The sequence below is a fragment of the Chryseobacterium sp. 2TAF14 genome, assembly GCF_052115105.1.
Lineage (GTDB): Bacteria > Bacteroidota > Bacteroidia > Flavobacteriales > Weeksellaceae > Chryseobacterium.
In genome coordinates this window covers 1-57,671 of record NZ_JBFRGA010000001.1, presented here as the reverse complement: position 1 = coordinate 57,671, position 57,671 = coordinate 1, and the positions used below count along the sequence as shown (strand labels likewise).

The following is a 57,671-nucleotide window of genomic DNA, read 5'->3' as shown; positions in this document are numbered from 1 at the left end:
TTCAAAAACTGATTAATAACAACATCTTTATTTTGTTATTTACCTTTCTTTGATTGCAACCGAATGCACAATTTGACATTGCGAATAAAACAATTAAGTTTGTATAAATTTTATTTATTCTAAATAAAGTATAATTTAAACATTCTTATTATGTACAGACAAATTTATTTACTGGTCACTTTCTTTTTATTATTAGGAAGCAAAACTTATTCGCAAAACTCAATAAGTGCATTTCAAGAAAATTTAACTACTCCTAATCCAATGATTACAGATGGTAACGATTTGTATGTTGGTTACTATTATTCTGATAAAGTTGTAAAGTTTGATCTTGCAAATCCCAATATTCCTCCAATTGATGTAGTAACGGGAGTAAACAGACCTTACGGACTAGCAATAAAAGATAATATGCTTTATATTTCAGAATTCGGCAGCAATAAAATTTCTAAAGTAAATCTTACAAACACAAATACAGTTTTAGAAACCGTATTATCTAATGTAAACAGCCCTATTGGCCTTGAGTTTATCGGAAATGATTTATACATAGCTCTTGAAGGAGACAATAAAGTTTCTAAAATAGATGTAACTCAGTCTTCACCTCAATTAACAGACGTTGTTAATGTTTCTAGCCCTTTTGAGATTGAAGTCGTTGATAACCAACTATACATTACTGAAAGATTTACAGGAAAACTTATAAGATTTGAACTAAATAATAGCTCTGCGACAAGTGTTGTAATTGCTCAAGGATTAAGTTATCCTTCAGGTCTTGCTTCAGATGGGAAACAACTGTTTATAGCGGAAGCAGGAGCTTCAAAAATTTCAAAAATCAGCACCTCTGCAGCTAATCCAACAGTTTCTGATGCTGTAACGTCTCATTTATTAGATTACCCTTCAGGATTATTAATGTACAATAACATCATGTACATTACAGATTTCTTTGCCAGTGCTATATTTAAAGTTGATTTAGCTAATCTTTCTGTTTCAGAACTCAGCTCAATTGGCCAAAAAGAAATAAGAATTTACCCCAATCCTGCGATTGATAAACTAAACATTTACAACGCTCCATCAAAAGAATATAAAATATTTGATATGACGGGTAGAGTAATCAATTCAGGAACATTGGAAAGAAATTATATCAATGTAAGCCAACTTTCTTCAGGAAACTACATTCTAAAAACCGGAGAAATCACTAAGAAATTCATTAAGAAATAATTTAACAAAAAAGAGGCTGCGAAAACAGCCTCTTTTTATATTCATTAATCTATATTACTTTCTTCTCAAATCCAGATCTTCAAAATCAAAGCTGAAATCGGTAATATCTGAAATCGGCTTTAGCCTTGCAGATTCTGCTTTTCCATTTTCATTATAATTAAAAATAATATATGCATCTGCATCATAGCTTCTGTCGTCCCATTTGATGATAAAGGTATTGTTTGAAAAAGGCAACAGTTCACCTTTCAGTCTCGGCGAATTTTTGCAAGAAATTCTGTAAACGTTTCCTTGTTGTGTAATTTCTACATCACCAAACCATTGATCGTTGTATTTTCCGATAAACTGTTCCGGTTTAGGCTGAAGATTTTTTTCTTTTTTGAAAGCTTCAGATTTAGCAAAAGCTTCTTTCTTTTGTTTGTCATATTCTGCTTCCACTTTCTGCATCCTGTCACCGTAAGTTTTCAGCCAGTTTCTGTCGGCAATTCCTAAATAAGAATCTTTTACTGTGTTTGTAATCGTGTTGAAAGCTGCTCCAGATTGTTGGTTCGTTAAAACTACAATTCCCAGTTTCATATCCGGAATTAAAGTAAACTGAGTTACCGTTCCGATCAATCCGCCGGTGTGCTGAATTTGCTTATGACCTTTCACATCACTTAAAAACCAACCCAGACCGTATCCGTAAAAACTTGTATCATAAGGATTTTTCATTGCCACTCCACTTGGAATCTGTAAACTCCAAAGCTGCTGAATATTTTTATCTGAAACCAATTTTTTCCCGTCTTTGGTTGTAAAATTATTCAAAAGACATTCTGCCCAAGTCGTCATGTCTTTAATATTGCTCATGATTCCGCCTGCTGCATTGGCGGTTTCGTTCCAGTCGTGAGGAACGGCAACTGCTTTTCCGTCAATCGGAGCATGAGCATCAATTTTATTGGAAATCGCTTTCGCTCTGTTGTAGCTTCCGAAACTTGAGGTCATTCCGACAGGCTTCATAATTTTCTGTTCGATAAAATCTGCCCAACTCAATCCTGAAACTCTGTGAATTACTTCTCCGGCTACAACAAACATGATATTGTTATAATCCAAAGTCGTTCTGAAAGGGTTTTCAGGTTTTAAATATCTTACATTATGTACAATATCATTCACCGTCAAATTTCCGCCTTCAGGAAAAAACATTAAATCTCCTTGTCCTAATCCTAAACCAGCTCTGTGTGTCACCAAATCTTTGATCGTTACATTTTGAGAAACATATGGATCGTACATTTGAAATTCAGGAATATATTTTGAAACTTTATCGTCCCAGTTCAGCTTTCCTTCATCTGCTAAAATCGCCAGAGCCACACAAGTGAAAGCTTTGGAATTGGATGCGATTCCTACTAAAGTGTTGTCATCCATTGGTTGCTTTGTTGTTAACGAACGTACTCCAAAACCTTTAGAGTAAATCATTTTTCCGTCTTTAATCACGCCAACAGACATTCCGGGAACATCGAAAGTTTTTAAGGTATTTTGAATTAATTCATCCAGTTTTTTTTCTTCAACCTGGCCGAATGCGAGTAAAGATAAAAGAAGAAAGAGTAAAGAGAAGTTTTGCTTCATTATTTTAAAATTTTCTCAAATTTAATCAATTCAAGATTATTAATTTTTCAATTTGCGAATAGTTATTATTAAATAAAAATAAATTGCTTCTATAAAAAATCTGATTATAACAATTAGCATTTTTATATTTGCAGAAAATACCTTTAAAATGATTACAAAAAAATTATTAACATTCACATTATTAGCATTGAGCTTTAATTTTTACATTACTCAGGAAGTTGAAATTAAAAATGATAAAGTTTTGCTTGACGGAAAACCAATCCTAAAAGCTGAAAAAATCAATATGGGTGAATATTCGTTTTATAATTTGAAAAATGAAGATGAAATATTACTTTATAGATATATGGATAATGAAACATTGCGATATCAAGAAGATGATTACTATATCCTGAATTTTCTAACGGAAAAAATAAAAGTAGAATCTAATGATTTTTCTAAAATTTTAAACTTCATGAATTCTAAAAAAGCTATGGAAAAACTTATAAAATGGCTTTTGAAAGAAAAAGTTCTTACAAACGATGGTGAACTAAATCCTGAACGTCTTACAATTTTCAAAGAAAAATATGACGAAAATATTACAGAAAGAACAATAAGATAATGACCAAAATTCTCCTCCTCTCCGATTCTCATTCTTATATTGACGACCGAATTTTAGATTATGCGAAACAGGCTGATGAAATCTGGCATTGCGGAGATTTTGGAAGTTTTGAAATTATAGAACAGCTTGAGAAGATCAAACCTTTAAAAGGAGTTTACGGAAATATTGACGGAGCAAAAATTCGTTCTGAATTTCCTGAAGTGAGCCGTTTTTATTGTGAAAATGTAGAAGTTTTAATGATTCATATTGGTGGTTATCCCGGAAAATATACTCCTTTAGCCAAGAAAGAAATTTCAGAAAAAATTCCGAAATTATTTATTTCAGGGCATTCTCATATTCTGAAGGCAATGTATGATGATAAAAATAAATTATTACATCTAAATCCGGGAGCCTGCGGAAAACAAGGTTGGCATAAAATGAGAACGATGATGCAGTTTGTGATTGATGGCGAAGAAATAAAAGATTTGGCTGTGATTGAATTAGGACCAAAAGTGTAGTTTTAAACACAAATATCACTAATGATTTTCACTAATAACACTAATAAATTTGTGGAAATTTGTGCTGAAAATTTGTGTTAATTAGTGTTTAATAAAAATGAAAATAGGCGATAAAGTTTCGGTAGTAGATGAAGATTTAGGCGGAGTGATTACTTCGGTGAACGGAAATATTGTAGTTTTTAAAGACGAATATGGCTTTACGTATCAATATCCGAAAGAAAAGCTGGTTCCAAAAAATGTTGAAATCTATGAAAATATTAAAATCATAAAAAAAGCAGAACCGAAAAAAGTAATTTCTAAAAAGCATGATAAAAATCCTTTAATTTTAGATCTTCATTTTGAAAATCTGGTTAAAAATCCGCATGATTACGATAGTTTCGAAAGATTATTTCTACAAAAGGAAAAATTAATCCAGACCATTAATTTCTGCAGAAAAAATCATTTGAAGAAGCTTGAAATTGTACACGGAATCGGCGACGGAACTTTACAGAGAATGGTTTTTGACGTTCTTGAGAGCCAAACCGGACTGGATTTTTACAATAAGGAAATACTTCATCATCAATCGGGTGCGGTAATGGTAGAATTTCACTAAATTTGCAACAATTGTAATATGAACGTACTAAACTTACTTTTTACCAAAGACGGGCTGATCTACCAAATCACGAAAAATAAAAGTGTTTTGGAGGAAAAGTCTTATTTCGTAGACGAAGAATCGCCGAAGAATTTTATTGCAGCAAAACTAGACGATGTACTGATTAAACAGCGTTACGACGAGATCTCTGTAGTTTCTGCGCTCAATCATTTTACTTTGATGCCGGAAGGTTTTGAACACCACGATGCGGGATATGATCTGATTGCCTTCAATGCGCCTGTTGATAAAGAAAATGAGGAACTGATGCTTTCTGTTAACAAAAAATTTAAGCTGCAGTTTTATTATACTTTTCCAAGAGAATTTTACAATAAAATAAAAGATCTTTCGGTTCCGGTGAAGTTTAATTTTTCGGGAGAAAAGTTTTTAAACTCGATCAATAATAAGAATAACAAAGAAATTCACATCAATCTTTACCATAATCAGTGTGAGTTTTTTGCGATTTCCAATAAAAAAATCATCCTTTATAATAATCTGGATGTTAATTCAGAAGTAGATTTCCTTTATTTTGTGATGTTTACCTTGAGTAAAATCGGTTTTGGGATCAACGATACCAATTTTTATGTATATGGCGAAACCACAGAAAACGAAACATTCATTTCAGAGCTTCAGAAGTTTGTGAAACATCTAAAAGTAGTTTTTGATAATATTCCGAATAAGAATTTTTTATTGGCTTGATGATGGATGCTAGATGATGGATGTTAAATTATTGAGAATATTTTTTTATGAGTTTTAAATTTGAAAAATTAATTATTTGGCAGGATTCTATGAATTTTGCTGAAACGGTTTTCAAAATAACGCTATACTTTCCAAAAGAAGAAATATATAATCTCACATCACAAATCAGAAGAGCTTCAGATTCAATTGCATTAAATATTTCTGAAGGAAGCATTTTACAAAGTAATTTAGAATTCAAAAGATTTTTAGGATATTCAATACGATCAATTGCAGAAGTTGTAACTTGCCTTTATAAAGCAAAAAACAGAAATTACATCAATGAAAATGATTTTCAAGATTGTTACAATTTTGCCTATAAATTAATGAATCACATCATTGCTTTTAGAAACAAACTTACATAAAATATTAGCGAAAAGCAGTAAACATCCATCACCCAACATCTAACACCCCCACATCTATGTACAGAATAATTTCCGGTAAATGGAAAGCAAAAAAAATAGCCGCTCCCAAAAATTTTGATGTAAGACCAACGACGGATTTTGCGAAGGAAGCGCTTTTCAGTATTTTGGAAAACACTTACGATATGCAGTCGATTTCCGTTCTTGATCTTTTTGCGGGAATTGGTTCTATCACTTTAGAATTTGCTTCGAGAGGTTGCCAAGATGTGACTTCGGTTGAAATGAATCCGAAACATACTTCTTTCATTAATTCGACCGCAGCAGAACTAGACATGAGTTTGCAAGTGAGTACACAACGTGGCGATGTTTATGACTGGCTTAAAAAATTTAGAAATAATAAATCTTACGAGATTGTTTTTGCAGATGCTCCGTTTGAAACCGAAGAAAAAAAATACCAGGAATTGATTTCATTAGTTTTAAATAATAAATATCTGAAACCTAACGGAGTTTTGATCGTAGAACATCAAAGCAGGTTAAAGCTGGATCATCCGAATTTCAAATACACCAGAAAATACGGAAATGTGAGTTTCAGTTTTTATGAACCAAACCAAGAAGCAGAAGTTGAAACTGAAGTTAACGACACTACAGAATAAAAAAGAGACTCATTTTGAGTCTCTTTCGTTTTATAATACTTTTAATTCTAAATCAATTGTTTTGCCAAAGAATTTTTTAGAGATTTTTTCGAAATTTTTGGTAATATCCGAAAGGTAAAATTTGTAAGTCGGCTTCGGATTATTGTCATTTAAAAGGTGATATTTATCTAAAATAATCGTTAAATGATTGGCTACAATATTCGGCGAATCAATAACACGAACACGGTTTCCGTAATATTGCTTGATCTCATCAATCAAAAGAGGATAATGAGTACAACCGAGAATCAATGTTTCAATATTTTTCAATTTGGCATTACTAAGATAATTGTAAATGATAGAATGTGTAATCGGATGATTTTTAAAACCCTCTTCAATCGCAGGAACCAAAAGCGGAGTCGCCAATTCATCAACTTTGATAAATTTATTATGCTTTCGGATGCTTTTCTTGTAAAGCCCTGAATTTACCGTTGCTTTTGTAGCGATTACTCCTACATTATTATGAATTTCATAAGCCACTTTTTCAGCAACAGGATTGATGACATCAATCACGGGAACTTTTCCGGCAACCGATTCCATCACTTCCTGCAAAGCATTTGCTGTAGCGGTATTACAGGCAATGACGATCGCTTTACAGTTTTGCTCTAAAAGGAAATTAGAAATTTTTGTAGAATATCCTATAATCGCTTCTTTCGATTTTTCTCCGTAAGGAAGGTGTTTTGTGTCTCCGAAATAAATAAGATCTTCATTCGGAAGAAGTCTTTTTATCTCTTTGGCAACCGTTAAACCGCCTACTCCGCTATCAAAAATTCCGATAGGCTGCTTTGGCGAAAGATGCGAATAATCTTGTTTTTTAGTTTTCAAACGCTTTGAAATTTAATGCAAAAATAAAGAATTAATAACATTTTAAAGTTGTTGTTATCAAAAATCTTTATGCATCTTCAAACTGTATTCCAGCGATAAATATTTTTCCAATAAAACAATTACATATTGAAATAATTTGTATTTTTGAATAACAAAACATAAATTCTTATGAAAAAAAACATTTTTTACTTATCAATTTTATTATTTTGCCTTCAATCTTGTGAAGTTGACAAAATAAATGATTTTCAAATTGAAAATGACAAAACAAAAAACTATGATGAGCAAGCCAAATTTAATCTTAATACAATTTTAACATTAAGTAACTCTTTAAATCATTCTAATTTAAATACATCCTCAAAAAATATACCTGAGCTAAATCCAAAAGAGATAACTGCATATTTGGTTGAAGAAAGAACTTTAGCATGTGGAAAAACATATGTATATGTTGCTACAACAACAGATACAAGTATTTATGATAGAATGGTATGGATTACGATCAAGAAAGGCTCAACTACAATTGATAATCAATATGTAATTATCCCAGCTGGACAGTCAAGTAATTCACTACAATTTAACAGAATCTATGCTAATGTCGTTAAAACATTTCCTATAAATTTGGCAACAATTTCGGTGACAAACATAATAGAATTCTCACCAAATGCACCAAATTTAACAAATGATTACATAAAGCATACCTATCAACAAAATATTGAAAACTGTATGACGATTGGAAGTAACCCTGAATTCTGTGGTGGTCATGGAGGAGATAATAATTATAATGGTATATGTGATGACACTGATAAACTTATCAAAGAATTCCAAGAACTCAGTAATTCAGTTGAATAAATAATAAATTAGACTTTATTTTCCCATATAACCTAACACTTACTTTATTACAATAAATGTTAGGTTATTTTAGATTTTTAAACCTGAAACAGGTCTGAAGCAATTCCGTCTGCCATAAACCAATGTTTTTCAGGAATTTTGAGATGATTATTTTCAATTTTAAGAATTCCTTCTTCTATTTTATTTTGAATTTCTTTAGTAAACTTTTCTAAAATATTTTCAGAAAACTTTTGGTTTAAGCTTTCCAGATCAACACCCCAAATTGTTCTCAAACCAATCATAATCATTTCGTTAAACTGATCTTGTTGAGAAAGAATTTCGGTTTCTTTAGCTAAACTATTTGAGCTTAATTTTTTGATGTATTGCTGATTATTGGCTACATTCCAGCTTCTGACATCGGTTCCGTTGTAGGAATGTGCAGATGGACCGATTCCCAGATATTCCTGATATTTCCAGTATGATGAATTGTGTCTTGAATAAAATCCGGGCTTTGCAAAATTGGAAACTTCGTAATGTTCAAAACCGTGGTCTTTCAGAAAATCGATCATGTAATAAAACTCACGATTCTGCTCTTCTTCTTTTGGGTTTGAAACTTTTCCTTTTGCAACCCAATTTTCCAGAGCAGTTTTAGGTTCAACCGTTAAAGCATAAGAAGAAATATGCGGAATTTCCAACGCAACGGCTTTATTTAAATTTTCTTTCCAGATTTCAAGATTGGAAGTTGGTGAGCCGTAAATTAAATCGATGCTTAAATTTTCAAAGCCAAAATCCTGCGCTCTTTTAATAGAGCTTTCTGCTTCGGAAGCATTATGTGCGCGATTCATCAGTTTCAAATCTTCATCAAAAAAACTCTGCGTTCCGATTGACAAACGATTGACCGGAGATTTTGATAATTCTTTCAAAAAAGTAGTATTTAAATCGTCCGGGTTGGCTTCCAATGTAATTTCAATATCATTTTTGAAACTGAAATGTTTTAAAACTTCATCAATTAACGATTTAATTTCATCTGCTGAAAGCACGGAAGGAGTTCCGCCCCCAAAATAAAGCGACTGAATATTTTTATTCTGAAGCTCATCTTTTCTAAGGAAAATTTCCTTTTTCATCGCACCCAGCATTTCATCTTTAAAATTCAAAGATGTAGAAAAATGAAAATTGCAGTAGCTGCACTTTTGTTTGCAGAAAGGAATGTGAATGTAAATCATAAAAAAAGCCCTGAAAAATTTCAGAGCTCAAATTTATTTAAATTAAATTGATTAATATCTAAATCCTCTATGATTAATAAAGTTATCGAAGTTATAACCAAGACCGATCATGAAGCTGTTTCCTCCATACTCCTGAATATCAGACATTCCAAGGTTGTAAGTAGCACCCACCATAAATTTGTTGAATCTTACTTTTACGATTSGAGAAATACTCAACTGCTGATTATCAAATCTGTTCTGAACCCCTCTGTAGCTTACCCCGAAAGAGAAAGCGTTGATATCGTTTGAGAACGTAGCCATAAGGTTTAAGTCCATCATTCTCGTTGAGTTTGTATTTAAGTTGAGCAAAGCTGAAGGCGTAATCGCAATGTTGTCTGCAATTTTCCAGTCATATCCTAAATTTAAGAAGAATTTGATTGGAGAAGGCTCGTAATTGTTTACGATAGACTCGTCATTGCTTAATGCGATATCGTTAACAGAAACTCCCCCGAATAAACCTCTATAAGTAGCTGCTAAACCGAAGTTTGCATACGCCATAAAGATATTACTCTCGTTACCTTGCAATAACGGGTCGTAACCGTCTTCAGTATTAATTTTAGAATAATCAAAATTCATATTGTAAAAATTAACACTTGTACCAAAAGAAAACTGATCTTTTCTTTCCCCTTCACTACTTAGTGGGATAAAATAAGATGCACCTGCTGTAATACCTCCAGCCGAAATAGGACCGTTGCTATCTCTGAAAACGGAAATACCCGCTCCCACTCTGTCAAAAATATTAGCGTTGATCCCCACAGACTGAACGTTTGGAGACTCGCTGAATTTTGAAAATTGTTGTTGATAGTTTAGGTTAAGCTGTACATAGTCTGTTTTACCGTATTGAGCAGGGTTGAACAGGAACTCACCATCCAAAAGATATTGTTGATAGTATGGTAGTGATTCTTGTGCTTTGTATGCATTCGACAAAAGAGCTAAACATACGATAGCATATAGTTTTCTCATAACAAATCTTGATTTCAATTCAACAAATATAAAAAAAATCTCAATATATTTTTAGTTTTCTAAATAATTTCTCCATTTTTTTACAGCATCCGCCATATCTTGAGGCATTGGGCTTTCAAAATACAATTCCTTTTTTGTAGTGGGATGTATAAATCCTAAAGTATGTGCATGGAGCGCATGTCTGGGTAAAATATCGAACACATTTTTTATAAAGTGCTTATACTTAGGAAGATTAACTCCTCTCAAAGCTACATTTCCTTCATATCTTTCGTCATTAAATAAGGTATGACCAATATGTTTAAAATGAGCTCTTATCTGATGCGTTCTTCCTGTCTCAAGCTTACATTCTACCCACGTCATATATTTAAAACGTTCTAAAACTTTATAATGCGTAACAGCATGTTTTCCCTGGCTTCCGTCAACATAAGTGTACATCTGCATTCTGTTTTTAGGATGTCTTCCGATGTGTCCTGTGATCGTTCCTTCATCATCCTTCACATTTCCCCATACAAATGCCCAATACAAACGTTTCGTTTTTCTCTCAAAAAATTGTTTCGCAAGAAAGCTTAAAGCATATTCGGTTTTGGCAATTACCAAAAGTCCCGATGTATCTTTATCGATTCTGTGAACCAATCCTACCCTGTCAAGATCTGATTTCTGTCCGTTTTTCTGGAAGTGAAAAGCCAAAGCATTCACCAAAGTATTGTCCCAATTCCCGAAACCTGGATGTACAACCATTCCCGGCTCTTTGTCTACCACAATTAAATCATCATCTTCATAAACAATATTAATAGGAATATCCTGCGGAATAATAACGTTTTCGCGGGGAGGGTGCGTAAGCAAAACAGAAATCTGATCTCCAGGTTTTACTTTATAATTTTGCTTTACAGGATTTCCGTTAACCACCACATTTCCGGCACGGCAAGTCTGCGAAATTTTGTTTCTTGAAGAATTTTGYCTGTAATTAAATAAAAACTTATCTATTCTTAATGGCTCCTGATTACCATCAACCGTGATGTTGAGATGCTCATAAAGACCTTTATTTTCATCATCAATGTCAATATTGTTATTGGCATCCAAAAATTCTTCGTCTAAAAAATCCTCGTTATCTTCTGTCATTGCTTTTTTATGTAAAAGGCTTCAACATAATTAAAGTTGAAGCCTTATTTTTTATTTTAAATTAAAATTAATTTATATAATTACCTTTTTAGCTTTAGGCTTTTCTGTTGTAGGAGTTGTACCTGATGCCGCAGGTTTTGTTGAAGTTCCGGTTGGTTTTGCGGGTTCAGTTTTAGGAACATCCTTTTTCTGAGGTCCAGGAGCCGGAACAGGATCAATTGCCGGTGGATCTTGGAAATTCGGAACTTCATCGTATCTTACCGGAGGCAAAGTAGTATCTACTTTCATACGGTAAGTAGAATTAAGAATTTCTATTTTTCCGCGCAATTCGGCAGGTGTTTTTTTACTTGCCCAAAGATCGATCTGCATTCCCTGATCTCTTGCATCTCCTGAAGCCGGATCCTGATAATACACAATGTCTGAATCATCATTTCCTCCATCTTCATAATCTACAAGACCTACTTCAAAAAGATTTCTTGCAATCAAAGCTTTTGCTTCTTTCACCGTTAACCCAACAAGATTCGGGATCGCAATATTTCGCATAGGACCAGAACCTACAACAACGTCTATCACAGAGAATCTTGGGATCTTGGTTCCCGGTTTTATTGTATTTCCTTTAAATAATATTCTTAAAACAGCATCTTTCTGAATGCTTGGTTCGTAAATAGTATCTGCAACTTTAAGACCTACCTGTTCCAATCTCTGGAAAGCCAACCCCGAATATTTATTGATAACATCAGGTACAGCAACAGGAGCCCAGCTTTTAGGATTTACCATCAGCTGAATAGCTCTTCCGTCTTTTACACGCGATCCAGGATAAGGATAAACCTTCAAAACCTGAAGCGGTCTGTATTTTGGGTTGTAAGCTGCACTGTCAACTTCATAATCAAGCCCTGCATCTTCTAATATTTTTACTGCATCGTGTACAGATTTATTAATAACATTAGGAACAGGGATTTCCTGCCCATGATTGGTGTGATACTCCAACCAGCGGAAAGTAAGCCAGACCAATACCACGAAAATACCGATGGCTAATAATAAATTGAGCAAAACTTTCCAGTTGAAAAGTGATTTAAGCATACTTAAAAATACTTTAATAATAACGACAAAGATAATTAATAATTTTATATTGAAGTTTTTATTTAGCAGATTTCATTTTTGCCCCAAAAAATTCAAAATTCATTTATTTCAATATATAAAATGTTTAAATTTGCCTTTATTGATAATATGGATATGAGCAAAAAGCACGTTGCTGTAGTTATGGGAGGCTATTCTGACGAATATAAAGTTTCTCTGAAAAGCGGACAGTTAATCTACGATTCTTTAGACAGAGATCTTTACCATGTATACAAGGTGGTTATTCTGAAAGACGAATGGTATTTTCTGGATGAAAATGAAAATAAAAAAGCCATCAACAAAGGGGATTTTTCAGTTACTTTAGATAACAATGAAGTATTAAAGTTTGATGCCTGCTTCAATATTATCCACGGAACTCCCGGTGAAAACGGAATTCTTCAGGCTTATTGGGACGCTATCGGACAAAAATATACGGGCTGCGATTTTTACCAGAGTGCATTAACGTTTAATAAAAAAGATACTTTGGCAGTGCTTTCAAAATACGGAATCCCTTCTGCGAAAAGTGTTTATTTAAGAAAAGGAGAAGACATTAATGTTGACGAAATTATTGACAATTTAGGACTTCCTGTATTTGTAAAACCTAATCAGTCGGGCTCTTCGCTCGGGATTTCTAAGGTTAAAGAAAAATCTGAACTGGTTGCTGCAACCGAAATTGCTTTCAAAGAAGATGACGAAATTTTAATTGAAAGTTTCTTAGACGGAATGGAAGTTTCTGTAGGAGTTATCGATTATAAAGGCGAAACCATCGTTTTGGGAATTACAGAAATTGTTCCTACCAACGAGTTTTTTGATTACGAAGCCAAATACGAAGGTGCATCAGAAGAAATTACACCGGCAAGAATCGACGATGAAACCAGAATCAGAGTAGAAGAAATTGCAAAAAGAGCTTACAATTCTCTTGGAATGAGTGGCTTTTCGAGAAGTGAATTTATTTTGATGAACGGAATTCCTTACATGCTTGAAATGAATACCAACCCAGGTTTTTCTCCGGCAAGCATTCTTCCGCAACAAGCAAAAATCTATGGAATATCAATCAAAGATCTTTGTGGAAACGAAGTTGAAAAAGCTTTGAATAAATTTAGAAATTAGTAATTAGTAGTTAGAAATTAGAGTATTGAAATATAATTTAAAATTCAGAATTAACAATTCACCTACATAACTCATAATTTACAACTCATAACTTATAACTCTTTACGCATGAAAATTGCTGTTTTCCCGGGATCTTTTGACCCGATTACTTTAGGACATTACGATATTATCGAGAGAGCTGCAGCGCTTTTCGACAAAGTAATTATTGCCATTGGTCAGAATTCCCAGAAGAAATATATGTTTCCGCTGGAAAAAAGAATTGAATTCATACAAAACTCTGTAGCCGAATTTCCGAATGTGGAAGTTGATCATTTTGAAGGCTTAACTGTTGATTACTGTTTTGAAAAAAATGCCCAGTTTATTTTAAGAGGTTTAAGAAATCCCGCCGATTTTGAATTTGAAAAAGCAATTGCTCACACAAACCGCACTTTAGCTCACAAAAAACTCGAAACTGTTTTCCTCCTGACTTCATCAGGAAAATCGTTTATCAGCAGCAGCATTGTAAGAGAAATCATCAACCACGGCGGCGAATACGAGCTTTTGGTTCCGGAAGCGGTAAGAGTGGAGCATAAATAATGGGTAATTGGTAATGAGTAATTTTAAAAACAGTCATATTTATGGATTTCAATCAAATCTTTAGACATAGAACTAAAAATTTCTCATTATCAATAATAAAATTACTTTCGCCATTACCTTATTCTGATGCAGTTTCAGTGATTAGAAAACAGATTATAAGATCTGCAACTTCTGTTGCTGCAAATTACAGAGCAGTTTCACGAGCAAGGTCTGATAAAGAACGATTTGCAAAAATCTGTATTGTGGTTGAAGAAATAGATGAAACACAACTCTGATTAGAAATCATTGAAGAACTTAAATATCTAGAATCAGAAAAACTATCAGCTCTAAAATCAGAATGCGAAGAATTAGTTAAAGTAATGACAACTTATAAATTTAAATTATCACAAAACATTTAGACCGAATCAATTACTTATTACCAATTACTCATTACCCATAATCAATGCACGAACAAATCAATTTTGCAATAGAAATCCTTGGTACGATATCGTTTTCGATGTCGGGAAGTTTTGCGGCGATGCAGAAAAGATTAGATCCGTTCGGCGTTTTGATTATTGCTTTCGTCACTTCAGTTGGCGGCGGAACGGTAAGAGATTTATTATTAGACATTCCTGTCTTTTGGATGCACGATCTTCTGATGTGTGGCGTCATTTTGATCACTTCAGTTTTTTCGATGGTTTTTAAATCTGTTGAGAAAAACTTTAAAGTGACTTTATTTATTTTCGACAGTTTCGGATTAGGATTATTCACCATCATTGGCGTTCAGAAAGGTTTAAACGCAGACATCCATCCTTTAATTTGTATCGGACTTGGAACAATTACCGGCTGTTTTGGTGGGATTATCCGTGATATTTTACTCAACAGAATTCCTTTGATTTTCAGAAAAGAAATTTATGCAAGCGCCTGTATTATTGGCGGAGCAACTTTTTTGTTGCTGACTACTTTTACCAGTTTGTCATATCCTATAATCCAGATTTTCACCATTTTATTAATTGTTGCTGTAAGAACGCTGGCTGTAAAATACCATTGGCAAATGCCTAAATTCTATGGTTACGAAAACAATTCTGAAATGTAATTTTATGAAAAATGCACTTGCTTTCCTGGCTTTATCAATATTATTTTCCTGTAAACAACAAAGTAAATTTAACCTTGAAAAAGATCTTTATCAGTTTTCTGAAAAAATGGAAAATGACGATACACTAAAAATTGATATTAATCATTCTGCGTGTATGTTTGCCGCCTTTGAAACTTATACTTTTACAAAACGACATGATACCTTATTTTTAGAAACATATTCAGAAATAAGTTCATTTGAGAAAAGGCAACAGACTTTACCAAAAATAATTTACGATTTTAAACCCAATGATTCTCAATCTTTTGAAAACTATTTTAAATATTTAAAAGAAGAAAATAGACCCAGCCGAGAATCCCGTTCGCCATTAGTGAGTGTTTATTATCCTAATAAAAATCAGAGGCAATATTTCAATGATGACGGTTTAGATGATAAGTTTAAAAAATTGGATAAGCTTTTTTTAATTCGTAAAAAACTCTATCCGAGAGACAAATTCTTTGAAATTCCTGAACCTCCGCCACCTCCTCCAAAAAAATAAAAAATGCACCTGATCTCTCAAGTGCATTCTATTTTTTAAGCAAAATTTTTTAAAACTTCCCCCTGTTTCTCATATTAGGATTATGCATATGCTTTTGCATCGTCGGCATTTTCAGCTGATCTTTCAGCATTTTGATCTGGTCGGTCATCATGCCTGCAGAATCTAATCTTTTAGCTTCCTCCAAAAGTTTTTGTCCTTCCTGTCTTCTGCCTTTGGAAATTGCGCCGGCTGCCAGATTAAGTGTTGCCATTGCACGGTCGTGTTTCATATTCAAACCATAATCCAAAGCTTTTTTCATCAAAGGTTCTACCTGTGTAGGGTGATCCTGAGCTAGAACCAAACCTTGCAAATAGTGGTAATATCCGTATTGGTTTTTATGAAGTTCGGTTTTATAATCTTTAATATTATTTAAAAACTTTGAAGCTTTCTGCATATCCTGCTTTCTCAGCTGCCAAAAAGCAAGAAGGATATTTTCATTCTTAAAAAATAAAAAAATAGGTAATGCAGCTAAAAGAAAAACTACAATTCCCCAACCTAAACTTCTTGTAAAAAACATCATGTAAAGACCGCCGAGAATCAGAAGTGCTGCAACTATGATTTTTATGTACTTATTCATTATTAAATTTTAGAAGTGCAAAGATAAGAAATAAGGTTCAGAGTTTAAGGTTCAAAGTCTAAAGTTTTATGTCATTAAACATTGAACACAGAACTCGAAACATTAAATTTTTTCAAAAGTTTGAAAACAGAAATCATACTGATTTTTTTCGTCCTTGTCGTGGCAGATTTCCTGTGTTTTTTTCCAGATTTTTTCGTTGATTTTCGGGAAGTATGTATCGGCTTCCAGGTTTGCTTTTACCTGCGTTACTTCAAGACGATCTGCAATTTCCATGGTTTGTTCGTAAATATTTCCGCCGCCGATGATGAAGATATTTTCATCTATTTTTTTTGCAAACTTCATCGCTTCTTTAATACTTCCTACAATTAAGATCCCCTCCTCAAACCAGTCTTTTTTTCTTGAAACAACAATGTTGGTACGGTTCGGAAGCGCTTTTCCTATACTTTCATAAGTTTTTCTCCCCATGATAATCGGGTGTCCCGAAGTAAGGTCTTTAAAATGTTTTAAATCTTTCGGAAGATGCCACAACAATTGGTTTCCAGAACCAATCTCGTTTTTTTCTCCCATTGCCACCACAATTGTTGTCATTCAATAAATTTTCTGCAAAATTAGCACTTAATTTGTATATTTGGTTAGCACAAAAAATAATAAAAATTTAAATTTTTGAAATCGCCGCTTTAAAAATCTTTGAAAAAACGGCAGTTTCATAAACTATTAAAACAATAAAAAATTCACATATGAAAAATAAAGGCTGTCTGAGCGCCGGAACGATCGGCATTGCTCTTCTTATCATCATTGTAGTACTTTTCTTCTGGGGAAAAAACGGGTACAACAATTTTGTAGCACAGGAACAAAAAGTTGACGCAAAATGGTCTAATGTACAAACCGTATATCAAAAAAGAGCCAACTTAATTCCCAATCTGGAAAGAACCGTAAAATCATATTCAAAATTTGAGCAGGAAACCTTGACGAAAGTTGTGGAAGCCCGTTCAAAAGCAACTTCTATCAACATTAACCCTTCTAATCTTACGGAAGAAGATATGGCTAAATTTCAGGCTGCACAAGGTGAACTGACCGGAGCATTGAGCCGATTAATGGCGGTGGTAGAATCTTATCCTAATCTGAAAGCTGATCAGCAATACATCAATTTCCAAAGAGAATATATTGCTATAGAAAACAGCATCAGAACCGAAACGGTTTATTACAACGATGCTGCAAGAGATTATAATATTTCGATCAAACAGTTTCCTAATAATATCTTGGCAAACTTTACCAATTTTAAAGAAAAACCTTTATTTAAAGCGCAAGCTGGAGCAGAAAATGCACCAAGCGTATTTGCAGAATAATGAACCGTTTTCTCACAAATCAGCAGATAGATTCTTTGGTGGAAGCTATAAAATCCGCAGAGCAACATTCTACCGGAGAAATTCGTGTACATATAGATTCTACCACAGATTCTACCACAGATTCTAAGACTGCAGAAGCTGCTTTCGAGGTGTTTAAAGAATTGTGTAAAGATAAAACCGAAGAAAAAAATGCGGTTCTTTTTCATGTCAATTTTGAAAAAAAATATTTAACGATCATCGGCGATACGGGAATTCACGAAAAAGTGCATCAAACATATTGGGATCATCTGCACGATTACATTACTGCAGAATTTGCCAAAGGTCATTTTTATCAGGCTTTAAAAAGCGCAATCCTTGAAACCGGCTTAGAATTAAAAAAACATTTTCCCGTAAAAGGAGAAAACCACAACGAATTACCCAATGAGATTACATTCTCTTAAAATATTTTTCACATTCATTTTAGTTTGCTGTCATGGTTTTTTATCGGCGCAATACACTATTCCCGAAAAACCGGCGGTTTTGTATCCTGTTTACGATGAATCCAACCTTCTTACCCAACAGGAAAAAGATGATTTGAACAATAAGCTCATCAAATTTGCAGATTCTACCTCCACAGAAATTGAAATCATTATTATTCCTTCCACAAAAGGAGAAGATGTTAATTTTCTGGCAACCATGTTTGGCGAAAAATGGGGAATTGGTCAAAAAGATGTTGATAACGGCGTTGTTTTTCTGATTGCGAAAGACGACAGAACGATGTCGATTCAGCAAGGAAGAGCCGTTGAGCAATATTTAACGGCATCAGTTGCCGGACAGATTTTAGATTACATCGTTACGCCCAAATTCAGACAGGGAAAATGGTACGAAGGCATCGATGGCGGAACCAATGCGATTATGGAAGCGGTTCAGGGAAAATTTAAACCTGTTGCCGAAAAAAACAAATCGGGAGAAAGAAGTGTAACAAAACTGCTCGTTATTGCTTTCGTTATTTTCATTATTTTGGTTATCTTTTTTGGAAACCGGGGCGGTGGAAATGATGATGACGGCGACATTATCTTAAGCCGGAGAGGGCGACGAAATTATCCCGGCGGATTTTTTCCATTCCCTTTTCCAGGAAGTTTTGGAGGAGGATTCGGCGGCGGAAGTTCCCGTGGTGGTGGCGGTTTTGGAGGATTCGGCGGCGGCGGAAGTTTTGGCGGTGGCGGAGCTTCGGGAGGATGGTAAAATTTAAATAAGTATGAAATATTCCATCATATCAATACTTTTAAGCTTAATAACGCTGTTCTTTTCAATCAAAATAAACTTAGAAACTCTCATTGATTACTTATCGACAGACGGAAAATCACAGGCATTTCATGGATTAATAGAATTAAAATATTTATACAAATACTATTTTTTAATCTTATCATTTTTATCATCACTCTTTTTAGTATTTGCTTTTAAAATCAATGAATTAAAGCCATTTAAACATTCAGCAGCATTTATTTTAATTCTTGGAATAGTCTCTGTATTTACAGCATTTTGGAAATGGTTTATTTAATTAAAATAATTGAAATTTTATAAAACCGTTTATAATAAACAATATTTAGTTAACCTTTTGTTCAATCCCTTTTTCTTACATTTACAAAAAGTGGATTGAACTTTCTGATTATTATTAATTCTACAGACAGGAAAGTAATAAAACTCACTCACAGAAAATAAACCTGTTACTCATTTTTATTACTTATTCATCAATTAAAATTTCATTAAACCTGCCACAATTACGAATTTTTCATTAAATTTTGGTTATATTTACTGAAAACGGGGTCTATGAAAAAAACGCTGGTGATTTTTGCCCATCCTTATCTGGAGCATTCAAACTCGAATGTAGAGTTAATTAATTTCTACGTTCGTCATCAGCATTTTACCCTTCGTGATTTGTACGAAGAATATCCTGATTTTCACATTGCCGCATTTCGGGAACGGAAAAGACTGCAGCAATATGACCGTTTTATTTTTCAGTTTCCGATCATCTGGTTCGGAATTCCGCCTTTATTAAAATTGTGGATTGATGAGGTTTTTGATCGAAACTGGGTAACAGAAGGTGAAAATAATCCTCTCGAAAACAAGGAAGTTTTTATCGTTGTGACAACCGGCGGAAAAGAAAGATCTTTTTCAAAAGAAGGCACTTACAAATACACTATTGAAGAAATTATTAGCGGATTAATTGTTTCTCTGAAAGTTTTCAATGCCAATATTAAAGACATCACCATCGTTTACGAAGCCAATAAATTGTCGAAAAAAGAAATTATTTTACAGAAAAAGAAATTTGTAGAAACCCTAAATCAATAATATGGAATCTAGCTTAGCAATGAATACTTTACTATTTTTGGGCGTTGCCATCATTATGGTTCCGCTTGCAAGAAAGTTAGGTTTAAGCTCGGTGATAGGTTATATTTTAGGGGGAATTATCATCGGACCTTATGTTTTAAAACTTACCGGACGTGATGTTGATGGCATTATGCACGCCAGCGAATTTGGTGTGATCATGCTTCTTTTTCTGGTAGGATTGGAACTTGAACCCAGAAAATTCTGGGAAATGCGGAAGAAAATTATCGGACTGGGTCTTACGCAGATGATTCTCACCATTTCCATTCTTTTTGTTATTTTTTTCTGGGCAGGCTGGAAAATCGATAAAGCCATTGCCATTGCGATGTGTTTCGCATTATCATCAACGGCAATCGTACTCCAGACTTTGCAGGAAAAAAACAACCTGAAAACTTCAGCCGGAGAAGCCTCATTTTCCACGCTTTTATTTCAGGATATTGCTGTTATTCCTATTTTGGCAATTTTACCAATCATTGCCAATTACAAAGCGAGACATCACGATAATGAAGTTCAGATCCTAATTCAGAAGCTTCCGGAATGGCTTCAGGCAGGAACCGTAATTTTCGGGGTTGCCATTTTAATTTTATTGGGAAGATATGTTTTTGTTCCTTTTTTAAGGTATGTTTCAAAAGCAGGAATGACAGAATTGTTAACTGCCTCTTCCCTATTTTTGGTCATCGGAGTTTCAGAATTAATGGTTGCCATCGGATTATCTCCCGCTTTAGGAGCCTTTTTGGCAGGTGTAATGTTGGCAAACAGCGAATTCAGGCATGAGTTGGAAGCACATATCGATCCGTTTAAAGGTCTTCTTCTCGCCGTATTTTTTGTAAGCGTAGGTTCTACGATGAATTTTAACGTCATTGCTCAGGATCCTGTTTTCATTTTCAGTACAGTTTTTGTGGTTTTGGCTGTAAAATTTTTCGTGCTTTACGCAATCGGGAAATTTTTTAAAATTGATACGCCACAAAGTTTATTCTACGCTTTTGCCCTTTCCCAAGTTGGAGAATTTGCTTTTGTATTAATAAATTACGCCTCTGATCTTTATCTTTTCAGCGCAGAAATGAATGCACAAATGATGGCGATAACCGCAATTACAATGTGCATCACGCCCATTCTTTTAATTATTAATGATAAATTGATTACGCCGAAATTCATCAAAGAGATCCCGGAAACAAAATCTGATTTTGATATTCTTGATGGTAATATTTCCCAGAAAAAAATCATTATTGTAGGTTTCGGGCATTTCGGAAGTACTGTCGGAAGGCTTCTTAAAGCTAATAAAATTTCTGCAACCGTTCTCGACAGAGATTCTGACAGAGTAAAATTATTGAGAAGCTATGGTTTTAAAGTCTATTACGGAGACGCCACGAGAATCCCTATTTTAAGAGCTGCAGGAATTGAGGAAGCCGAAATTCTGGTTTTATGCCTCGATGATTCCGATGACAATAAATTTATTGCAGAATTGGTTCGTGAGCAATATCCCAATGTAAAAATATTTGTTCGCGCCAAAAACAGGATTGATGCATATACTTATTTAGACAAAGGAATTGATAATATCTACCGTGAAACTTTAGGAACCGCAGTCGAAATGGCGGTGGATGTTTTGCAGGAAACCGGAATGCGAAAATATGCGGCAAGACGTCTCGGACAAAGATTTATGGCAATCGATAAAGCCTCGATCCGAAAACTCGCAAAATCAAAAGATGATGAAGATATACGTCTTTTCACCACAAAAGAAATCCTCCAGCGAGAGGAGGATTTGTTGGCTTATGATAATTTAAATTTTGAAAATAAAGACTGGGAAACCTCATCAACAGACGAAGATGAAGAAAACCAGGAATAGATTACTCTACATCTACGCTTCCGCCGCTGCTTTCTTCTTTGCTTACGGTAGTCACATTTCCTTTTTTGATCCCTTTTATACTTCCTCCAGAAGATGCATGACCTTCAAATTTTGAAGAAACGCTGATTTCGACACCTGCACCGCTCGAAGCTTCAGCTTTCACATTTTCTGCAATCACTTCTTTTGCAGAAATTTCACTTCCTGAAGATGAAGTAAGATTTGCATTTTTAGTTTTTCCTGAGATTGTAACATCTGCAGCAGAAGAAGCTTCAACAGTAAGGTTTACCGCCCAGATCTGCCCTTTGAAAGTAGCGCTGCTTCCTGCGTCAATATCAAGATCATTGGCTTCAAGTTTCCCGGAAATATGAGCCGCACTTGAAACTTCAACATCAGTTTTCTCTTGGGTGAACTGATCTCTTACCACAATTATAGCTGCAGAATTGGCCTCAAGTTTTGTAAAATCTTTAGCATAAATTTTAGCTTTCACATTATTGGTATTCATCACACGTACTCCGGTTTTATAATGAATATGAAGTTCACCACCACTGTTATCTACTAAAATTTCATCAATAATATTGGAAGGCGCAGAAATGACCACTCTTTCAATATCAGATTTAATGATCTCAGCTTCAATTGCCTGAGAAACTTCAATCTCGTCAAAATCTCCTTTAAATTCTTTTTGCTTTAAAGATCCGTGATCCTTATTGGTAACGTCTGGTAACCAAGTTGATTTCCCTTCTCTGTTCTCATTTTTTTTACAAGAAGAGAAAACCAATAATCCTGAAAAAAGTAAAATCGCTGTGTATTTCATGTTTAGAAGTTTAGTTTTTAATATCTTTATATTTTAGTAACAACTAAATTATGAAATCTCTTACAATTGACAATAAAAACTATTTTTAAAATCAAAAGAGATTCTTTATGACCTTTTAAAATAATAAATATCTGCCCATGAAAAATATTTCTTCAGCATTATTAATTTCTGCTTTAGCATTTAATTATTCTTGTACCACAATGAAAACAAACGACATAAAACAGGAAATCCCTGTTCCTGATGCTTCACTTTCTTCAAATCCTTTTATGAAGAAAAGCAGGCTTCAGTACGAAGCTCCGGAATTTGATAAAATTAAAAATGAGCATTTCAAACCGGCATTTGAATTTGGTTTAAAACAGCACGACGCCGAAATTCTGAAAATCGCCAACAATAAAGAAGCGGCAACTTTTGAAAACACCATTGTAGCATTAGAAAAAAGCGGTGAGGTTCTGAAAAGAGCTTTAATTGTATTTTCAAATCTTACCAGTGCAAATACAAATCCTACTTTGCAGGCTTTGGATGAAGAATATGCTCCAATTTTTGCCGCTCATTGTGATAAAATGTATTTGAATGAGAATCTTTATACAAGAATTAAATCAATTACAGAAAATGGATTGGATGCTGAAAGCAAAAGGCTTTTACAATTTTATAAGCAAAATTTTGAGATTGCAGGAGCCAATCTTTCCTCTGCCGATAAAGAAAAACTGAAGCAGGTAAACCAGGAATTGGCATCACTTTCTACGCAATATTCCAACAAATTACTGGAAGCGAGAAAACAAGGTGGTGTGTTCTTTAACGATGCCAAAGAATTGGACGGTCTTTCTGCTGATGAAATTGCTGCGGCTGCAAGTGATGCAAAAACTGCAGGGCAACCCGGAAAATATCTTTTAGCTTTACAAAATACCACACAACAACCACTCTTGCAAAACCTGAAAAACAGAGCAACAAGAGAAAAATTATTTAAAGCATCGTGGACCAGAGCTGAAAAAAGTGACGGAAACGACACAAGGGAAACCATCGAAAAATTAGCAAAATTAAGACTGAAAAAAGCACAGATTTTAGGCAAAAAAAGTTTCGCAGAATGGAAATTGCAGGATCAGATGGCAAAAAATCCTGAAGCTGCCGTAAAGCTAATGAACCAAATTGCAAATCCTGCAGTAGAAACCGCAAAACGTGAAGCAAAAGACATTCAGGATTTGATTGATCAGCAAAAAGGTGGTTTTAAAGTAGAACCTTGGGACTGGAATTTTTATGCGGAACAGGTAAGAAAAGCGAAATTCGATTTAGATGAAAATCAAATTAAGCCTTATTTTGAAATCACAACTGTTTTGGAGAAAGGTGTTTTCTTCGCTGCAGAAAAATTCTACGGATTAACGTTTAAAAAAAGAACAGATCTTCCGGTTTATCATCCTGATGTGGTGACTTACGAAGTTTTCGACCATGATGGGAAATCTATCGCCATTTATTATCTTGATTTCTACACAAGAGACTCTAAAAGCGGCGGAGCGTGGATGAGCAACTACGTTGAGCAATCATATTTATTGGGAACAAAACCTGTGATCGTAAACTGTTATAATTATCAGAAACCTGCTCCTGGAAAACCATCTTTAATCAGTTATGATGATGTTTCTACAATTTTCCATGAGTTTGGTCACTCTATCCACGGAATGTTTGCAAGCCAGAAATACCCATCGCTTTCAGGAACCAATGTACCGAGAGACTTTGTGGAATTCCCTTCTCAAATCAACGAACACTGGGCTTTAGATCCTGTTGTTCTAAAAAATTACGCTCTTCATTACGAAACAAAACAGCCTATTCCGCAAGCATTGGTTGATAAAATTAAAAAAGCGGCAACATTCAACCAAGGTTATATGACGACCGAATTGGTTTCTGCAGCAGCTTTGGATATGGATTGGCATTCTGTAACTAACGAAAACCAGTTGCTTCCAGTTTTAGATTTTGAAAAGCAATCACTCAATAATCACGGATTTACTTTAGCAACCGTTCCGCCGAGATATCACACACCTTATTTTGCACACATTTGGGGCGGTGGTTATTCAGCAGGATATTACGCTTATTTATGGTCTGAAACGTTGGATAACGACGCTTGGGAATGGATTAAAAATAACGGTGGACTTACAAGAGAAAACGGTGACCGTTTCAGAAAATATATTCTGYCGGTAGGAAATTCTGTTGATCTTAATCAGGCATTCAGAGATTTTACAGGGCATGATCCGAATATTAAACCGTTGTTGAGAAACAGAGGTTTTATTAAATAAACTTTAAAAAAGCATCCAAATTTGGATGCTTTTTTTGTTTAAACAATATCTACCAAGAAATTTATTTATTCTCTTATTGACATTAAAATTTTTGCAATTTCCTGTTGGTTATACTTTTTCAATAGAACTTTTCCTTGAGAATCTAAAAGTAAAAAATTCGGGTTAGAAGAGATTTCCAGTTTTTCTACATAAGTGCGGTCATTATTTTTACTCTTCACATTGATCCAGTTTTGCAAACCTTTTTCCTGTACAAAGCTTTGCCATTTTTTATCATCAGGTGTATTCAGATAAGCAACGGATTGGATATTTACACCAGAATTTTTAAGACTTGCAATATAAGTTGCAATTCCGGGCGTTTCTTCCTGACAATGCACACATTCCGGATCGTAAAACATTACAAAAGTATATTTCGATTTCTCATAAATATCAGAAAGATTTACCATTGTTTTGTCTAATTTCTGCATCTCGGTATTAGCGATAGTACTTCCTATCGGTACCGCTTCCAAAGCAGAAAGTTTTGAAGCAATATTTTTATAGAATTTTTCATTTTTATTAATGCACTTCATATCATTAAGGTAAGTATTGAAGGTATATTTATACGCATCATTCATCCCTTTTTGGCTATAATATTCAAGATTTTTAAAAATCCATTTCAGATAAAAAAGATAATTTTTAGAATCACAGTTTTGCCCTTTCAGAAGTCGATCTACGCCTATTTTATAGTTTTCGTTATCAATCGGGAGAATATTAATGTATTTAAATAAAAACTGATACGAATTCGGAAGGATCTGAATTCTCCTGTCATTAAGATCAAGATCTGCAAGAATACTGGTTTGTAATGTTTTTCTCTCCTCTAAACTTTCAGGAATTTTCACATTCTTTTTTTCTTCGAGCTGGGTATAAAGATCAAGCGTAGGGCTTGGATATTTTTTTTGAACAGCTTTTAAAAGTTCTAATTTTTTCTCGCTGTTTCCCGACTGTCTTTCATAAGTGAGAAAACCAATATTAGGTTCTTGTTCTGGCATAAGTCCTAAAAGCTCACTTCCTTCAAGATTAAATGATATTTTCGCACCATTATTGACCAAAATATTTAAAGAAGATTTATTAGATTTCAGTTCCAATTTATAGATTCCTCCTAAAACTTTCTGTTTTTGAACAAATTTTGCAATCGGTGTTTTGTCACTAATCTTTGCAGAATCTACCGCATAAGAATCTGAAACCGTTCCGTTGAATATTTTAAGATACATTACATCTTTCGCAATACCTTTGGTTTTGATGCTGATTTCATAACCATTTTGCGCCGAGAATAAATTGAAAAATCCGAAAAGTAAAATGAAGATATTTTTTTTCATCGATAAAGTATTTACACTTGTAAAGTATCACAAAAATATCAATATCTCTCTAAGAACAAAATAAGTTTTATAAATTTCATCTTATTTTAATTGTTATTTAATAATTTTCTTGCTTTTTAATGAATTAAATGAAAATTAAATTTTAAAACTACATTCCAAAACTTTTGCGACTTTTGTACATCAAAAAAATATAAGAATGAATTGTCCTTGCTGCTCCGGAAAAACCTACGAAGAATGTTGCAAACCTTATCATACCGGAAAAAAATACGCTCCGACCGCAGAAGCTTTAATGCGCTCAAGGTTTTCTGCATTTGCCATTCCGAATGGAAAATATTTAATGGAAACAACGTCTCCCGGAAAAAGACAGTTTCACAATACAAAAGATCTGCAGGAATGGGGAGAAATCAATGAATGGACAAAGCTGGAAATTGTAGACAAACCATCAATGAATAAAGTAGAATTCAAGGCACATTACACAGATGAAGACGGTGAAAAACAAATTCATCACGAATTATCTCAGTTCAAAATGATTCAAAACCGTTGGTTTTATGTGAGCGGTGAGTTTTTAGATTAATTTTTAAAAACTGTTGGTCAATCGCAAAGTCGCAAGGTCATTTACTTTAATTCTATTTTAAGACGCAAAGATTTTATCTGCGATAAAATTCATACTTCTCATTTTGAAAATCAAAGATTTTTAACTTATGTTTTCTAAATATTCTCAAAGAATTTTAACCTAAAAACTAAGTGACTTATGTGTTAAAACCTCCCACAGATTACTCAGATTTTCACAGATTAAAAATATTTTCAACTCTTTTTTGAACTTCTGTTTTCAATCAATTCAACTTTGAACAGTAGAAAACTTTTGTGACTTTTGTGGCAAGAATTAACGAAAAAAAATGTCCTGCATTTCTGCCGGACATTTTAATATTGTATAGGAAAATCTTAGTGACCTTCGTTTCCGTCAATTCCATGAGCGTGACCGTGAGACAACTCCTCTTCTGTTGCAGGACGAGTATTCAGGATCTCAACCTGGAAATCCAAAACTTTCCCAGCCATTGGATGGTTAAGATCTGCAACAACTGCTTCCGGAGTAACTTCCACTACAAAAGCCTGGAAATTGTTCCCTTGATTATCAGATAAAGGCAAAATAGCTCCAACCGGCGGAACTCCTGCTTCTGCAAACATATCAATTGGCAATTGCGCAATCGCATCTTCCTGCTTTTCACCATAAGCTTCCTCAGGCTGAATAACGAAAGCTGCCGTATCACCGGCTTTCAAACCGTGAATGTTTTGCTCAAATTTAGGAATCATCATTCCTACGCCATATAAAAATGTAAGTGGATTTTCTGCTGTTGTCTCTTCTACAAGAGTTTTAGTTCCATCTTCTTCGATAGTGTGAAGAATGTACTTTACAGCTACCACATGATTGTTTTCGATTGTCATATTTTTTCTTTTTTTCGTGAATTCCTATCACGATTATTTCCACAAATATACTCTTTTTTGAAATGATTGCCGGAATGTGTGAGTTTATTTAACTTGATTATAAATCAGCAAAGCAAGACTTCTTCTAAACACTCTCATTGTAAAATTTCCTTGATTTATCGTCGCAAATTTCCGTTTGTAAAAGCGTTATCTTTTTTCACGCAAAGTTTTAATTTAATAACGTATATTTTGAAGTGAGCAAAGATGAATCAACAAGTTGATTTGATGAAGCTCTATTTTCAAGCTTTGCGAAGCAAATTTATTTGCCTTTGCCTTCTGATAATATTCACAAAGCAAAAAAATCTTTGCGTCTAAAATAATTTAGATTTATTCATCTATTTTTCGTCTCTTTTCTTCTGCCTCAAAACATACAGATACAAGCTTTCCACTTTTTTTCTTGCCCAGTCTGTTTTTCGTAAAAACTTCAATGACGAATTAATGCTCGGATTATCTGTAAAGCATTTGATATTGATCTGTTTTCCCAGTTCCTCAAAGCCCTGATAATATTCTACCAACTCATCAAGAATAGCATCAAGTCTTTTTCCGTGTAAAGGATCTTTTGATTTTTCTTCCATAACGCAGTAAAATTAAAATATTTTATCAGACTTATCTACTAAAATTGTTTAAACTCTTAATCTTTAGTATTTTTGATGAAGGTATTCCTTACCGATAAAAAATTACTCATCCCGAAAATCAATATGAGCAAAAATAACGAAGCGAACAGGAAAAAAAATAAAAAGAAAATCGATCAGAAAAAACGTAAAATACAAAATGCGGAAGCAGAAAGAAAAGCACGTTTATGGCAAATCCGAGAAGATTTTAAAGCAAGAGAAGCTGATTCTAAACTATAAATCCGTTTATACTTTATTAATTTGCACCCTCTTCATTTTCTTTCGAATCAGTCTTATCTTTATTTCTTTCCAGAATATTTTCTGCCATCTTTTTATAATCTTCAGTTTTCATAATAACAACGTTGTTATTTGAGTTCCAAATACTTGTAAACTTTTTAGAAATAGTAATATAACTTCCCCAATCTGTAAGATTCTGATAGAGCATTAATGTGCAAATGTCTGTAGGTGTAATCGTCTGCCAATTTTCAATAACATGAGAATGGACTCCACTTATTGTTTTTACTACTTTTTCATCATTAATATTTTGAGCGATCATGCTGTTATGAAGTTTTTCAACATTTTTAACTTCATTTTTATTATTAAAAGTGATCAAATAATCATTTCCAAAAATAACAAMATTGTCTACAGATGGACCGGTTAAAACATAAACTTTTTTTACATTTTTTTTGATGAGAGGAACGATATTAAAGCTTGTGTTTTTATAAGATTTAAATATGGTATCTGTTTTAATTCTCGCTAAAGCATTCTGTCTTATAGTAAAATACTCAGTTTCTGTAGGCGTAAAATCTCTTTCTTTCAAATCAAGCTTTGCATTTTGCGGATTATAATTTGTAGGAAAGGCAATCGTTCCAATAACCTTGTTTTCTTTTGAAAAGAAAATACATTTGGGAACAGAGTCATCTATATAAGAAAAATATCCTCCAACATTTTCCATTTGTTGATAATTAGCTCTGAAAACATCTGTTCCATACCAACTTGCCATTTCGCTGCGGTACAAAGCAATGCCTTCTTCATTAATTTCTTTCGAAAGTTTTTCCAGATTTTGAGCTTGAAAAGAAACTGCAAACAAAATAAAAAGTACAGTAATAATATTTTTCATACGAATAGTTTTTCCAAAAATAGGGAATAACATTTTTATTTAGAAATTTTACTTTGCCTTTTTAGTTTCTTACATTTACATTATGAAAATCCTCCACACCGCCGATTGGCATTTGGGTAAACGTCTCGACCGTTTTTCTAGATTAGAAGAACAGGTTTTGGTGATGAACGAAATTGTTGACATCGCAGACCGGAAAAATGTTGATCTGGTTCTGGTTGCCGGAGATTTATTCGACAATTTTAATCCGAGTGTTGAAGCGACGGAACTTTTTTATAAAACTTTAAAACGTTTATCATTAAATGGAAAACGTCCTGTAATTGCGATTTCCGGGAATCACGATTCGCCAAGTTTGATCGATGCACCTGATCCTTTAGCGCGCGAATGCGGAATTATTTTAATCGGACATCCAAAAGCGACAATCAATCCTTTTGAGCTTGAACATTTCAAAGTTTCAAAATCAACAGAAGGTTTTATTGAATTAGAATTTAAGAATCAAAATTTCCCTGTCAGAATTTTGCACACTCCTTATGCAAATGAGATTCGTTTAAAAGAATATTTTGGTGAAAATAAAGAAGAGGAACTCAATAGAGTTTTAGCCGAAAACTGGAAAAAAACTGCTGATGAATTTTGCGATATAAATGGTATCAACCTTTTGATAACGCATTTGTATATGAACAAAAAAGGCGCTCCGATTTTGGAAGAACCGGAAGGCGAAAAACCCATTAAAATAGGAAATGCAGACCTTGTTTTTTCAGATATTATTCCGCACCAGATTCAGTATACCGCTTTAGGACATTTGCATGGTTTTCAGAATATAGGAACCGATGAAAAACCTGTTGTCTATTCATCTTCGCCTTTGTGCTACAGCTTTAGTGAAGCCGGACAAACGAAATACGTTTCCATTATTGAAGCTGAACCCAATAAAAATGTTTCATTTGATAAAATCGCTTTACAAAACGGTAAAAAGCTTGCCAGAAAAACATTTGATTCCATTGAAAATGCCATTGAATGGCTGAAAGAAAATCCAAATACCTTAGTTGAATTAACCTTGGAAAGCGAAACTTTTCTAAAAGCCGAAGAGAGAAAACTTATCTATCAATGGCACAACGGAATTGTGCATCTCATTCCGAAAGTTAAAAATCAGGATTTTAATGAAAATCAACTGAGTGAAATCAATCTGAATCAGGATATTCAAACTTTGTTCAACAATTATTTTAAATCTAAAAACGGCGGACAGGAAGCCAATGAAGAGCTCATTAATTTATTTAACGAAATTGTTAGTTCTGATAAATAATATATTTTATTGAACCATTAAGATGGATTTAAGAAGTTAAGTTTTTTAAGAGAAATAAATTTCTTAAGACACAAATCTTACTTTGCTTGCAAAGACTTAATTATTCTTAACTTCTTAAATGTCCTTAATGGTTCAAATTACAATCTTTTAAGTTCTTAATTTATTATTATGATTCCAATTCAACTGACTTTAGAAGGTCTTTATTCTTATCAGGAACGTCAGAAAATCGATTTTGAAAATCTTACGGAAGCTGGTCTTTTTGGCATTTTCGGTTCGGTTGGGTCCGGAAAATCTTCTATTTTGGAAGCCATTTCTTTTGCGCTGTACGGCGAAACGGAACGTCTCAATTCCAGAGATAAACGTACTTACAATATGATGAATTTGAAATCGAATAAATCTTACATTGAATTTGATTTCATCAATTTTGAAAACAAAAAATTCCGTGCTACAAGAGAATTTAAACGTAATTCTAAAAATTTTGAAGATGTAAAAACTCCGACCGTCACTTTCTATGAATGGAAAAATGAAAGCTGGATTCCTTTAGACCATTCCAATGCCGAAAAACTCATTGGTTTAAGCTATGCCAATTTTAAGCGAACCATTATTATTCCTCAAGGTCAGTTTAAAGAATTTCTGGAATTGGGCGCGACAGACAGAACAAATATGATGAAGGAAATTTTCAGCCTTCAGCGTTTTGATTTGCAGAATAATGTTTCAGTTTTAAATTCCAAAAACAGATCAGAATTGGATCAGTTGGAAGGTCAATTGAAGGGTTTTGAAGAAGTAAATGAAGAGCAAATTTCAGTTCAGAAAGAACATTTAAAAACTGAGCAGCAAAAATTTGAAGATGTAAAAATTCAGTTTAAAAAGATTGAAGAAAAATATCAGCAACTTAAAAATTTAAAGACTGATTTTGAATCGCTTAAACAAAAGAAATCTGAGTTTGATAAACTGAATATACAGAAATCGGAAATCGATATTTTAGAAACAAAAACTGAAGTATTTGACAAAGTTTTCAGGATTTTCACGCCATTAATTTCTGAAAAAAATAAGCTTCAGAAAGAAATTTCCGAACAACAGAAAAATAAAGAAAATCAGTTTAAAATTGTTAAGGAAACGGAAATCAGGTTTGAAAATGTAAAAAATAAACTTTCTGCGATTCAGCCAAAATATGAAGCATTAAATCAGTCTAAAATTCAGGAAAATGATCTGAGTTTGATTTTACAAATGCAGAAATTTTCAGGAGAAATTGAAACCTTAAAAGAACGAACAAAAAAAGGTTCTGAAAAAGTAAAAGAAGTTGAAACCCATCAGAAATTAATTCAGCAAAAAATTGAAGACCTTTCTAAAAATGCAGAACTTTTAAAGCCAAAAAAAATAGATTCTAATTTATTATTAAATGTCGGAAACTGGTTTTCCGAAAAGAAAAGATTAAATGAAAATTTACAAAATCAGACTCGAAAAATCGATTCAATAAAAATTGAAATTGGGAAAATATCAGAAGAATTAAAACCTTTTAAAATCAATCCTGAAACTTTTAAAAATGATTTTAAAACTCAAATTGATAGTTTAGAAAATCAGAAAAAAATGCTTTCTGAAAAGCGAAATCACCTTAAAGTACAGCAAAAGCTGGCTCATTTTGCCAACGAACTGCACGATGGAAAATCTTGTCCGCTTTGTGGCGCTTTGGAACATCCAAATATTGTAAAGTTTGATGATGTGAATGCTGAATTAAATGAAATTCAAAAGAAAATTGAGCAGATTGAAATTCAAAGAGATCAGATTCAAAAACAGTCTTTAGAAATAGAAAAAATTCTTGACCGAAAAAAGATTTTTGAGGAACAACAGAAATCAGAAGAAGAAAATTTAAAACTAATTCAAACTCAAATTGAAGAACATTTAAAAAACTTTAGTTGGAAAGAATTTAATCCTGAAAATCAAAATGATTTTGAAGAAAAAAGACAACAATCTTTCACTATTGAAAAGCAGATCGATGAATTGAATCAGCAAATAAGTTTGGAGCAAAAAAATCTTGATAAGGAAAGAGAAAACCTTGATAATTACAATAAAGCTTTAGAAAAATTCAGGCTTGATGAGGCGAAAAAAGAAGAACAAATAAATTCAAATGAAACGAATTTAAAAGTTTTGCAATGGGCTGATTATAAAGAAAAAACGGTTGAAGAGATTGAAGAAATTTACAATAAACTTTCAAAATCAAATCTTGAAACTGAGCAAAATTATCAGCAATTAATTAGAGAAGAAAAAGAAATTTCACCAAAATTAGCTGAACAAAAAACAATTGCAGATCAACTAGAAAAACGGATTTCAGAACTGGAAAAAGAAATTTCTGATAATAAAATCCTGACTGAAAATTCTTTATCAGAACAGCAATTCAATACTTTAGAAGAAATTCAGCAAATTCTAGTACATGAAATTAATGTTCAGGAAACAAGAAATCAGATTCAGCAATTCAGAATTCAATTTGAAATTGTAAAAAACGACATTCTCAATCTGGAAACCAAACTCAAAGATTTTTCATTTGATGAAGAACATCTTAAAGAAACCGAAAATCAATTCAAAGCTTTTGAAAACGATTTAAAAACCGTCAATGATTCGGTAGTAAAAATCGTTACAGAAATTGAAAGACTTGAAAAAGAGTTTAAGAAAAAAGAAGATTTGCTAAAGGATTTATCTCAGCTTCAAAAACGTGCAGAAAATCTGAAGATTATGACCAATCTCTTTAAGGGAGCCGGTTTTGTACAATATGTTTCTTCGATTTATCTTCGTCAGTTGTGCGATCACGCTAATGTACGTTTCCATCGGATGACAAGAAATCAGTTGAGTTTACAGTTGAACGAAAGCAATGATTTTGAGATCATCGATTACCTGAACGAAGGACGCAGCCGAAGTGTGAAAACGCTTTCCGGAGGACAGGCTTTTCAGGTTTCGCTGAGTCTCGCTCTGGCTTTGGCAGAAAGTGTACAAACTCATGCGCAATCTGAGAAAAACTTTTTCTTCATTGATGAAGGTTTCGGAACCCAGGATCTAGAATCAGTAAATGTCGTTTTTGAAACGCTGATGAATCTTCAGAAAGAAAACCGGATTGTGGGAATTATTTCGCACGTTGAAGAACTGAAAGAGAAAATTCCGGTTTCGCTGAATATTACTAAAGATGAAGAACGGGGAAGCCTGATCGAGATTGCTTAAAATAAAAAGCCTTCAAAGTTTTCAAAATCTTGAAGGCTAAAAATTATTTTACCTGTGGCGCAACCTTTTCGCCAAACAGCTCTATAGATTTCATCATTACATCATTCGCAGGATCGCCCACATCCATATGACCGATAAATCTTGTAATCCCGAAAATTTCTTTCATATAATTAATTTTATCGGCAACTTCGTTTGCATTCCCTATAAATAATGCTCCATCTTTGCTTCTTCCGCCTTCATACTGCATTTTCGTATAAGGAGACCAACCTCTTGAAGAGCCGATTCTATCCATCTGAGATTTATAATTATGAAAATATCCGTCTACAACCTCTTTCTCTTCACTTACAAAAGTGTGTGAATGAATGGCAATCTGCATTTCTGCTTCATCATGCCCTGCTTTAAGGTATTCCTGTTTGTAAAATTCAATCAGGTTTTTGAATTGCACCGGCATTCCGCCAATAATTGCCACCACCAAAGGCATTCCCAATTGTGCAGCACTTAAAACCGATTGCGGAGTTCCGCCAACTGCTCTCCAGATTGGAAGTTTTCCGTTGTTTTTAGCTCTCGGATAAACGGTTTGGTTTTGCATCGGAGCACGTAATTTTCCTGACCAAGAAACGTTTTCTTCAGAATTTATTTTTAATAATAATTCTAATTTTTCATCAAAAAGCTCTTCGTAATCATTTAAAGAATATCCGTAAAGTGGAAAAGATTCAATGAAACTTCCTCGTCCGACAAAAATTTCAGCACGCCCATCAGAAATTAAATCTAATGTAGCAAAATCTTCGTAGACTTTTACAGGTTCAGATGAGCTCAAAACCGTTACTCCACTTGCTAATTTTATATTTTTTGTAATACTTGCAGCGGCAGCTAAAACGATTTCGGGCGAAGAAACCGCATAATCTGCACGGTGATGTTCTCCCATAGCGAAAACATCGATTCCTACCTCATCCATTAATTTTACCTGCTCAATAATTTCTCTGATTTTAACTCCTGCGTCTCTATATTTTCCGGTAGTCTGGTCAAAAGCCAAGTCGCCAAACATTCCTATTCCTAATTCCATATTATTGATTTTTAGATAATACAAAATTAGGCGAATGAAAATTCAAAAGCATTGATGAATGATAAGAACGAACAATCCTGAACTTATTTTTTAACATGTAAAACAGTTTTTTAGTTTTTTAGTTTTTTAGTTAAATGTTTGAAAATATTTTAGAGCACATAAGAGAATCAATGATTTTCGAAAACTAATGTGTTCTTTTATAAAATATAGAAGAAAATTCTAATGTGACTAATGTGTTAAAATATAAAGTTGTTTTGAACAGATTCAAAATTATTTCTGATTTCCCAAGAGACCAAAAAGCAGCTTATCTCTTATTTCATTGGTAATTTCAGAGGTCGATTCTGTATTCCTTTTAAACCAGAAATAAGAATTATTCAGAGTATGAAGAATAAATCTTGTGGTAAAAGCAGAAGATTTCAGCTCCCAGTTTTCAGCTTTATAAATTTCAGAGATCAATTGCTCAACTTCCTRCTGGTAATTTTTTCTCAGCTCAATAAATTCGGGTAACCTTTCTTCCAGATGTTTCCATTCATTAGAGTAAATATGCGTAACATCGCGGTTTTTAAGAACAACCGACAAATGTTTATCCAGAAACAAATTCAATTTTTCCTGTGGAGAAACTTTTGTATTTTTTACTTCCTGAAGTTCTTCAAAAAAATCATGAGCAACGCCAAAACAGATCCACTCAAGAATTTCTTCCTTAGAACGGATGTGCGCATACAACGACGCCGCTTTTATATTTAGTTTTGTAGCGAGATCTCTTACCGAGCTTCCCATATAGCCTTTCTCTTTGAAAAGTTCTACTGCGACTTCGAGTATTTTGATCTGTTTTTCTTTTAGCTCCATAAGTAAAGTGCAAAAGTAATTATTCTGATTTTAATATCCTGATTTTCATATGATCATTTACAATGTTTCCTGAATTTTAAAATTATTCATATYCCGATTTACTGTAGAATTATTAAAATCGGAAATTTTGTCTTCCGTAAATAGATACAAAAATGAATATTTCGGAAATTTTGTCCTTTATTTTTAAAAATTTTACAATTGAACAGTTTTTGAAATATAGTTCATGAATTAAATGATTGAATAGATTGAGGACATCAGAAATTAGAAAATCTGATCTGAAAAATTAACATTTATGAGACTCTTATGGTCTGAAATCTGATGTCTGAAATCTAAATTTAAAACTAATTAAAGAATCAAAAAATAAAAAGATATGAATTTAAATCAATATACCGTAAAATCACAGGAAGCCATTCAAGCCGCACAACAAGTAGCAATAGAATTTGGTAACCAACAAATAGAACCTCAACATTTACTGGAAGGAATCTTTCAGGTAGATGAAAATATATCGCCTTTCTTACTGAAAAAATCTGAAGCAGATGCCAATTTGGTAAGAGAGCGCAACCGCGAAAATTTAGAAAAGCTCCCAAAAGTACAGGGAGGAAATATTTACCTTTCACAATCTGCAAATAAAGTTTTGCTGGATGCTCCCAACATCGCTAAAAAAATGGGCGATGAATTTGTAACGATCGAGCATTTGTGGCTTTCATTATTAGAAACCAATTCAGAAGTTTCTAAAATGCTGAAAGATATGGGCGTTACAAAAAGTCTTTTAGAAGGTGCAATAAAAGAATTAAGAAAAGGTTCGAAAGCAACTTCTGCAAGTTCAGAAGAGACTTATCAATCCTTAAATAAATATGCTAAAAACTTCAACGAATTAGCCGCAGAAGGAAAATTGGATCCCGTAATCGGTCGTGATGAGGAAATCAGAAGGGTTTTGCAAATTCTTTCGAGAAGAACCAAAAATAATCCGATTTTGATTGGTGAACCCGGTGTCGGTAAAACTGCCATCGCAGAAGGTATTGCACACCGAATCATTAACGGTGATGTTCCTGAAAACCTGATGGATAAAACTTTATACTCCTTAGATATGGGAGCTTTGATTGCCGGTGCAAAATACAAAGGAGAGTTTGAAGAGCGTTTGAAATCTGTCGTAAATGAAGTGACAAAATCTGACGGACAAATCATTCTTTTCATCGACGAAATCCACACTTTGGTTGGAGCCGGAGGTGGTGAAGGCGCAATGGATGCCGCAAATATCTTGAAACCTGCTTTGGCAAGAGGCGAATTAAGAGCGATCGGCGCAACCACTTTGAATGAATATCAAAAATATTTTGAAAAAGATAAAGCTTTAGAAAGACGTTTCCAGAAGGTGATGGTGGAAGAACCGGATACGGAATCTGCAATTTCAATCCTCCGTGGAATTAAAGATAAATATGAAGCGCACCACAAAGTAAGAATCAAAGATGAGGCAATTATTGCGGCGGTAGAAATGTCTCAACGATATATTTCAGACCGATTTTTACCCGATAAAGCGATTGACCTGATTGATGAAGCTTCGGCAAAACTGAGAATGGAAATCAATTCAAAACCTGAAGAGCTGGATGTTCTCGACAGAAAACTGATGCAGCTGGAAATTGAATTGGCGGCGATTTCAAGAGAAGGCAACCAAACAAAAATTGACCATTTAAAAGAAGATATTTCGAAAATTTCTGAAGAAAGAAATGAAATCAATGCAAAATGGCTGAAAGAAAAACAAAAATCTGAGGATCTTACCCAGATTAAAAAAGATATTGAATCTCTGAAATTAGAAGCCGAAAGAGCTTCAAGAGCAGGAGATTATGCAAAAGTCGCAGAAATACAGTACGGAAAAATTAAGGAGAAGGAAGATGCTTTGCAAAAACTTGAACTGGAGATGCAAAATCATCAGAACGAATTGATTAAAGAAGAAGTAACTTCTGAAAACATTTCTGAAGTGATTGCAAAATGGACAGGAATTCCGGTTACAAAACTTCTTCAGTCTGAAAGAGAAAAATTACTTCATCTTGAAACCGAGCTTCATCACAGAGTTGTAGGTCAAGATGAAGCGATTACAGCCGTTGCAGATGCAATTAGAAGAAACAGAGCAGGATTGAGTGACGAGAAAAAACCAATCGGAAGTTTCTTATTTTTAGGAACAACAGGAGTTGGTAAAACTGAGCTGGCAAAGGCTTTAGCAGAGTTTTTATTTGACGATGAAAACAATATGACGAGAATTGATATGAGCGAATATCAGGAGCGTCATTCGGTTTCAAGATTGGTTGGAGCGCCTCCCGGATATGTTGGTTATGATGAAGGCGGTCAATTAACGGAAGCGGTGCGAAGAAGACCATATTCTGTGGTGCTTTTAGATGAAATTGAAAAAGCGCATCCTGATGTTTTCAATACATTATTACAGGTTTTGGATGATGGTCGTTTGACGGATAATAAAGGCAGAGTTGTAAATTTCAAAAATTCGATTATCATTATGACTTCAAATTTAGGTTCGCATATTATTCAGGAGAATTTTGAAGGCTTCGACTCCGCTCAGCCTGACAGTAATGGAGTTTTAGACGAGATTGTTGATAAAACTAAAATCGATGTTTTTGATTTATTAAAACAAACTCTTCGTCCGGAATTTTTAAACAGAATTGATGAGACGGTATTGTTCCAGCCTTTAAGAAAAAAAGAAATCGGAAAGATCGTACAATATCAGTTGAGAGGATACAATGATTTGTTAGCAAAACGCAATATCATTATGACGGCTACACAGGATGCTTTGAATTATCTCACCAACAAAGGCTACGATCCGGTTTTCGGAGCGAGACCTTTGAAAAGAGTGATTCAGCAGGAAGTTTTAAATAAATTATCCAAAGAAATTCTTGCAGGAAATGTGAATGACGGCGACAGAATCACTTTAGATTATTTTGAAGAAACAGGTTTGGTTTTCAGACCGGCTGAAAAATAAGTAGTTTTTTTCAAATATATTAATTTTTTTAGGCAAGTACCACAGATCTCATTCTGTGGTACTTATTTTTTTTAATAAATTAATTAAGTGCAAAGACAGGATTTACAGGGAAAAAACGGGAAGTTTTTCAGGTTTTTTTTTGCACATTTGTACAAGAAATCCCATAAAACCTAAGAAAATGGACAACCAAAACAATCAAAACATTATTATGAACAACACCAATCTTATTTCTACTCAACTCATTCAGAATTTAGTAGACAACTATCGTACAAATCAACTTGAAGTCATTAATGAAAATCTTAATATGGAAGATGCCCATTCTATATGGTTTGATCTTCCAACATTAAAAACCTTTATTTCCGAAATTGAAACTCAGGCGCAGTTAATTGATCAGACTGTAAAAGATTCAGATCTTGGAATCCGCTTTTATTATGCAGCATATCCTGAAGTTCCGGAAATGTCTGTTCCGGCAAATTATGCAAACAGACACACATTGGTAATGGTTCCCACTAAAAAGAAAGATAATCTTGATTACGACTTTAATCCTCTTGAAGATACAAACGGAGCATTGGCAATAACAGGTTTGATAACTGATGCTTTGGCGATGAACCACGGTACACTGGTTCCTCCAAAGACTTCTATTGTAGAATCTTATTAATCTGCAGCTGATGGATGATTTCCAGAATTTGCTACAAAGCGGCATGATCTTCTCTGAAGGTCTTGCTGCTTTGGTGTCTATTATTTATTTAAAAAAATTAAAAGGAAGTTATTATAGTTACTTTTCAATATTCTTAATTTTTATTTTCTGCTGCGAATTATTTGGAAAATTTGCCGAAAATTATATTTCTTATCCGAAAAACTTATTTTTTAATTATTTTGTGATCCCGGTTGAGTTTATATTCTTTTATTGGCTTTATGCTTATCAATCGCTAAATAATAAAAAACTGTTTTTTGCAATCTCAGGAATTTTTCTTTTGGCATTTATCCCAAATGAGTTGTATTTTATAAAAAATAAGCAGATATTTTCTTTTAACTATACTTTCGGAAGCCTATTGATGGCACTTTTGGTCATTATGGAATATTATAAGCAGGTAAATTCCGATAACATTCTCAATTTTATGAAAAACAAAATGTTTTACATTAATCTGGGAGTAACTTTATTTTATATAGGAACGCTCCCGTTTTGGGCGTTTTATTTCCAGCTTTTGGAGAATATGGAAATGTGGAATTTATATTATAACTATTTCCTTTTGTCCGGAATTGTGATGTATCTTTTATTTGCAAGTTCATTTATATGGGGAAAACAGAATTATATTTAACCATCGTTTTATTCAACATTTTTTTCGTCTTGTTTGTGGTTGCCGTGATGATCTACATCCGGAAATACAAGCAGCGAAAAATAGAATATTTAAGTGAAATTCAGATCAAAAATGAAGTTCATCAGAAAGAGCTTCTGGCTACCCAGCTTGAAATTCAGCAAGCTACAATGCAGCATATCGGTCGTGAGCTGCATGATAATATCGGGCAAAAACTCACGTTAGCAAGTCTTTATACACAACAGTTGCTGTATGAAAATAAGGTATGCGAAGAAAGCGGAAAAATAGACCAGGTTTCGGAAATTATCAATCAGTCTTTGCAGGATTTAAGAAGTCTTTCAAAAACATTGACCGATGATAACATTAATCAGAAAGATATTGTAACCTTAATTCAAAAAGAAGTAGATAATGCAAGCGCATTAAAAAAATGCAAAATTCATTTTAATCATAATTTTGAATGTCTTGATCTGGATTTTGTATATAAAAATGTTTTGTTGAGAATAACGCAGGAGTTTATTCAAAACAGCATCAAGCACTCAAAATGCGAAAATATTTTCATTAAGCTCAATACAACCGAAGAGAATCTTTGGGAATTAAAAATCAATGACGACGGAATTGGTTTTGACATCAACAAAATTCTCTCCAACGGAATCGGGCTTACCAACATGAAAAACAGAACGGCAATCATAGGTGCCGAATTTAGTCTTGAAAGTAATGAAAACAGAGGAACCATGATTGAAGTTAAACTAAAAAAACGACCATGAAAAAGACCATTATAATTGTTGACGATCATTTATTGATCGCTAAAGCACTTGAAGGAATTATCGATAATTTTGAAGGTTTCAAAGTAATTGACGTAGCCGAAAATGGAAAAGACATGATTGATAAGTTTGAAAACGGGCAAAAAATTCCGGACATCGTTCTTCTGGATATCAGTATGCCGGTGATGAATGGTTTTGAAACCGCATCATGGCTCAGAGAAAATCATCCGGACGTGAAAGTAATGGCACTCAGCATGCAGGGCGACGATAACAGTGTGATAAAAATGATCAGAAACGGAGCCAAAGGTTATCTGCTAAAAAACACCCACCCGAAAGACCTGGAAACGGCTCTCACAAAACTGAGCAGCGATGGCTTTTTTTACCCGGACTGGGCATCAAAAATCATCTTCTCGAATATGAGTGATGATAAGTATAACGAAAAAAAGAAGAAAATTTCTGAAAGGGAAAAAGAATTTCTTACCTATACCGTTACCGAGCTCAGTTATAAAGAAATTGCCGAAAAAATGTGCTGCAGCCCAAGAACTGTAGAAAGCTACCGCGATCAGCTTTGTGAAAAATTTGATCTCAAAACAAGGGTCGGCTTAGCTGTTTTTGCTATTAAAAATGGTTTTGCAGAATCTTGACTGAGACATTTTTTTTAAATATTGAATGTAAACCATGTTCTTATTTGACAAGAAAAACAAAAAAGAGGCTGTCTCGCTTTTGAGACAGCCTCTTTTATTTTGAAAATATATCGGGTTTATTTTATGCCTACCAATTCTACATCAAAGATGATTGTAGCACCTGCAGGAATTGCGCCGCCTGCTCCGTGATCTCCGTAAGCAAGCTCTGAAGGAATATAAAATCTGTATTTAGATCCTTTGCTCATCAGTTGGATTCCTTCCGTCCAGCCTTTAATTACACCACTTAGATTAATATCCATCGCATTTCCGCCGTTTTTATCTGTAGAATCGAAAACAGTTCCATCCAAAAGTTTACCTGTATATTTTACCTGTACAACATCTGAAGCCTTTGGCTTTGTTTTGCCGTCACCTTCCTGCAATACCTCATACTGCAAGCCTGAAGCAGTGGCTTTCACTTTGGGATTCGTTTTATTTTTTGCAAGAAAATCCTGACCTTTTTTCTTATTTTCACCAGCCAATGCCAATGCCGCAGATTGCTTTTTTTCGTTTTGTTTTTGCATAAAATCCTGCATAAAAGCATTCATTTCTTCAGCGGGCATCAGCTTCTTTGTTCCTTCCATCTCTTCTTTGATAGCCTGAGCCAAAAGGTCTGCATCTACCTTGAAACCTTCCTGTTTCATATTTTGGGCGATGTTTAAGCCTATATAGTAAGAGGCTTTCTGGTCATCTGTATATTTGCTATCACTTTTTCCATCATTTTTCTGAGCGCAAGAAACGCTGAATATTGCTACGCAAAATAATGCAACAATCTGTTTTTTCATTTGATAATTTTATTATTTAATTTGCTGCAAATCTATCATTAATTGCACAAACTTTCCTGCTGTGCAAGATTTTTTTCTCTTAAAGTTTATAAATGTCATCATTAAAATCTGCAGCATTTATTTTTCTAACTCGTTTTTATTTTTAAAAATTATTTCAAATAGTTTAAAAATAATTATTTATCTTTATGGTAATCAAACATTTACCAACAAAATTAAATTACTATGAAAAAATTAAAAAGAAATCAATTAAAAACCATTATGGGTGGGAAACTAGATTGCTCATGTCGTATGATTACATATTATGATGGCTCTACAAGTGGCGGTCCGTGTGTTTCATCACAATGTTCAGAAATAAGTTTTAGTTGCGGGCAACCGGAGTGCAGACCTTCTCTTGAAGTTTTTTAATCTGGAAAAATAATTTTTATAATGAAAAAAGCGGTGAAAGATTTTCATCGCTTTTATTTTTTAATTTAAACAGAGACTATATTCTTGACAATTCTTGGGAAACCAACGATTATTTTACAGGAAGAAGCCTTGATGTTTTTATCAGCCGGCTGCGAAAATATTTTTAGCATGACGGCAAAATAAAAATCCAATCCCTGAGAGGAATTGGATTTGAGATTGATTTTCCTGAGAATTAATATTTTAAAACTGCAGTTCCGTCAAAACCGGGAAATGATCTGAAGGATAAAGCAGATTTTCTCTTCTGTCGTTGATATGTCTGTGAGATTTTATCTTAAAGCCTTTCACAAAAATATAATCGATTCTGTCTTTCGGAATTTCGGTTACGTTGAATGCCGTAAATGTTCCTTTCGGTCCGTAATGTTTCGTTTCAGATTTATAGAAAGTGTCGTCAAGATTTTTTGAAAGAATTTTTACCGGTTCAGTATCTTCAGTCAGATTAAAATCACCTGTTAATGTCATTGGCAAGTTTTTCGGGTTTAGTTCTTTCGCTTTTTTAAGAATTAATTCTGATGACTTTACTCTTGCTACATTTCCAACATGATCGAAGTGAATATTCATTGCCAAAAACTCTTTCTTTGATTTTTTATCTTTAAAAATCGCCCAAGAGCAAATTCTGTTCAAAGCGGCATCCCAACCTTTTGATGGTTTTTCCGGAGTTTCTGAAAGCCAGAAGGTTCCTGATTTTACAATTTGTAGTTTTTCTATATCATAAAATATTGCAGAAAATTCTCCTTTTTCTTTGCCGTCGTCTCTCCCTACTCCTACATAATCGTAATTTTTCAAACCGTTTTTAATATCTTTCATCTGCTCCGGAAGCGCTTCCTGAACGCCAAAATAATCCGGATGATAATAAGTTAATAAATCTACCGCATCTTGTTTCCTGTTTGTCCATGAGTTTTCTTTATCAGATTCTACATTGAGTCTGATGTTGAAAGACATTACTTTTAAATTTTGAGAAAAGCTCCATGCAAAAACAAGCATAAACAGAGCTGAAAATCTGAAATTCATTAGGGTTTCATTTAAATTAAAGAACAAAAATAACGCTTCTGTTTCATAAGGAAGCATTATTGATGATGTTTTTTGCTATCAGCAAAATTAAATAACCAGAAGCTAAAAACTCATCATTTATAATTTATAATTAATTGGATTTTTTCGCTTTAATCATTGCCTCCAAAGCATCCCACATTTCCTGCGGAATGTCTTCAAGCATATTAAATTCACCTGCGCCCTGAAGCCATTCTCCACCGTCAATCGTAACCACTTCTCCATTCATATAAGCCGAATAATCTGAAACCAGATACGCTGCAAGATTTGCTAGCTCCTGATGTTCTCCTACTCTTCTCAACGGTACTTTTTTTCTCATATCAAATTTTTCCTGCAAATCTCCGGGAAGCAACCTGTCCCAGGCTCCTTTTGTAGGAAACGGTCCCGGAGCGATTGCGTTGAATCTGATTCCGTATTTTGCCCACTCAACTGCCAAACTTCGTGTCATTGCTAAAACTCCCGCTTTTGCACAAGCAGACGGAACGACGTACGCAGAACCCGTCCAAGCATAAGTTGTTACGATATTTAAAACCGTTCCGGGATTTTTTGAATCAATCCAGTGTTTTCCGATGGAAAGTGTACAGTTTTCGTTCCTTTTAAAACAATATCTAAAATAGAATCGAAAGCAGAATGCGTTAATCTTTCTGTTGGTGAGATGAAATTTCCTGCTGCATTGTTTAACAGGATATCTATTTTACCAAATTCTTTTAAAGTGGCTTCTTTCATGGCTTCAACCTCATCCCAATTTCTGACGTCACACGCAACGCAAAGAATTTTTCCGCCCGTTTCTTCTTCTAATTCTTTTGCAGTAACCTGAAGTTTTTCTAAATTTCTGGAAGTGATCACCACTTTTGCGCCCAATTGCAGGAAATATCTGGTCATTGCTTTACCAAGACCACTTCCGCCACCTGTAACAATGGCTACTTTATCTTTCAGAGCGTCTTCACGCAACATCGGTTGTGTATAAAGATTCATACGTTTTATTTTTTTCTTAAAAATAATAAATATTAAAACGTAATCCTTTAAAATAGTTTTAGAAATAATGCTACAAATAATTGTTTTAAGTAGATGAAAGAAAATAGAGAAAAGATAAAAGATTTACAATCAACCGTATATTCTTATAAAATATACCATCAAATATTTTTTTAATGCTTAAATATCAAGTTAGTTTAAAAATCGCAGGACGAAAAAGTTTTAGATATTTATTATGTTTTAAGCGCAAAAAAAACAGCCCGACAAAAATTATCAGACTGTTTTTTAATATTGAACAAGATTAAATTAATTATTTCACAACAGTTCCTTTAAAAGAAAGTACTTTTGGGTTTTGGCTGTCGCTCATGGTAACCGTAATTGATTTTGAAAACGGACCTTCAGCTGCAGCATTGTAGCTTGCTTCAACAAATCCTGTTTTCCCCGGTAAAATTTTAGTTTTTGTATAATCAGCTGTTGTACAGCCGCATGATGGCGCCACTTTATCGATCATAATTGGCTGTGACGAAGTATTCGTAAATTCAAATCTGATGATTTTCGGTTTTCCTTGAGGAATTTTTCCCACATCGATCGTTTCTGATTTCCATTTTGCAGCTTCTGCTACTTTTTTAACAATTGAAGCCGGAATTACCGGAAATACGTTTGCAGAAACCGGAGAGAATGCCAAAACCGCAAGAATCGCTGTAATTTTTAGATTTTTCATGTGTATAAATTTTTAAGTAGTTATAAAATCAATAATAATTATTTTTTTGTTGTAACAAATGTAGTTCAGACTGGGCTTTAAAGTTGTTAACCGTTATCAAACATTTGTTAACGAGTTGTTAATGATCAAAAAATTATAGATATTTTTGGATAATATTGCTTCTGAAATGCAGATCAAGAAACTCAATATTATTATAAGCCTAGGATTGGTCGCTATCATCGGAATTTTGATAGCACAACTGTTGTGGACAAAGCAGGCGTATAATCTGGAGGACAGAAAATTTAACCAGAAAGTAAACATCGCTCTGATGGAGGTTGTCGATAAAATGACCGAAGGAAAATCTTCTTTTACCGAAAATCCGGTGCAGATTATTGCCAATGATTATTATGTGGTTAATATCAACAATGAGTTTCATCCCGCAGTTCTTGAGCATTATTTAAAAACTGAATTTACGAGATTTCAAATTAATACAGAGTATGTTTACGCTTTGTACAATTGTCACAGCGATCAGATGATGTACGGGAAATATATGACGAGTCATCAGGAAGAACCGAGTGAAAAGGTGATTCAGTTTCCGAAGCATAAAAATCTTACTTATTATTTTTCGATACGTTTTCCCGATAAAACAACGTATTTAATCAGTTCTTTACGTTTTTGGTATCTGCTTACTTTCGCGCTGATTATCATTCTTCTCGTTTACGTTTATTCGATCTACACGATTATTCAGCAGAAGAAATTTTCAGAACTGCAGCGTGATTTCATCAACAATATGACGCATGAGTTCAAAACGCCATTATCGTCTATACTTTTAGCCTCAGAATCGCTTAACAAACAAGAAGTGGTACAGGAAAATCCGAAGTTAAAAACTTACACATCAATTATCATCAGTCAAAGTTTTAAATTAAATAATCATATTGAAAAAATATTGAATATTGCTAAAAATGATGCTGCAGGATTATCATTAAAGCCACAGAAAATAATTTTACATCCATTTATTGAAGAGATTGCAGAAACGATCAGGCAGAAAAATGAAAATATTTCAATTCAGATCGATATTGAAGATGATATTTCGATTTTAGCAGATGAATTTCATTTTACCAATATCGTTTACAATATCTTAGACAACTCTATTAAATACTGCGAAACGAAACCTGAAGTTCTTATTTCATCCATTAAAGATTCAAAAGGCTTATATTTAAAGTTTAAAGACAACGGAATGGGCATTCCTGCGAAAAGTATCAATCATATTTTCGATAAATTTTACAGAGTACCTGATAATAATAGTGATGAGATCAATGGTTTTGGACTGGGATTATTCTATGTAAAAAAAATCGTTCAGCAGCATAACTGGAAAATTTCGGTAGAAAACAATCCCAGTAAAGGCATCACCATTACTCTGTTTTTTCCGTTTTAAATTTAATTTGTGTAAATGATGGATAAATCTAAAATTTTATACGCAGAAGATGATAAAACCATAGCTTTCCTGATTCAGGACAGCCTGGAAAATTATTACGACATCGAGCATTACTCAGACGGAAAATCAGCATTTAAAGCTTTCAACGGTAACGATTTTGATCTTTGCCTGCTCGATATTATGATGCCCGAAATGAATGGTTTCGATTTAGCCGAAAAAATAAGAGATAAAAATGCTGAAATCCCGATCATTTTCACTTCTGCAAAAGCTTTAAAAGAAGACCGCATCAAAGGTTTGAAAATTGGCGCAGATGATTATCTGGTGAAACCTTTCAGCATTGAAGAACTGATCCTGAAAATTGAGATTTTCCTGAAACGCTCTAAAAAAACTGAGTCTTTTCCGCAAAAATATAACGTTGGAAACTACAGTTTTGATCCTAAAAACTATACTTTAAACGATACTCAGAATACAATTACACTCACCCAAAGAGAATCTGATCTGCTTCTGTATTTTATCCGTCACAAAAATACTGTTCTCAAAAGACAGGATATCCTGAAGGCAATCTGGGGCGATGACGATTATTTTATGGGACGAAGCCTGGATGTTTTTATCTCAAGGCTGAGAAAAGTTTTTGCCGATGAAAGTGCTGTCGTTATTGAAAATATTCACGGGATAGGTTTTCGCTTTTCTGAGAAAGTTGAAATCAAATCTCGCAGATTATTTTGATCAGGCAGATTAAAATAAAACTTAATTATTCAAATGCAACATTAATATTGTATTGATAAACCTTTATCATTCATTTTATATAAATTTACGATCCAAAATAATTTTATGAAAAACCCTGCAACCCATACTTATCTGCTTCTACTATTTTTTGGTTTAAATCTTAACGCTCAAAAATTTGAGAAACTGGTTCAATATGTCAATCCGTTGATCGGAACAGAAAAGATGGGACATACTTATCCCGGAGCAACCTCACCTTTCGGAGCTGTTCAGTTAAGCCCTGAAACCGACACTATTTCTTATGAAATGAATGGAAAATACAACGGCGATGTTTATAAATATTGTGCAGGTTATCGTTATGAAGACAAAACGATTGTTGGATTCAGCTCAACCCATTTCAGCGGAACGGGGCATTCTGATCTTGGAGATTTTCTGGTAATGCCGACTGTAGGAAAATTACAATTGAATCCAGGAACAGCAGCAAATCCTGAAAACGGCTACAGAAGCAGGTTTTCGCATCAAAATGAAAAAGCCGAAGCCGGATATTACAAAGTAAAATTAGACGATCACAATATTTTAGCAGAATTAACTTCAACAACAAGAGTGGGAGTTCATCGCTATACTTTCCCGAAATCTGATCAGGCTCATATTATTTTAGATTTAATGGCGGGAATTTACAATTACGACGGTAAAAATGTATGGACTTATGTACGTGTTGAAAACGGAAATACGATTACAGGATATCGACAAACAAACGGTTGGGCGAGAACGAGAACCGTTTATTTTGCAATGAAATTTTCAAAGCCATTTAAATCTTACGGACAAAAAAATTATGATGGAAAGCAGGTTTATAACGGTTTTTGGAGAAAGTTTGACCAGACTAAAAACTTTCCCGAAATCGCAGGAAAAAACCTTAAAATGTATTTTGATTTTGATACGAGTGAAAATGAAGCGATTGAAGTTAAATTAGCTATTTCTCCGGTTAGTCAGGCAAATGCGTTGGAAAATTTAGAAAAAGAAACCGGAAATTTATCTTTTGATCAGGTAAAAGCTCAAACTCAGGAAAGCTGGAACAAAGAACTCAATAAAATCGTTATCAAAGGTTCTGAAACTGAGAAAACAAATTTTTATACTGCGATGTATCATACTTTTATCAATCCTACGATCTACACAGATATAAACGGAGAATATAAAGGTTTAGACCAAAACATTCACAAAGCAGAAGGTTTCACCAATTACACAACATTTTCAATCTGGGATACTTATCGTGCGCTTCATCCTTTCTTTAATATTATTCAGCCGAAAAGAAACGGCGATATGGTAAAATCGATGATGGCTCATTATGATCAGTTTTCTATGAAAATGCTTCCGATCTGGTCACATTACGCAAACGACAATTGGTGTATGAGCGGTTATCACAGCGTAAGTGTGGTTGCAGATGCGATCATTAAAGGAAATTACAGCGGTGATGCAAAAGAGGCTCTGAAAGCTTGTGTAGAAACAGCAAACAAAAGAGATTATGAAGGCATCGGTTTTTACATAGACAAAGGATATATTCCTGCTGAGAAAAACGGAACTTCGGTTTCAAATACTTTGGAATATGCTTATGACGACTGGGCAATTGCTCAATTGGCAAAACATTTGGGTGAAACTGAAATTTACAATCAGTTTATCAGACGTTCCGAAAACTGGAAAAATAATTTTGATAAATCTGTAGGTTTTATGCGCCCTCGTTTAGCAGACGGAAGTTTTAAGAAAGATTTTAATGCTTTAAGCACTCACGGACAAGGCTTTATTGAGGGAAATTCCTGGAATTACAGTTTCTTCGTTCCTCAAAATCCTGATGAATTGATTCAGTTAATGGGCGGAAAGAAAAAATTTGCTTCAAAATTGGATGAATTGTTCACGATGCATTTGCCGGACGAGTTTTTTGCAGATACAGAAGATATTACGAGAGAAGGAATTATTGGTGGTTATGTTCACGGAAACGAGCCGGCTCATCATGTTGCCTATTTTTATAATTGGGCAGGACAGCCTTGGAAAACTCAGGCGCAGATCAGACGAATTTTAGAAATGCAATATAAAGCAACGCCCGATGGATTGGGCGGAAATGATGATACCGGACAAATGAGCGCTTGGTATATTTTGAGTTCGCTTGGTTTTTATCCTGTTGCTCCCGGATCTGAAGATTATGCAATTGGAAGTCCGGCGATTGATAACGCTGTTTTGAATTTGGAGAACGGAAAAGTTTTTGAAATTGAAGCGATCAATCAAAGTCCGAAAAATGTGTATGTTCAGAAAATTCTTTTAAATGGAAAAGAAATTAAAAACTTTACCCTGAAACATTCTGAAATAATGAATGGCGGAAAATTGAGTTTTTATATGGATTCTAAAGCGAAGAAATAGCTTTTTTAGCCACGAATGCACGAATTTCTTGCAAATATTTTGTTTTTGAATTTTCATTCTGAATGTTGCGAAAGCGAAATGAGGAATCTATTAAATAATTTTATTTCCCAAAAGTTTCGCAGATTTACAAAGATGATTTACGTTTGAATGATCGCCTTAATCTGCAAAATTTACGATATTAAATTAGATTTCATTAAAGCATCTTCACAGATTTTATTTTTGCTTTTTTTCAGAATATGGAAGCATAATATTTTATAGTTATTGCTAACAACCTGCTTTATTTGCAGCAATTTAAAATGCCTTTTCTATTCTGAAGGCATTTTTCTTTTGTTATACTTCATTTACTTAGTTAAAAAATGAGATTTTTGTGACTTTTATCACCGTTTCGTAGTATTCATATTTATCATTTTTGTTTTCGTAATGATTTTTATTCAGTCTAAATAATCAATTGTTATGACTAAAACTGCTGTATCTCCTTTTATTAAAACGAATAATTGCGATATTGAATTGAAAACCATTCTGTTTTACTGTTCAGAAAAAAAATGCCATCAGAAAAGTTTAAATAAAAAACGTCTGATTCCCAAACAACGCCTTTTAAGCAGCACCAAATTTTAACACCATTGTACAAAATAAATAATATGAAAGATTTCGAAGTAGCTGTTTTGAGCCTTAATAAAAATTGTTCCGATTATTTTTACAATATTATCATCACCTGCGAAAACACACAAATATTAATTAACAACCAAAGAGAATTAACATTACAGCCAAAAAAAATTATTTTTGCAAAAGGATTAGTCACTATTGATATTCTGAATGAAAAATCTACCGTTTTGCATATTGGTTTTAATGAATTTTTCACTCAGGAGTTCTCCGAAACTATTAAGACAAGGTTTAATCAGCTCTTTACCGACCATGATTTTATCATCACAGATCTGTTGCAGGATCCGTTAGATTTTCACCCAGACAGATTTAAAGATTATTCCGCAAAAAACGTAACCATATTAAGGCAGTTTGCTGCCAACAAAGTTCAGTCTCTCTTATTAGACGGGTTGTACGAACATCATCAAAACCTTATTAAGTTTTCTTGATGGTATTCATTTTTTTAAATCTTAAAATTTGCAACTGAATTTAATATTATTCCAGAAACTAAGCTGTAAACCAACCGTTTAAAACACATAAACACATTGTATGTTTCCATTTATTTCGAATTGTTTTTTTTAGAATCGTGTTTTTAAATTAATTCTATTAAAAACTGAATAAACTTCATTTTTTAAATCTGTTTTATCCAGATTTTTCCTGCACGATATGTTTTCAAAAAAGCAGAAAAGAAAATCTTAAAACACATCAAACCAAGTCTTAAAACTTTTTGATGATTTTAAAATGAAGATCATTATTAAAAAAACTTGAATTAAATTAATGTACAGAAAAACTATTGCAAAAAAGTTTGGCTTTCTTGGTAAAGATTTTCTCAATGAGTTTGAGTATAACGTTTTCATAAAAAACGTAGTTGCTAAAGACGAAATTCTGAGAGAAGGCCAAAGAAACAGGTTTGTTCCTATTTTATCCAAAGGATCGCTGAAAGTGTTTTCCCTGAATGACGGAAACGAGTTTATTCATTATTACATAAAGCCGAGCGAGAGCTGCTCTATGACGTTTTCATCTATCTTCAGCAATTACATCAGCAGCATTTATTCTGTGGCTGTAAAAGATTCGCAGCTCATCCTGATTCCTGTAGAGATATTGCACCAATGGCTTGTGAAATATCCGGAAATCAACAGAGTTTTTTACCTGGAATATAAAAACAGACTTTCAGATATAGTCTCTAAGGTAAACAACGCAATGTATTATAAGCTTGATAAAAGAATTTTCAACTTCATTAAAGATCAGGTACAGACAAACCACGGAAATCCTGTAAGAATAACCCATCAGGAAATTGCCAATAATCTAGGCACATCCAGAGAAGTTGTGAGCCGCATTTTGAAAAACCTTGAAAATGAAGGTGACATTCTAAAAACCAAAAGCGGCATCATCTATTTCGAAAAAAACAACGATTGGTAAATCCTGTCAAAGTTTTTAACCAGCTTCCTAAGATGGAGCAAAAGAATCTTCCCTAATATTTTTTTTATGATTTCTTCCCCAGTCTGAAAGCGACATAATCACAGTTTTCAGGGTTCTGCTGTAATCGGTGGAAACATATTCTACAACGACAGGCGTTTTCTCACTATGCACTACTCTTTTCACGAAACCGTTGAGTTCCAGATCTTTTAATTCATTAGAAAGCACTCTAGCAGAAATTCCACCAATCGTTCTCTGCAAATCATTAAAACGGACATTTCCGAGTTCCTGCAAAACGATAATGATTTTCAGTTTCCATTTTCCGCCAATTACATAAATGGCATCTTCTACAGCAGAAAGGCTTTCACCACATCTACCTCTGCAGACAATTTCTTCATTTTCGACAGAATTTTCCATAAAGATATTTTTTAAAACTAACTAAAAGGTTAGTACTAACCTTTTGTATACTACTTACTTTTTATAAGCAAATGTACATAATTTTGCTGAAGAAATTTTAATTCTCAAAAAAATGAAATCGTTAGCAAGCGATTCCATATGACCTTTAAAAAAATAAATTTTTACATATGAAAAACATACTTCACATTATTTCCAGCCCGAGAACGAAAGATTCAGCAAGCAGAACATTAGGAAATGCCATCGAAGAAAAATTGCAGGAAGCTTATCCTGAACATTCGGTAACAATTTTAGATTTACTCAAAACACCGTTTCCGCATCTGGGCGAAGAACAGGTTGATGCATGGTTTATTCCTGCAGAAAACAGAACTCCTGAGCAAAACGAGGCGGTAAAACGTTCGGATGATGCCATTGCGCAGTTGCAGGCTTCGGATGCGATTGTTATTTCTGTGCCAATCTACAATTTTGGAATTCCTTCTGCTTTAAAAGCGTATATTGATCATATTGCTCGTGGCGGAATGACTTTTCGATATTCTGAAAATGGTTTTGAAGGACTGGTAAAAAATAAGAAAGCGTATATCGCTGTTGCAAGCGGATCAATATTTTCTGAGGGCGATTACCAATCGTATGATTTCGTAGTTCCTTATTTGAAAAGCGTGCTTGGTTTTATCGGAATTACCAATGTAAGTGTTTTCCGTGCAGAAGGTCTGAGTCTTCCACACCTTCAGGAAACGGCTTTAGAAAAAGGAATTGAAAGTATTGTAATTGCTTAATTCAATTATTGTTAGGTTATTTTTCTCTCGCAGATCGAGCAAATTTTGCAGATTTTAAAATCTGTTTTATTAGCTAAATCTGCGAGAAAATTAAATTTTGGCTAAAGCCAATTCCATTATTCAACATAAAAAGCGGGCTAAAGCCCGCTCCTATTGATATTTATTTTTCTATTATTTCAAAAAGTTATTCCTCAACTTCAAAAAGCAGACGCTCCCCGAATTTTTGCTCATTGATTTTCCCGTTTTCATAAACCAGATTTCCGTTGACGAAAGTGTGGGTAACTTTAGAATGGAAATTCATTCCTTCCAACGGGCTCCAACCGCATTTGTAAAGAATATTTTCTTTTTCAACCGTCCAGTTTTCATTTAGATCAACCAAAACCAAATCTGCTTTGTAACCCTCTCTCACGAAACCTCTTTTTTCAATTCTGAATAAAATCGCAGGATTGTGAGCCATTTTTTCAACGATTTTTTCTAGAGAAATTTTTCCGTTTTTATAATTTTCAAGCATCACCACCAAAGAATGCTGCACCAAAGGCGCTCCGGAAGGACATTTTGTATACACATTCTGCTTTTCTTCCCAGGTATGAGGAGCGTGATCGGTTGCAATCACATCGATTCGGTCGTCAAGCAACGCTTCCCAAAGTGCGTCTTTATCTTTTTGCGTTTTTACGGCAGGATTCCATTTGATCAATCCGCCTTTTGTATCATAATCTTCATTGGTAAAAGTAAGGTGATGAACGCAAACTTCTGCTGTGATTTTTTTATCTTTTAAAGGAATATCATTTCTGAAAAGTTCCATTTCTTTAGCCGTGGAAAGGTGAAAAACGTGAAGCCTTGCCCCTGTTTTTTTTGCCAACTCAACTGCTTTTGATGAAGATTTATAACAAGCTTCTTCACTTCTGATCAAATGATGAAATTTCACAGGAATATCTTCGCCATATTCATCCAGATATTTTTGAGTGTTTGCCTTTATCGTTGCTTCATCTTCACAATGAACGGCAATCAGCATTTTTGTATTGCTGAAAATATTTTCTAAAGTTTCAGGATTGTCGACAAGCATATTTCCTGTGGAAGAACCTAAAAATAATTTAATTCCGGGAACATTTCTTGGGTTTGTTTTCAAAACTTCTTCAAGGTTATCATTGGTTCCGCCCATCATAAAACCGTAATTGGCGTACGCTTTTTGAGAAGCAATATTATATTTATCAGCCAATAATTCCTGCGTCACTGCATTGGGAACGGTATTTGGCTGATCGATAAAACTTGTCGTTCCGCCTGCAATTGCAGCTCGGGATTCGCTTTCTATTTCTCCTTTATGCGTTAATCCCGGTTCACGAAAATGTACCTGATCATCGATAACTCCGGGCAAAAGATATTTTCCGGAAGCATCAATAATCTGGTCTGCTTCTTCAGAAATCTGAGAATCAATTTTAGAGATCAGATCGTTTTCAATAAGAATATCGTTTTTGATAATTTTCCCTTCGTTGACGATCTGGACATTTTTTATAAGAATTTTCATTTTTACTTTTAGATAAGATTGATATTGCACAAATTTAATATTTTCAAAACTGATTTTTAAACATCAATCAGAAAATTATGGATTCTAATATTTACATTTGCATTTTAAAAACCTGAAATTGTATAAGAAACTATTTGGACAAACCGCTGTTTACGGGCTCAGTTCTGTGTTGGTAAGAATTTTCCCATTTCTTATTGCGCCCATCGTAACAAAAGCTTTCGGACCATCTGCTTCGTCACCTTTTGTAGATTGGTATTCTATTGCCGGAGTCATCACGGTTTTTCTTACTCACGGGATGGAAACTTCATTTTTCCGTTTTGCCCAGGAAGGTGATATCGACAAAAAAACTCTGGTTTCTACCTGCGCTCTGAGCATTTTAGGTACGGGGTTTATTTATTTGATTTTAGGATATGTTTTCAGGCAGGATCTTGCCAACGCTTTTGAAACACCGGATCAGGTCAATTATCTGGTAATTTTTCTCTTTATGCTTTCGATCGATGCATTTGCAACAATACCTTCAGCAATTTTAAGATTAGAAGGAAAACCTATACAATACATGCTTTCAAAAGTAGTTGGCGCTTTAGCATATTACTTTTTAGTAGTATTTTTCATTAAATGGCTTCCCAACTATCCTGATGGAATTTTAGGAATTAAATACAATGCTGAATTTGGTGTTGGATATGTTTTTGTAGCCAATTTAGTTCAGAGCATCATTACTTTATTAATTGTAGGAAAAGAATTTGTGAATTTTAGCATTCGTAAATTTGATTTTAAACTCTGGAAAAGAATTATGAATTATTCCTGGCCTGTAATGATTGCTGGATTAGCCGGAATTATCAATCAGACTTTAGACCGACAGTTTTTAAAATTTTGGCTTCCAAAAGAAGAAGCAAAACATCAGATCGGAGTTTATGGAGCAGTTTATAAAATTGCAACTTTCATAACGGTTTTCAGACAAGCTTACCAATTAGGAATTGAACCTTACTTTTTCTCCAGCTTTAAAGACAAAAATAATCATAAAACCTATGCTATTTTAATGGATATTTTTGTGATTTGTAACTGTTTAATTTACATGGGATTGATGGTAAATCTTCAATGGATTGCTGAAAGATATCTGGGTAATCCAGAATACTTTGAAGGAATAGAGATCATTCCGTTTGTAATGTTGGGCGCATTGTTCTTGGGAATTTATTTAAATTTATCAATCTGGTATAAACTTTCAGATCAAACGAGAGTTGGTTTGTATATTTCTTTAATAGGAGCGGCAATTACTATTTTCATCAACTTTACATTTATCCCTGAATACGGATATTGGGCAAGTGCTTTTGCGGCATTAATTACTTACACAAGTATGATGATTATTTCATACCTTTGGGGGAAATCACAATATCCCATTCATTATAATACATCCAAAATAGCAATTTATCTCTCGTTGTCTATTGCAATTTCGATGGTTTCATTTTATTATTTCCGACACAATTATTTAATTGGAAACGGATTGTTTCTTTTCTTCATTGCGTTTTTAGCATACAACGAAAGAACGATGATTAATAAAATTCTGAGAAGGGCTTAAACTAAACTTTATAAATAAAAACAAACATTCACATATGAAAATTATTGTTCCAATGGCTGGAAAAGGCTCAAGATTGAGACCACATACATTAACTGTTCCTAAACCATTGATCCCGATTGCCGGGAAACCAATTGTACAAAGATTGGTAGAAGATATTGCTAAAGTAGCAGGTGAAAAAATTGAAGAAGTAGCATTTATTATCGGAGATTTCGGAGCTGAAGTAGAAGAATCATTACTTAAGATAGCAGAAAAACTGGGTGCGAAAGGAACCATTTATCATCAGCTTGAACCTCTTGGAACGGCTCATTCAATAAAATGTGCGGAAGAATCTATGCAGGGAAATGTTGTGATCGCTTATGCAGATACGCTTTTTAGAGCAGATTTTACTTTAGATACCAATTCTGATGGTGTGATCTGGGTAAAAAAAGTAGAAGACCCTTCTGCTTTTGGTGTTGTAAAATTAGATGATTACGGTTTTATCACAGATTTCATCGAAAAACCTCAGACTTTTGTTTCAGACCTTGCTATTATCGGGATTTACTACTTTAATTCAGCAGAAAAATTAATGGCTGAAATTAACCATATTATGGATAATAATATTAAAGTAAGCGGCGAATATCAATTAACGACAGCTTTAGAAAATCTTCGTCAATCCGGTGCTAAATTTTCTTTAGGAAAAGTAGACGACTGGATGGATTGCGGAAATAAAAATGCGACTGTAGAAACCAATGGTAAAATTTTAGAATACGAAAAAGACCAGTTTACAGAATATCCTCAATCTGCTAATATTCAGAATTCCTTGATCATTCAGCCGTGTTATATCGGTGAAGGTGTTGAAATTTCAAATTCTAAGATCGGACCGTATGTTTCTTTAGGAAAAGATACTAAAGTAATCAATTCCAATATCGACAACTCGTTGATCCAAGAGAAAACAGTAATCGATCACGGAAATCTTTCCAACTCAATGATCGGTAGCTCGGCTCAGTATTTCGGAGTTGCCAGAGAAATTTCTTTGGGAGATTTTTCAGTTTTAGATTTTTTATCAAAATAAATTTAAGTAAAATAACGTTGAGAAAACCACACAATAACACTTTGTGTGGTTTGGCG

The 57,671-nt window shown here is 33.8% G+C and carries 57 protein-coding genes and 1 pseudogene; 37 read left to right on the top strand and 21 right to left on the bottom strand.

Annotated elements, in window-relative coordinates:
- The first annotated feature begins 150 nt into the window (after nucleotides 1-150).
- A complete protein-coding gene (locus AB4Y90_RS00290; protein WP_441555170.1) occupies nucleotides 151-1,209 on the top strand; it encodes a T9SS type A sorting domain-containing protein in 1,059 nt (352 codons plus the stop codon).
- Nucleotides 1,210-1,263: 54 nt separating this feature from the next.
- Here the strand turns inward: AB4Y90_RS00290 and AB4Y90_RS00285 are convergent, their stop codons facing one another.
- Nucleotides 1,264-2,805, bottom strand: a complete 1,542-nt coding sequence (locus AB4Y90_RS00285; RefSeq protein ID WP_441555169.1) for a serine hydrolase — start codon at nucleotides 2,803-2,805, stop codon at nucleotides 1,264-1,266.
- Between the two features lie 148 nt (nucleotides 2,806-2,953).
- Between AB4Y90_RS00285 and AB4Y90_RS00280 the strand changes: the two genes are divergently transcribed.
- From AB4Y90_RS00280 to rsmD, 6 genes are all read left to right on the top strand, one after another.
- On the top strand, nucleotides 2,954-3,403 hold the full coding sequence (locus tag AB4Y90_RS00280) for a hypothetical protein (RefSeq protein ID WP_441555168.1): 450 nt from the start codon (nucleotides 2,954-2,956) through the stop codon (nucleotides 3,401-3,403).
- Nucleotides 3,403-3,900 (top strand): metallophosphoesterase family protein, encoded by a 498-nt coding sequence (locus tag AB4Y90_RS00275; protein WP_441555167.1) that lies wholly within the window; start codon nucleotides 3,403-3,405, stop codon nucleotides 3,898-3,900. The genes AB4Y90_RS00280 and AB4Y90_RS00275 overlap by 1 nt, the downstream gene beginning before the upstream one ends.
- A 97-nt stretch (nucleotides 3,901-3,997) precedes the next feature.
- The gene (locus AB4Y90_RS00270) at nucleotides 3,998-4,492 is read left to right on the top strand and encodes a Smr/MutS family protein (protein ID WP_441555166.1); all 495 of its coding nucleotides are present in this window, start codon (nucleotides 3,998-4,000) and stop codon (nucleotides 4,490-4,492) included.
- Between the two features lie 18 nt (nucleotides 4,493-4,510).
- Complete coding sequence (locus AB4Y90_RS00265) at nucleotides 4,511-5,227, top strand: DUF3822 family protein (protein WP_441555165.1); 717 nt, start codon at nucleotides 4,511-4,513, stop codon at nucleotides 5,225-5,227.
- Nucleotides 5,228-5,274: 47 nt separating this feature from the next.
- Nucleotides 5,275-5,628 carry a four helix bundle protein gene (locus AB4Y90_RS00260; protein ID WP_441555164.1) on the top strand — a complete coding sequence of 118 codons (354 nt, stop codon included), beginning with the start codon at nucleotides 5,275-5,277 and terminating at the stop codon, nucleotides 5,626-5,628.
- A gap of 56 nt (nucleotides 5,629-5,684) precedes the next feature.
- Nucleotides 5,685-6,278, top strand: a complete 594-nt coding sequence (gene rsmD / locus AB4Y90_RS00255) for a 16S rRNA (guanine(966)-N(2))-methyltransferase RsmD (protein ID WP_441555163.1) — start codon at nucleotides 5,685-5,687, stop codon at nucleotides 6,276-6,278.
- Nucleotides 6,279-6,308: 30 nt separating this feature from the next.
- On the opposite strand, the gene murI is transcribed toward rsmD, so the two are convergent.
- A complete protein-coding gene (gene murI / locus AB4Y90_RS00250) occupies nucleotides 6,309-7,139 on the bottom strand; it encodes a glutamate racemase (RefSeq protein WP_433978791.1) in 831 nt (276 codons plus the stop codon).
- Nucleotides 7,140-7,307: 168 nt separating this feature from the next.
- Between murI and AB4Y90_RS00245 the strand changes: the two genes are divergently transcribed.
- On the top strand, nucleotides 7,308-7,985 hold the full coding sequence (locus AB4Y90_RS00245; RefSeq protein WP_441555162.1) for a hypothetical protein: 678 nt from the start codon (nucleotides 7,308-7,310) through the stop codon (nucleotides 7,983-7,985).
- A gap of 77 nt (nucleotides 7,986-8,062) precedes the next feature.
- On the opposite strand, the gene hemW is transcribed toward AB4Y90_RS00245, so the two are convergent.
- From hemW to AB4Y90_RS00225, 4 genes are all read right to left on the bottom strand, one after another.
- Nucleotides 8,063-9,187 (bottom strand): radical SAM family heme chaperone HemW, encoded by a 1,125-nt coding sequence (hemW, locus tag AB4Y90_RS00240; protein WP_441555161.1) that lies wholly within the window; start codon nucleotides 9,185-9,187, stop codon nucleotides 8,063-8,065.
- 51 nt (nucleotides 9,188-9,238) lie between these two features.
- Nucleotides 9,239-10,189, bottom strand: a complete 951-nt coding sequence (locus tag AB4Y90_RS00235) for a PorP/SprF family type IX secretion system membrane protein (RefSeq protein WP_441555160.1) — start codon at nucleotides 10,187-10,189, stop codon at nucleotides 9,239-9,241.
- A 51-nt stretch (nucleotides 10,190-10,240) separates the two neighbouring features.
- Nucleotides 10,241-11,308 carry an RluA family pseudouridine synthase gene (locus AB4Y90_RS00230; protein WP_441555159.1) on the bottom strand — a complete coding sequence of 356 codons (1,068 nt, stop codon included), beginning with the start codon at nucleotides 11,306-11,308 and terminating at the stop codon, nucleotides 10,241-10,243.
- A 72-nt stretch (nucleotides 11,309-11,380) separates the two neighbouring features.
- On the bottom strand, nucleotides 11,381-12,388 hold the full coding sequence (locus tag AB4Y90_RS00225; RefSeq protein ID WP_441555158.1) for a PASTA domain-containing protein: 1,008 nt from the start codon (nucleotides 12,386-12,388) through the stop codon (nucleotides 11,381-11,383).
- 153 nt (nucleotides 12,389-12,541) lie between these two features.
- On the opposite strand from AB4Y90_RS00225, the gene AB4Y90_RS00220 reads away from it, so the two are divergent.
- The 5 genes from AB4Y90_RS00220 to AB4Y90_RS00200 all read left to right on the top strand — a co-directional run bounded on the left by AB4Y90_RS00220 (nucleotide 12,542) and on the right by AB4Y90_RS00200 (nucleotide 15,720).
- Nucleotides 12,542-13,534: a D-alanine--D-alanine ligase gene (locus AB4Y90_RS00220; protein WP_441555188.1), complete on the top strand. Its 993-nt coding sequence runs from the start codon at nucleotides 12,542-12,544 to the stop codon at nucleotides 13,532-13,534.
- A 108-nt stretch (nucleotides 13,535-13,642) separates the two neighbouring features.
- A complete protein-coding gene (coaD, locus tag AB4Y90_RS00215) occupies nucleotides 13,643-14,110 on the top strand; it encodes a pantetheine-phosphate adenylyltransferase (RefSeq protein ID WP_265429718.1) in 468 nt (155 codons plus the stop codon).
- Nucleotides 14,111-14,151: 41 nt separating this feature from the next.
- Entirely contained in the window at nucleotides 14,152-14,385 is a 234-nt protein-coding gene (locus AB4Y90_RS00210) for a four helix bundle protein (protein ID WP_441555157.1), read from the top strand.
- Between the two features lie 167 nt (nucleotides 14,386-14,552).
- Nucleotides 14,553-15,185, top strand: coding sequence for a trimeric intracellular cation channel family protein (locus AB4Y90_RS00205; RefSeq protein WP_441555156.1), 633 nt, complete (start codon nucleotides 14,553-14,555; stop codon nucleotides 15,183-15,185).
- 4 nt (nucleotides 15,186-15,189) lie between these two features.
- A complete protein-coding gene (locus AB4Y90_RS00200) occupies nucleotides 15,190-15,720 on the top strand; it encodes a hypothetical protein (protein ID WP_441555155.1) in 531 nt (176 codons plus the stop codon).
- Between the two features lie 49 nt (nucleotides 15,721-15,769).
- Here AB4Y90_RS00200 and AB4Y90_RS00195 read toward each other — a convergent pair whose 3' ends face one another.
- Together AB4Y90_RS00195 and AB4Y90_RS00190 are read right to left on the bottom strand one after the other, a co-directional pair.
- A complete protein-coding gene (locus AB4Y90_RS00195) occupies nucleotides 15,770-16,336 on the bottom strand; it encodes a DUF2892 domain-containing protein (RefSeq protein ID WP_441555154.1) in 567 nt (188 codons plus the stop codon).
- Nucleotides 16,337-16,438: 102 nt separating this feature from the next.
- Nucleotides 16,439-16,924, bottom strand: a complete 486-nt coding sequence (locus AB4Y90_RS00190; RefSeq protein ID WP_441555153.1) for a dihydrofolate reductase — start codon at nucleotides 16,922-16,924, stop codon at nucleotides 16,439-16,441.
- A gap of 149 nt (nucleotides 16,925-17,073) precedes the next feature.
- On the opposite strand from AB4Y90_RS00190, the gene AB4Y90_RS00185 reads away from it, so the two are divergent.
- The 6 genes from AB4Y90_RS00185 to AB4Y90_RS00160 all read left to right on the top strand — a co-directional run bounded on the left by AB4Y90_RS00185 (nucleotide 17,074) and on the right by AB4Y90_RS00160 (nucleotide 21,892).
- Nucleotides 17,074-17,682 carry a LemA family protein gene (locus AB4Y90_RS00185; protein ID WP_441555152.1) on the top strand — a complete coding sequence of 203 codons (609 nt, stop codon included), beginning with the start codon at nucleotides 17,074-17,076 and terminating at the stop codon, nucleotides 17,680-17,682.
- Nucleotides 17,679-18,122 carry a TPM domain-containing protein gene (locus AB4Y90_RS00180; protein ID WP_441555187.1) on the top strand — a complete coding sequence of 148 codons (444 nt, stop codon included), beginning with the start codon at nucleotides 17,679-17,681 and terminating at the stop codon, nucleotides 18,120-18,122. Before AB4Y90_RS00185 ends, AB4Y90_RS00180 begins: the two co-directional genes overlap by 4 nt.
- A complete protein-coding gene (locus tag AB4Y90_RS00175) occupies nucleotides 18,103-18,906 on the top strand; it encodes a TPM domain-containing protein (RefSeq protein ID WP_441555151.1) in 804 nt (267 codons plus the stop codon). Before AB4Y90_RS00180 ends, AB4Y90_RS00175 begins: the two co-directional genes overlap by 20 nt.
- A 13-nt stretch (nucleotides 18,907-18,919) precedes the next feature.
- Nucleotides 18,920-19,222: a hypothetical protein gene (locus tag AB4Y90_RS00170; RefSeq protein ID WP_441555150.1), complete on the top strand. Its 303-nt coding sequence runs from the start codon at nucleotides 18,920-18,922 to the stop codon at nucleotides 19,220-19,222.
- A 269-nt stretch (nucleotides 19,223-19,491) separates the two neighbouring features.
- A complete protein-coding gene (locus tag AB4Y90_RS00165; RefSeq protein WP_441555149.1) occupies nucleotides 19,492-20,013 on the top strand; it encodes an NAD(P)H-dependent oxidoreductase in 522 nt (173 codons plus the stop codon).
- 1 nt (nucleotide 20,014) lies between these two features.
- On the top strand, nucleotides 20,015-21,892 hold the full coding sequence (locus AB4Y90_RS00160; RefSeq protein WP_441555148.1) for a monovalent cation:proton antiporter-2 (CPA2) family protein: 1,878 nt from the start codon (nucleotides 20,015-20,017) through the stop codon (nucleotides 21,890-21,892).
- Between the two features lies 1 nt (nucleotide 21,893).
- On the opposite strand, the gene AB4Y90_RS00155 is transcribed toward AB4Y90_RS00160, so the two are convergent.
- On the bottom strand, nucleotides 21,894-22,703 hold the full coding sequence (locus AB4Y90_RS00155) for a head GIN domain-containing protein (protein ID WP_441555147.1): 810 nt from the start codon (nucleotides 22,701-22,703) through the stop codon (nucleotides 21,894-21,896).
- Between the two features lie 137 nt (nucleotides 22,704-22,840).
- Between AB4Y90_RS00155 and AB4Y90_RS00150 the strand changes: the two genes are divergently transcribed.
- The gene (locus AB4Y90_RS00150; protein WP_441555146.1) at nucleotides 22,841-24,982 is read left to right on the top strand and encodes a M3 family metallopeptidase; all 2,142 of its coding nucleotides are present in this window, start codon (nucleotides 22,841-22,843) and stop codon (nucleotides 24,980-24,982) included.
- A 65-nt stretch (nucleotides 24,983-25,047) separates the two neighbouring features.
- Here AB4Y90_RS00150 and AB4Y90_RS00145 read toward each other — a convergent pair whose 3' ends face one another.
- Nucleotides 25,048-26,334 carry a peroxiredoxin family protein gene (locus AB4Y90_RS00145; protein ID WP_441555145.1) on the bottom strand — a complete coding sequence of 429 codons (1,287 nt, stop codon included), beginning with the start codon at nucleotides 26,332-26,334 and terminating at the stop codon, nucleotides 25,048-25,050.
- A 196-nt stretch (nucleotides 26,335-26,530) separates the two neighbouring features.
- Here AB4Y90_RS00145 and AB4Y90_RS00140 point away from each other — a divergent pair, with 196 nt between their 5' ends.
- Nucleotides 26,531-26,908 (top strand): YchJ family protein, encoded by a 378-nt coding sequence (locus AB4Y90_RS00140; protein ID WP_441555144.1) that lies wholly within the window; start codon nucleotides 26,531-26,533, stop codon nucleotides 26,906-26,908.
- 368 nt (nucleotides 26,909-27,276) lie between these two features.
- Here AB4Y90_RS00140 and AB4Y90_RS00135 read toward each other — a convergent pair whose 3' ends face one another.
- Nucleotides 27,277-27,777, bottom strand: a complete 501-nt coding sequence (locus tag AB4Y90_RS00135) for an FKBP-type peptidyl-prolyl cis-trans isomerase (RefSeq protein WP_441555143.1) — start codon at nucleotides 27,775-27,777, stop codon at nucleotides 27,277-27,279.
- Nucleotides 27,778-28,151: 374 nt separating this feature from the next.
- A complete protein-coding gene (locus AB4Y90_RS00130; protein WP_441555142.1) occupies nucleotides 28,152-28,391 on the bottom strand; it encodes a VF530 family DNA-binding protein in 240 nt (79 codons plus the stop codon).
- Nucleotides 28,392-28,466: 75 nt separating this feature from the next.
- Here AB4Y90_RS00130 and AB4Y90_RS00125 point away from each other — a divergent pair, with 75 nt between their 5' ends.
- Nucleotides 28,467-28,667, top strand: coding sequence for a hypothetical protein (locus tag AB4Y90_RS00125; protein ID WP_441555141.1), 201 nt, complete (start codon nucleotides 28,467-28,469; stop codon nucleotides 28,665-28,667).
- Between the two features lie 16 nt (nucleotides 28,668-28,683).
- Here the strand turns inward: AB4Y90_RS00125 and AB4Y90_RS00120 are convergent, their stop codons facing one another.
- Entirely contained in the window at nucleotides 28,684-29,547 is an 864-nt protein-coding gene (locus tag AB4Y90_RS00120) for a hypothetical protein (RefSeq protein ID WP_441555140.1), read from the bottom strand.
- 82 nt (nucleotides 29,548-29,629) lie between these two features.
- On the opposite strand from AB4Y90_RS00120, the gene AB4Y90_RS00115 reads away from it, so the two are divergent.
- Both AB4Y90_RS00115 and AB4Y90_RS00110 read left to right on the top strand, forming a co-directional pair.
- Nucleotides 29,630-30,841 (top strand): metallophosphoesterase family protein, encoded by a 1,212-nt coding sequence (locus AB4Y90_RS00115; RefSeq protein WP_441555139.1) that lies wholly within the window; start codon nucleotides 29,630-29,632, stop codon nucleotides 30,839-30,841.
- 168 nt (nucleotides 30,842-31,009) lie between these two features.
- On the top strand, nucleotides 31,010-34,048 hold the full coding sequence (locus AB4Y90_RS00110; RefSeq protein WP_441555138.1) for an AAA family ATPase: 3,039 nt from the start codon (nucleotides 31,010-31,012) through the stop codon (nucleotides 34,046-34,048).
- 43 nt (nucleotides 34,049-34,091) lie between these two features.
- On the opposite strand, the gene AB4Y90_RS00105 is transcribed toward AB4Y90_RS00110, so the two are convergent.
- The gene (locus AB4Y90_RS00105) at nucleotides 34,092-35,111 is read right to left on the bottom strand and encodes an LLM class flavin-dependent oxidoreductase (RefSeq protein ID WP_441555137.1); all 1,020 of its coding nucleotides are present in this window, start codon (nucleotides 35,109-35,111) and stop codon (nucleotides 34,092-34,094) included.
- 270 nt (nucleotides 35,112-35,381) lie between these two features.
- Nucleotides 35,382-35,957, bottom strand: coding sequence for a TetR/AcrR family transcriptional regulator (locus tag AB4Y90_RS00100; protein WP_441555136.1), 576 nt, complete (start codon nucleotides 35,955-35,957; stop codon nucleotides 35,382-35,384).
- Nucleotides 35,958-36,327: 370 nt separating this feature from the next.
- On the opposite strand from AB4Y90_RS00100, the gene clpB reads away from it, so the two are divergent.
- The 5 genes from clpB (at nucleotide 36,328) to AB4Y90_RS00075 (ending at nucleotide 41,661) form a co-directional block, all read left to right on the top strand.
- Nucleotides 36,328-38,940 carry an ATP-dependent chaperone ClpB gene (clpB, locus tag AB4Y90_RS00095; protein WP_441555135.1) on the top strand — a complete coding sequence of 871 codons (2,613 nt, stop codon included), beginning with the start codon at nucleotides 36,328-36,330 and terminating at the stop codon, nucleotides 38,938-38,940.
- Nucleotides 38,941-39,118: 178 nt separating this feature from the next.
- Nucleotides 39,119-39,598: a hypothetical protein gene (locus AB4Y90_RS00090; RefSeq protein WP_441555134.1), complete on the top strand. Its 480-nt coding sequence runs from the start codon at nucleotides 39,119-39,121 to the stop codon at nucleotides 39,596-39,598.
- Between the two features lie 10 nt (nucleotides 39,599-39,608).
- Nucleotides 39,609-40,259 (top strand): hypothetical protein, encoded by a 651-nt coding sequence (locus AB4Y90_RS00085; RefSeq protein WP_441555133.1) that lies wholly within the window; start codon nucleotides 39,609-39,611, stop codon nucleotides 40,257-40,259.
- Complete coding sequence (locus AB4Y90_RS00080; protein WP_441555132.1) at nucleotides 40,235-41,020, top strand: sensor histidine kinase; 786 nt, start codon at nucleotides 40,235-40,237, stop codon at nucleotides 41,018-41,020. Before AB4Y90_RS00085 ends, AB4Y90_RS00080 begins: the two co-directional genes overlap by 25 nt.
- Nucleotides 41,017-41,661: a response regulator gene (locus AB4Y90_RS00075; protein WP_441555131.1), complete on the top strand. Its 645-nt coding sequence runs from the start codon at nucleotides 41,017-41,019 to the stop codon at nucleotides 41,659-41,661. The genes AB4Y90_RS00080 and AB4Y90_RS00075 overlap by 4 nt, the downstream gene beginning before the upstream one ends.
- Before the next feature lie 116 nt (nucleotides 41,662-41,777).
- Here AB4Y90_RS00075 and AB4Y90_RS00070 read toward each other — a convergent pair whose 3' ends face one another.
- From AB4Y90_RS00070 to AB4Y90_RS00055, 4 genes and pseudogenes are all read right to left on the bottom strand, one after another.
- Entirely contained in the window at nucleotides 41,778-42,482 is a 705-nt protein-coding gene (locus AB4Y90_RS00070; protein ID WP_441555130.1) for an FKBP-type peptidyl-prolyl cis-trans isomerase, read from the bottom strand.
- Nucleotides 42,483-43,127: 645 nt separating this feature from the next.
- The gene (locus AB4Y90_RS00065; protein WP_441555129.1) at nucleotides 43,128-43,955 is read right to left on the bottom strand and encodes an endonuclease/exonuclease/phosphatase family protein; all 828 of its coding nucleotides are present in this window, start codon (nucleotides 43,953-43,955) and stop codon (nucleotides 43,128-43,130) included.
- A 130-nt stretch (nucleotides 43,956-44,085) separates the two neighbouring features.
- A pseudogene (locus AB4Y90_RS00060) lies at nucleotides 44,086-44,966 on the bottom strand (SDR family oxidoreductase).
- Between the two features lie 307 nt (nucleotides 44,967-45,273).
- Nucleotides 45,274-45,684 (bottom strand): DUF1573 domain-containing protein, encoded by a 411-nt coding sequence (locus AB4Y90_RS00055; RefSeq protein WP_441555128.1) that lies wholly within the window; start codon nucleotides 45,682-45,684, stop codon nucleotides 45,274-45,276.
- 145 nt (nucleotides 45,685-45,829) lie between these two features.
- On the opposite strand from AB4Y90_RS00055, the gene AB4Y90_RS00050 reads away from it, so the two are divergent.
- From AB4Y90_RS00050 to AB4Y90_RS00030, 5 genes are all read left to right on the top strand, one after another.
- Nucleotides 45,830-47,098, top strand: a complete 1,269-nt coding sequence (locus tag AB4Y90_RS00050) for a sensor histidine kinase (protein WP_441555127.1) — start codon at nucleotides 45,830-45,832, stop codon at nucleotides 47,096-47,098.
- Between the two features lie 18 nt (nucleotides 47,099-47,116).
- Nucleotides 47,117-47,824, top strand: a complete 708-nt coding sequence (locus AB4Y90_RS00045; RefSeq protein ID WP_441555186.1) for a response regulator transcription factor — start codon at nucleotides 47,117-47,119, stop codon at nucleotides 47,822-47,824.
- Between the two features lie 105 nt (nucleotides 47,825-47,929).
- Nucleotides 47,930-50,227, top strand: a complete 2,298-nt coding sequence (locus tag AB4Y90_RS00040; protein WP_441555126.1) for a GH92 family glycosyl hydrolase — start codon at nucleotides 47,930-47,932, stop codon at nucleotides 50,225-50,227.
- A 638-nt stretch (nucleotides 50,228-50,865) separates the two neighbouring features.
- The gene (locus AB4Y90_RS00035; RefSeq protein ID WP_441555125.1) at nucleotides 50,866-51,315 is read left to right on the top strand and encodes a hypothetical protein; all 450 of its coding nucleotides are present in this window, start codon (nucleotides 50,866-50,868) and stop codon (nucleotides 51,313-51,315) included.
- A 328-nt stretch (nucleotides 51,316-51,643) separates the two neighbouring features.
- Entirely contained in the window at nucleotides 51,644-52,285 is a 642-nt protein-coding gene (locus tag AB4Y90_RS00030; protein WP_441555124.1) for a Crp/Fnr family transcriptional regulator, read from the top strand.
- Between the two features lie 27 nt (nucleotides 52,286-52,312).
- On the opposite strand, the gene AB4Y90_RS00025 is transcribed toward AB4Y90_RS00030, so the two are convergent.
- Nucleotides 52,313-52,699, bottom strand: coding sequence for a winged helix-turn-helix transcriptional regulator (locus AB4Y90_RS00025; protein WP_441555123.1), 387 nt, complete (start codon nucleotides 52,697-52,699; stop codon nucleotides 52,313-52,315).
- A 167-nt stretch (nucleotides 52,700-52,866) separates the two neighbouring features.
- Here AB4Y90_RS00025 and AB4Y90_RS00020 point away from each other — a divergent pair, with 167 nt between their 5' ends.
- On the top strand, nucleotides 52,867-53,469 hold the full coding sequence (locus AB4Y90_RS00020; RefSeq protein WP_441555122.1) for an FMN-dependent NADH-azoreductase: 603 nt from the start codon (nucleotides 52,867-52,869) through the stop codon (nucleotides 53,467-53,469).
- Nucleotides 53,470-53,653: 184 nt separating this feature from the next.
- On the opposite strand, the gene AB4Y90_RS00015 is transcribed toward AB4Y90_RS00020, so the two are convergent.
- Nucleotides 53,654-54,991, bottom strand: a complete 1,338-nt coding sequence (locus AB4Y90_RS00015; RefSeq protein ID WP_441555121.1) for a dihydroorotase — start codon at nucleotides 54,989-54,991, stop codon at nucleotides 53,654-53,656.
- Between the two features lie 118 nt (nucleotides 54,992-55,109).
- Between AB4Y90_RS00015 and AB4Y90_RS00010 the strand changes: the two genes are divergently transcribed.
- Together AB4Y90_RS00010 and AB4Y90_RS00005 are read left to right on the top strand one after the other, a co-directional pair.
- Nucleotides 55,110-56,564: a lipopolysaccharide biosynthesis protein gene (locus AB4Y90_RS00010; RefSeq protein WP_441555120.1), complete on the top strand. Its 1,455-nt coding sequence runs from the start codon at nucleotides 55,110-55,112 to the stop codon at nucleotides 56,562-56,564.
- A 34-nt stretch (nucleotides 56,565-56,598) separates the two neighbouring features.
- Nucleotides 56,599-57,615, top strand: coding sequence for a sugar phosphate nucleotidyltransferase (locus AB4Y90_RS00005; protein ID WP_441555119.1), 1,017 nt, complete (start codon nucleotides 56,599-56,601; stop codon nucleotides 57,613-57,615).
- The last annotated feature ends 56 nt before the right edge of the window (nucleotides 57,616-57,671 follow it).

Bases quoted from the DNA above. Each gene is read 5' to 3' on its own strand.
- AB4Y90_RS00290 (WP_441555170.1), top strand. From the start codon at position 151: ATGTACAGACAAATTTATTTACTGGTCACTTTCTTTTTATTATTAGGA.
- AB4Y90_RS00285 (WP_441555169.1), bottom strand. From the start codon at position 2,805: ATGAAGCAAAACTTCTCTTTACTCTTTCTTCTTTTATCTTTACTCGCA.
- AB4Y90_RS00280 (WP_441555168.1), top strand. From the start codon at position 2,954: ATGATTACAAAAAAATTATTAACATTCACATTATTAGCATTGAGCTTT.
- AB4Y90_RS00275 (WP_441555167.1), top strand. From the start codon at position 3,403: ATGACCAAAATTCTCCTCCTCTCCGATTCTCATTCTTATATTGACGAC.
- AB4Y90_RS00270 (WP_441555166.1), top strand. From the start codon at position 3,998: ATGAAAATAGGCGATAAAGTTTCGGTAGTAGATGAAGATTTAGGCGGA.
- AB4Y90_RS00265 (WP_441555165.1), top strand. From the start codon at position 4,511: ATGAACGTACTAAACTTACTTTTTACCAAAGACGGGCTGATCTACCAA.
- AB4Y90_RS00260 (WP_441555164.1), top strand. From the start codon at position 5,275: ATGAGTTTTAAATTTGAAAAATTAATTATTTGGCAGGATTCTATGAAT.
- rsmD (WP_441555163.1), top strand. From the start codon at position 5,685: ATGTACAGAATAATTTCCGGTAAATGGAAAGCAAAAAAAATAGCCGCT.
- AB4Y90_RS00245 (WP_441555162.1), top strand. From the start codon at position 7,308: ATGAAAAAAAACATTTTTTACTTATCAATTTTATTATTTTGCCTTCAA.
- hemW (WP_441555161.1), bottom strand. From the start codon at position 9,187: ATGATTTACATTCACATTCCTTTCTGCAAACAAAAGTGCAGCTACTGC.
- AB4Y90_RS00225 (WP_441555158.1), bottom strand. From the start codon at position 12,388: ATGCTTAAATCACTTTTCAACTGGAAAGTTTTGCTCAATTTATTATTA.
- AB4Y90_RS00220 (WP_441555188.1), top strand. From the start codon at position 12,542: ATGAGCAAAAAGCACGTTGCTGTAGTTATGGGAGGCTATTCTGACGAA.
- coaD (WP_265429718.1), top strand. From the start codon at position 13,643: ATGAAAATTGCTGTTTTCCCGGGATCTTTTGACCCGATTACTTTAGGA.
- AB4Y90_RS00210 (WP_441555157.1), top strand. From the start codon at position 14,152: ATGGATTTCAATCAAATCTTTAGACATAGAACTAAAAATTTCTCATTA.
- AB4Y90_RS00205 (WP_441555156.1), top strand. From the start codon at position 14,553: ATGCACGAACAAATCAATTTTGCAATAGAAATCCTTGGTACGATATCG.
- AB4Y90_RS00200 (WP_441555155.1), top strand. From the start codon at position 15,190: ATGAAAAATGCACTTGCTTTCCTGGCTTTATCAATATTATTTTCCTGT.
- AB4Y90_RS00195 (WP_441555154.1), bottom strand. From the start codon at position 16,336: ATGAATAAGTACATAAAAATCATAGTTGCAGCACTTCTGATTCTCGGC.
- AB4Y90_RS00190 (WP_441555153.1), bottom strand. From the start codon at position 16,924: ATGACAACAATTGTGGTGGCAATGGGAGAAAAAAACGAGATTGGTTCT.
- AB4Y90_RS00185 (WP_441555152.1), top strand. From the start codon at position 17,074: ATGAAAAATAAAGGCTGTCTGAGCGCCGGAACGATCGGCATTGCTCTT.
- AB4Y90_RS00175 (WP_441555151.1), top strand. From the start codon at position 18,103: ATGAGATTACATTCTCTTAAAATATTTTTCACATTCATTTTAGTTTGC.
- AB4Y90_RS00170 (WP_441555150.1), top strand. From the start codon at position 18,920: ATGAAATATTCCATCATATCAATACTTTTAAGCTTAATAACGCTGTTC.
- AB4Y90_RS00165 (WP_441555149.1), top strand. From the start codon at position 19,492: ATGAAAAAAACGCTGGTGATTTTTGCCCATCCTTATCTGGAGCATTCA.
- AB4Y90_RS00160 (WP_441555148.1), top strand. From the start codon at position 20,015: ATGGAATCTAGCTTAGCAATGAATACTTTACTATTTTTGGGCGTTGCC.
- AB4Y90_RS00155 (WP_441555147.1), bottom strand. From the start codon at position 22,703: ATGAAATACACAGCGATTTTACTTTTTTCAGGATTATTGGTTTTCTCT.
- AB4Y90_RS00145 (WP_441555145.1), bottom strand. From the start codon at position 26,334: ATGAAAAAAAATATCTTCATTTTACTTTTCGGATTTTTCAATTTATTC.
- AB4Y90_RS00140 (WP_441555144.1), top strand. From the start codon at position 26,531: ATGAATTGTCCTTGCTGCTCCGGAAAAACCTACGAAGAATGTTGCAAA.
- AB4Y90_RS00135 (WP_441555143.1), bottom strand. From the start codon at position 27,777: ATGACAATCGAAAACAATCATGTGGTAGCTGTAAAGTACATTCTTCAC.
- AB4Y90_RS00130 (WP_441555142.1), bottom strand. From the start codon at position 28,391: ATGGAAGAAAAATCAAAAGATCCTTTACACGGAAAAAGACTTGATGCT.
- AB4Y90_RS00125 (WP_441555141.1), top strand. From the start codon at position 28,467: ATGAAGGTATTCCTTACCGATAAAAAATTACTCATCCCGAAAATCAAT.
- AB4Y90_RS00115 (WP_441555139.1), top strand. From the start codon at position 29,630: ATGAAAATCCTCCACACCGCCGATTGGCATTTGGGTAAACGTCTCGAC.
- AB4Y90_RS00110 (WP_441555138.1), top strand. From the start codon at position 31,010: ATGATTCCAATTCAACTGACTTTAGAAGGTCTTTATTCTTATCAGGAA.
- AB4Y90_RS00105 (WP_441555137.1), bottom strand. From the start codon at position 35,111: ATGGAATTAGGAATAGGAATGTTTGGCGACTTGGCTTTTGACCAGACT.
- clpB (WP_441555135.1), top strand. From the start codon at position 36,328: ATGAATTTAAATCAATATACCGTAAAATCACAGGAAGCCATTCAAGCC.
- AB4Y90_RS00090 (WP_441555134.1), top strand. From the start codon at position 39,119: ATGGACAACCAAAACAATCAAAACATTATTATGAACAACACCAATCTT.
- AB4Y90_RS00085 (WP_441555133.1), top strand. From the start codon at position 39,609: ATGGATGATTTCCAGAATTTGCTACAAAGCGGCATGATCTTCTCTGAA.
- AB4Y90_RS00080 (WP_441555132.1), top strand. From the start codon at position 40,235: ATGGGGAAAACAGAATTATATTTAACCATCGTTTTATTCAACATTTTT.
- AB4Y90_RS00075 (WP_441555131.1), top strand. From the start codon at position 41,017: ATGAAAAAGACCATTATAATTGTTGACGATCATTTATTGATCGCTAAA.
- AB4Y90_RS00070 (WP_441555130.1), bottom strand. From the start codon at position 42,482: ATGAAAAAACAGATTGTTGCATTATTTTGCGTAGCAATATTCAGCGTT.
- AB4Y90_RS00065 (WP_441555129.1), bottom strand. From the start codon at position 43,955: ATGAATTTCAGATTTTCAGCTCTGTTTATGCTTGTTTTTGCATGGAGC.
- AB4Y90_RS00055 (WP_441555128.1), bottom strand. From the start codon at position 45,684: ATGAAAAATCTAAAAATTACAGCGATTCTTGCGGTTTTGGCATTCTCT.
- AB4Y90_RS00045 (WP_441555186.1), top strand. From the start codon at position 47,117: ATGGATAAATCTAAAATTTTATACGCAGAAGATGATAAAACCATAGCT.
- AB4Y90_RS00040 (WP_441555126.1), top strand. From the start codon at position 47,930: ATGAAAAACCCTGCAACCCATACTTATCTGCTTCTACTATTTTTTGGT.
- AB4Y90_RS00035 (WP_441555125.1), top strand. From the start codon at position 50,866: ATGAAAGATTTCGAAGTAGCTGTTTTGAGCCTTAATAAAAATTGTTCC.
- AB4Y90_RS00030 (WP_441555124.1), top strand. From the start codon at position 51,644: ATGTACAGAAAAACTATTGCAAAAAAGTTTGGCTTTCTTGGTAAAGAT.
- AB4Y90_RS00025 (WP_441555123.1), bottom strand. From the start codon at position 52,699: ATGGAAAATTCTGTCGAAAATGAAGAAATTGTCTGCAGAGGTAGATGT.
- AB4Y90_RS00020 (WP_441555122.1), top strand. From the start codon at position 52,867: ATGAAAAACATACTTCACATTATTTCCAGCCCGAGAACGAAAGATTCA.
- AB4Y90_RS00015 (WP_441555121.1), bottom strand. From the start codon at position 54,991: ATGAAAATTCTTATAAAAAATGTCCAGATCGTCAACGAAGGGAAAATT.
- AB4Y90_RS00005 (WP_441555119.1), top strand. From the start codon at position 56,599: ATGAAAATTATTGTTCCAATGGCTGGAAAAGGCTCAAGATTGAGACCA.